At 60.0% G+C, this 55930-nt stretch carries 54 protein-coding genes and 1 tRNA gene (2 of these 55 running past the window's edge); 25 read left to right on the top strand and 30 right to left on the bottom strand.

The window, feature by feature from the left end; all coding sequences use genetic code 11:
• Positions 1-488: the 5' portion of a DUF4245 domain-containing protein gene (locus ACUY3D_RS00810; protein WP_070562565.1), read on the bottom strand. 103 nt of this gene lie to the left of the window's left edge; the window shows 488 of its 591 coding nt (coding positions 1-488); the start codon lies at positions 486-488; the stop codon falls past the left edge of the window.
• Between the two features lie 201 nt (positions 489-689).
• Between ACUY3D_RS00810 and glpX the strand changes: the two genes are divergently transcribed.
• From glpX to ACUY3D_RS00790, 4 genes are all read left to right on the top strand, one after another.
• Positions 690-1709 carry a class II fructose-bisphosphatase gene (glpX, locus tag ACUY3D_RS00805; RefSeq protein ID WP_070523973.1) on the top strand — a complete coding sequence of 340 codons (1020 nt, stop codon included), beginning with the start codon at positions 690-692 and terminating at the stop codon, positions 1707-1709.
• A gap of 98 nt (positions 1710-1807) precedes the next feature.
• Entirely contained in the window at positions 1808-3208 is a 1401-nt protein-coding gene (locus tag ACUY3D_RS00800; RefSeq protein WP_070530531.1) for a class II fumarate hydratase, read from the top strand.
• 180 nt (positions 3209-3388) lie between these two features.
• The gene (locus ACUY3D_RS00795; RefSeq protein WP_448240148.1) at positions 3389-4000 is read left to right on the top strand and encodes a TetR/AcrR family transcriptional regulator; all 612 of its coding nucleotides are present in this window, start codon (positions 3389-3391) and stop codon (positions 3998-4000) included.
• Positions 3994-5568, top strand: coding sequence for an MDR family MFS transporter (locus ACUY3D_RS00790; protein ID WP_448240146.1), 1575 nt, complete (start codon positions 3994-3996; stop codon positions 5566-5568). The genes ACUY3D_RS00795 and ACUY3D_RS00790 overlap by 7 nt, the downstream gene beginning before the upstream one ends.
• Before the next feature lie 150 nt (positions 5569-5718).
• Here the strand turns inward: ACUY3D_RS00790 and ACUY3D_RS00785 are convergent, their stop codons facing one another.
• The 5 genes from ACUY3D_RS00785 to ACUY3D_RS00765 form a co-directional block, all read right to left on the bottom strand.
• Positions 5719-6855 (bottom strand): hypothetical protein, encoded by a 1137-nt coding sequence (locus ACUY3D_RS00785; RefSeq protein WP_070686001.1) that lies wholly within the window; start codon positions 6853-6855, stop codon positions 5719-5721.
• An 82-nt stretch (positions 6856-6937) separates the two neighbouring features.
• Entirely contained in the window at positions 6938-7513 is a 576-nt protein-coding gene (locus ACUY3D_RS00780; protein WP_070523963.1) for a GNAT family N-acetyltransferase, read from the bottom strand.
• Between the two features lie 71 nt (positions 7514-7584).
• Complete coding sequence (phoH2, locus tag ACUY3D_RS00775; protein ID WP_448240145.1) at positions 7585-8943, bottom strand: RNA 5'-3' helicase PhoH2; 1359 nt, start codon at positions 8941-8943, stop codon at positions 7585-7587.
• A 370-nt stretch (positions 8944-9313) separates the two neighbouring features.
• Complete coding sequence (locus tag ACUY3D_RS00770; RefSeq protein ID WP_070686000.1) at positions 9314-9976, bottom strand: LGFP repeat-containing protein; 663 nt, start codon at positions 9974-9976, stop codon at positions 9314-9316.
• Positions 9977-10103: 127 nt separating this feature from the next.
• A complete protein-coding gene (locus ACUY3D_RS00765) occupies positions 10104-10805 on the bottom strand; it encodes a LysR family transcriptional regulator substrate-binding protein (protein ID WP_070523957.1) in 702 nt (233 codons plus the stop codon).
• Positions 10806-10903: 98 nt separating this feature from the next.
• Between ACUY3D_RS00765 and ACUY3D_RS00760 the strand changes: the two genes are divergently transcribed.
• On the top strand, positions 10904-11224 hold the full coding sequence (locus ACUY3D_RS00760; protein WP_083299207.1) for a DUF5997 family protein: 321 nt from the start codon (positions 10904-10906) through the stop codon (positions 11222-11224).
• Here ACUY3D_RS00760 and glyA read toward each other — a convergent pair.
• A complete protein-coding gene (gene glyA / locus ACUY3D_RS00755; RefSeq protein WP_070523952.1) occupies positions 11221-12522 on the bottom strand; it encodes a serine hydroxymethyltransferase in 1302 nt (433 codons plus the stop codon). The genes ACUY3D_RS00760 and glyA overlap by 4 nt on opposite strands.
• A gap of 195 nt (positions 12523-12717) precedes the next feature.
• On the opposite strand from glyA, the gene coaA reads away from it, so the two are divergent.
• Positions 12718-13644, top strand: coding sequence for a type I pantothenate kinase (coaA, locus tag ACUY3D_RS00750; protein ID WP_070523949.1), 927 nt, complete (start codon positions 12718-12720; stop codon positions 13642-13644).
• Positions 13645-13658: 14 nt separating this feature from the next.
• Here the strand turns inward: coaA and ACUY3D_RS00745 are convergent, their stop codons facing one another.
• From ACUY3D_RS00745 to mca, 3 genes are read right to left on the bottom strand one after another with little or no spacing between them, the layout of a single operon-like run.
• Positions 13659-14429, bottom strand: a complete 771-nt coding sequence (locus ACUY3D_RS00745) for an isoprenyl transferase (protein WP_144014534.1) — start codon at positions 14427-14429, stop codon at positions 13659-13661.
• Positions 14430-14449: 20 nt separating this feature from the next.
• Positions 14450-14743, bottom strand: coding sequence for a hypothetical protein (locus tag ACUY3D_RS00740; protein WP_070523946.1), 294 nt, complete (start codon positions 14741-14743; stop codon positions 14450-14452).
• Between the two features lie 3 nt (positions 14744-14746).
• Positions 14747-15637, bottom strand: coding sequence for a mycothiol conjugate amidase Mca (gene mca / locus ACUY3D_RS00735; protein ID WP_269948492.1), 891 nt, complete (start codon positions 15635-15637; stop codon positions 14747-14749).
• 117 nt (positions 15638-15754) lie between these two features.
• Between mca and ACUY3D_RS00730 the strand changes: the two genes are divergently transcribed.
• The 3 genes from ACUY3D_RS00730 (at position 15755) to ACUY3D_RS00720 (ending at position 17194) form a co-directional block, all read left to right on the top strand.
• Positions 15755-16246, top strand: coding sequence for a DUF4307 domain-containing protein (locus ACUY3D_RS00730; protein WP_269948491.1), 492 nt, complete (start codon positions 15755-15757; stop codon positions 16244-16246).
• 117 nt (positions 16247-16363) lie between these two features.
• Positions 16364-16885 (top strand): transcription elongation factor GreA, encoded by a 522-nt coding sequence (gene greA / locus ACUY3D_RS00725; protein ID WP_010187368.1) that lies wholly within the window; start codon positions 16364-16366, stop codon positions 16883-16885.
• A gap of 48 nt (positions 16886-16933) precedes the next feature.
• On the top strand, positions 16934-17194 hold the full coding sequence (locus ACUY3D_RS00720; RefSeq protein ID WP_070523942.1) for a hypothetical protein: 261 nt from the start codon (positions 16934-16936) through the stop codon (positions 17192-17194).
• 80 nt (positions 17195-17274) lie between these two features.
• Here the strand turns inward: ACUY3D_RS00720 and ACUY3D_RS00715 are convergent, their stop codons facing one another.
• The 9 genes from ACUY3D_RS00715 to ACUY3D_RS00675 all read right to left on the bottom strand — a co-directional run bounded on the left by ACUY3D_RS00715 (position 17275) and on the right by ACUY3D_RS00675 (position 26374).
• Positions 17275-18780: a hypothetical protein gene (locus ACUY3D_RS00715; protein ID WP_070524015.1), complete on the bottom strand. Its 1506-nt coding sequence runs from the start codon at positions 18778-18780 to the stop codon at positions 17275-17277.
• A gap of 343 nt (positions 18781-19123) precedes the next feature.
• Complete coding sequence (locus ACUY3D_RS00710) at positions 19124-19795, bottom strand: hypothetical protein (RefSeq protein ID WP_269948490.1); 672 nt, start codon at positions 19793-19795, stop codon at positions 19124-19126.
• Positions 19796-20645: 850 nt separating this feature from the next.
• Positions 20646-21449: a Bax inhibitor-1/YccA family protein gene (locus ACUY3D_RS00705; RefSeq protein ID WP_070686428.1), complete on the bottom strand. Its 804-nt coding sequence runs from the start codon at positions 21447-21449 to the stop codon at positions 20646-20648.
• A gap of 259 nt (positions 21450-21708) precedes the next feature.
• A tRNA-Leu gene (locus ACUY3D_RS00700) sits at positions 21709-21785 on the bottom strand.
• 87 nt (positions 21786-21872) lie between these two features.
• Positions 21873-22826 (bottom strand): Ppx/GppA phosphatase family protein, encoded by a 954-nt coding sequence (locus ACUY3D_RS00695; protein ID WP_070562543.1) that lies wholly within the window; start codon positions 22824-22826, stop codon positions 21873-21875.
• 16 nt (positions 22827-22842) lie between these two features.
• Positions 22843-23391: a DUF501 domain-containing protein gene (locus ACUY3D_RS00690; protein WP_070623740.1), complete on the bottom strand. Its 549-nt coding sequence runs from the start codon at positions 23389-23391 to the stop codon at positions 22843-22845.
• 34 nt (positions 23392-23425) lie between these two features.
• A complete protein-coding gene (locus tag ACUY3D_RS00685; RefSeq protein WP_269948489.1) occupies positions 23426-23929 on the bottom strand; it encodes a septum formation initiator family protein in 504 nt (167 codons plus the stop codon).
• 232 nt (positions 23930-24161) lie between these two features.
• Complete coding sequence (gene eno / locus ACUY3D_RS00680) at positions 24162-25439, bottom strand: phosphopyruvate hydratase (RefSeq protein WP_143335642.1); 1278 nt, start codon at positions 25437-25439, stop codon at positions 24162-24164.
• Positions 25440-25582: 143 nt separating this feature from the next.
• On the bottom strand, positions 25583-26374 hold the full coding sequence (locus ACUY3D_RS00675; protein WP_070520897.1) for a lysozyme family protein: 792 nt from the start codon (positions 26372-26374) through the stop codon (positions 25583-25585).
• 239 nt (positions 26375-26613) lie between these two features.
• Here ACUY3D_RS00675 and ACUY3D_RS00670 point away from each other — a divergent pair, with 239 nt between their 5' ends.
• Positions 26614-27036, top strand: coding sequence for a hypothetical protein (locus tag ACUY3D_RS00670; protein WP_070520896.1), 423 nt, complete (start codon positions 26614-26616; stop codon positions 27034-27036).
• Here the strand turns inward: ACUY3D_RS00670 and ACUY3D_RS00665 are convergent.
• Entirely contained in the window at positions 27033-27647 is a 615-nt protein-coding gene (locus ACUY3D_RS00665) for a MazG nucleotide pyrophosphohydrolase domain-containing protein (protein WP_070530561.1), read from the bottom strand. The genes ACUY3D_RS00670 and ACUY3D_RS00665 overlap by 4 nt on opposite strands.
• Before the next feature lie 81 nt (positions 27648-27728).
• Here ACUY3D_RS00665 and ACUY3D_RS00660 point away from each other — a divergent pair, with 81 nt between their 5' ends.
• Entirely contained in the window at positions 27729-29216 is a 1488-nt protein-coding gene (locus tag ACUY3D_RS00660; RefSeq protein WP_193629077.1) for an amino acid permease, read from the top strand.
• On the opposite strand, the gene ACUY3D_RS00655 is transcribed toward ACUY3D_RS00660, so the two are convergent.
• From ACUY3D_RS00655 to ACUY3D_RS00640, 4 genes are all read right to left on the bottom strand, one after another.
• Positions 29213-29692 (bottom strand): hypothetical protein, encoded by a 480-nt coding sequence (locus tag ACUY3D_RS00655; protein WP_269948488.1) that lies wholly within the window; start codon positions 29690-29692, stop codon positions 29213-29215. The two genes, ACUY3D_RS00660 and ACUY3D_RS00655, sit on opposite strands and share 4 nt — an antisense overlap.
• Complete coding sequence (gene mfd, locus ACUY3D_RS00650) at positions 29692-33330, bottom strand: transcription-repair coupling factor (protein WP_448240203.1); 3639 nt, start codon at positions 33328-33330, stop codon at positions 29692-29694. The genes ACUY3D_RS00655 and mfd overlap by 1 nt, the downstream gene beginning before the upstream one ends.
• A 12-nt stretch (positions 33331-33342) precedes the next feature.
• On the bottom strand, positions 33343-33951 hold the full coding sequence (locus ACUY3D_RS00645) for a TetR/AcrR family transcriptional regulator (RefSeq protein WP_070520882.1): 609 nt from the start codon (positions 33949-33951) through the stop codon (positions 33343-33345).
• Between the two features lie 248 nt (positions 33952-34199).
• A complete protein-coding gene (locus ACUY3D_RS00640) occupies positions 34200-34940 on the bottom strand; it encodes a trimeric intracellular cation channel family protein (RefSeq protein ID WP_269948524.1) in 741 nt (246 codons plus the stop codon).
• 906 nt (positions 34941-35846) lie between these two features.
• Between ACUY3D_RS00640 and ACUY3D_RS00635 the strand changes: the two genes are divergently transcribed.
• Positions 35847-36047 carry a hypothetical protein gene (locus ACUY3D_RS00635; protein ID WP_269948487.1) on the top strand — a complete coding sequence of 67 codons (201 nt, stop codon included), beginning with the start codon at positions 35847-35849 and terminating at the stop codon, positions 36045-36047.
• 74 nt (positions 36048-36121) lie between these two features.
• Here the strand turns inward: ACUY3D_RS00635 and ACUY3D_RS00630 are convergent, their stop codons facing one another.
• Positions 36122-37756, bottom strand: coding sequence for a multicopper oxidase family protein (locus ACUY3D_RS00630; protein ID WP_448240144.1), 1635 nt, complete (start codon positions 37754-37756; stop codon positions 36122-36124).
• Between the two features lie 70 nt (positions 37757-37826).
• On the opposite strand from ACUY3D_RS00630, the gene ACUY3D_RS00625 reads away from it, so the two are divergent.
• The 8 genes from ACUY3D_RS00625 to ppk2 all read left to right on the top strand — a co-directional run bounded on the left by ACUY3D_RS00625 (position 37827) and on the right by ppk2 (position 45536).
• The gene (locus tag ACUY3D_RS00625; protein WP_448240143.1) at positions 37827-39068 is read left to right on the top strand and encodes an MFS transporter; all 1242 of its coding nucleotides are present in this window, start codon (positions 37827-37829) and stop codon (positions 39066-39068) included.
• Between the two features lie 67 nt (positions 39069-39135).
• On the top strand, positions 39136-40587 hold the full coding sequence (gene glmU / locus ACUY3D_RS00620; RefSeq protein ID WP_070563486.1) for a bifunctional UDP-N-acetylglucosamine diphosphorylase/glucosamine-1-phosphate N-acetyltransferase GlmU: 1452 nt from the start codon (positions 39136-39138) through the stop codon (positions 40585-40587).
• A 36-nt stretch (positions 40588-40623) separates the two neighbouring features.
• On the top strand, positions 40624-41598 hold the full coding sequence (locus ACUY3D_RS00615) for a ribose-phosphate diphosphokinase (RefSeq protein WP_448240142.1): 975 nt from the start codon (positions 40624-40626) through the stop codon (positions 41596-41598).
• Positions 41599-41808: 210 nt separating this feature from the next.
• On the top strand, positions 41809-42465 hold the full coding sequence (locus tag ACUY3D_RS00610) for a 50S ribosomal protein L25/general stress protein Ctc (protein ID WP_308607776.1): 657 nt from the start codon (positions 41809-41811) through the stop codon (positions 42463-42465).
• A 97-nt stretch (positions 42466-42562) separates the two neighbouring features.
• Positions 42563-43111: an aminoacyl-tRNA hydrolase gene (pth, locus tag ACUY3D_RS00605; protein WP_448240141.1), complete on the top strand. Its 549-nt coding sequence runs from the start codon at positions 42563-42565 to the stop codon at positions 43109-43111.
• Positions 43112-43116: 5 nt separating this feature from the next.
• On the top strand, positions 43117-43995 hold the full coding sequence (locus ACUY3D_RS00600) for a fumarylacetoacetate hydrolase family protein (protein WP_448240140.1): 879 nt from the start codon (positions 43117-43119) through the stop codon (positions 43993-43995).
• A gap of 95 nt (positions 43996-44090) precedes the next feature.
• On the top strand, positions 44091-44555 hold the full coding sequence (locus tag ACUY3D_RS00595; protein ID WP_232748433.1) for a PepSY domain-containing protein: 465 nt from the start codon (positions 44091-44093) through the stop codon (positions 44553-44555).
• 75 nt (positions 44556-44630) lie between these two features.
• A complete protein-coding gene (ppk2, locus tag ACUY3D_RS00590; protein WP_070818134.1) occupies positions 44631-45536 on the top strand; it encodes a polyphosphate kinase 2 in 906 nt (301 codons plus the stop codon).
• 234 nt (positions 45537-45770) lie between these two features.
• On the opposite strand, the gene ACUY3D_RS00585 is transcribed toward ppk2, so the two are convergent.
• Together ACUY3D_RS00585 and ACUY3D_RS00580 are read right to left on the bottom strand one after the other, a co-directional pair.
• Entirely contained in the window at positions 45771-47225 is a 1455-nt protein-coding gene (locus ACUY3D_RS00585) for a glyceraldehyde-3-phosphate dehydrogenase (RefSeq protein ID WP_448240139.1), read from the bottom strand.
• Positions 47226-47289: 64 nt separating this feature from the next.
• Positions 47290-48273 carry a nitronate monooxygenase gene (locus ACUY3D_RS00580; RefSeq protein WP_448240138.1) on the bottom strand — a complete coding sequence of 328 codons (984 nt, stop codon included), beginning with the start codon at positions 48271-48273 and terminating at the stop codon, positions 47290-47292.
• A 39-nt stretch (positions 48274-48312) separates the two neighbouring features.
• Here ACUY3D_RS00580 and pth (ACUY3D_RS00575) point away from each other — a divergent pair, with 39 nt between their 5' ends.
• The 4 genes from pth (ACUY3D_RS00575) to ACUY3D_RS00560 all read left to right on the top strand — a co-directional run bounded on the left by pth (ACUY3D_RS00575) (position 48313) and on the right by ACUY3D_RS00560 (position 52647).
• Positions 48313-48993: an aminoacyl-tRNA hydrolase gene (gene pth / locus ACUY3D_RS00575; RefSeq protein WP_448240136.1), complete on the top strand. Its 681-nt coding sequence runs from the start codon at positions 48313-48315 to the stop codon at positions 48991-48993.
• 42 nt (positions 48994-49035) lie between these two features.
• Positions 49036-49893, top strand: coding sequence for an SDR family NAD(P)-dependent oxidoreductase (locus ACUY3D_RS00570; RefSeq protein ID WP_070563471.1), 858 nt, complete (start codon positions 49036-49038; stop codon positions 49891-49893).
• Positions 49894-49917: 24 nt separating this feature from the next.
• Entirely contained in the window at positions 49918-51561 is a 1644-nt protein-coding gene (locus ACUY3D_RS00565; RefSeq protein WP_448240134.1) for a peptide chain release factor 3, read from the top strand.
• 75 nt (positions 51562-51636) lie between these two features.
• A complete protein-coding gene (locus tag ACUY3D_RS00560) occupies positions 51637-52647 on the top strand; it encodes a CaiB/BaiF CoA transferase family protein (protein ID WP_144676558.1) in 1011 nt (336 codons plus the stop codon).
• On the opposite strand, the gene ACUY3D_RS00555 is transcribed toward ACUY3D_RS00560, so the two are convergent.
• Positions 52644-54143, bottom strand: a complete 1500-nt coding sequence (locus ACUY3D_RS00555; RefSeq protein WP_070529239.1) for a GntP family permease — start codon at positions 54141-54143, stop codon at positions 52644-52646. The genes ACUY3D_RS00560 and ACUY3D_RS00555 overlap by 4 nt on opposite strands.
• 75 nt (positions 54144-54218) lie before the next feature.
• On the opposite strand from ACUY3D_RS00555, the gene ACUY3D_RS00550 reads away from it, so the two are divergent.
• Positions 54219-54800, top strand: a complete 582-nt coding sequence (locus tag ACUY3D_RS00550; protein WP_239248528.1) for a TetR/AcrR family transcriptional regulator — start codon at positions 54219-54221, stop codon at positions 54798-54800.
• Between the two features lie 19 nt (positions 54801-54819).
• Here ACUY3D_RS00550 and mmsB read toward each other — a convergent pair whose 3' ends face one another.
• Positions 54820-55707: a 3-hydroxyisobutyrate dehydrogenase gene (gene mmsB, locus ACUY3D_RS00545; protein WP_250223696.1), complete on the bottom strand. Its 888-nt coding sequence runs from the start codon at positions 55705-55707 to the stop codon at positions 54820-54822.
• Positions 55708-55719: 12 nt separating this feature from the next.
• Positions 55720-55930, bottom strand: the 3' end of a protein-coding gene (locus ACUY3D_RS00540; RefSeq protein WP_250223695.1) for a CoA-acylating methylmalonate-semialdehyde dehydrogenase. It continues 1304 nt past the right edge of the window; 211 of the gene's 1515 nt are visible here — the last part of the coding sequence; its start codon lies off the right edge, out of view; it ends in the stop codon at positions 55720-55722.

The raw sequence follows: 55930 nt of genomic DNA, 5'->3' as shown, positions 1-55930 counted from the left end.
AGAACGAGGCGGGCATCGCCCAAGTCAGTAATCCACAGTGGACGCACATCTTTGTCGTCACTGCTCAGGATTTCCACGTCGTGGCCCGCCACCTCACGCCGCTCGGAGTTGCCACGATAGTTGGAGTCGTAGGCCGAGGGGACATCGCCAAGCGCCAACTGCGTCTGCGCCGATTCCACGTAGCCTTCCTCGGCGGTAAGCCAGCTCACCACGGCACCGGATTCGCCGCCCATCTCCTTACGCCGTGCGGCCGTAGGCTGCCAGCCCTCCGGCATGACGGGCTCCCTGATGACGGCCCCGGTGCCGCGCGCCTCCATTTCCAGAAACGTAGCGGCATCCACGTTCTGCACGGGCCCCGGCTTTTCCGGGTTGATCGAGCACAGTCCCGTTGCTCCAACCGCCAGGAACATCATGATGAGGATGACGCCCACCGTCAGGGTGATATCACGCGCGTCCTCAAAAATCTTAGGTTTATCTTCAGATGCCACCCGCCCAGTATGTCACGCCGCCTCCCGCGCTCGCGACAGCGACCTCCCACCTGCCCTTTTGGTGGCCAACTTGACTGAGACCCTCTTCTGGGGGAGGCATTCGGGCTTGGATACGAGGGAAAAGTGGAAGAATGGAATATGTATTCCGGGTTGTCCCCCACCCCGGGCCGAGCCACCTGAAAAGAAAGGGACTAATCACACATGTCTGATAACACGTCTTATATCCCCGATCGCAACCTAGCCATGGAGCTGGTGCGTGTCACTGAGGCAGCAGCACTCGCCTCGGGTCGCTGGGTTGGCCGTGGACAGAAGAATGAAGGTGACGGCGCCGCGGTGGATGCTATGCGCAAGCTCATCAACTCCGTAGAGATGAACGGCATCGTCGTCATCGGTGAGGGCGAAAAGGATGAAGCCCCCATGCTGTTCAACGGAGAAAAAGTCGGCACCGGCCAGGGTGCAGAGATGGACATCGCCGTCGACCCGGTTGACGGCACCCGTCTTATGGCAGAAGGCCGCCCGAACGCTATTTCCGTCATCGCTGCTGCTGAGCGCGGCACCATGTATGACCCATCCGCAGTGTTCTATATGAAGAAGATTGCTGTCGGCCCAGAGGCTGTTGGCTCAATCGATCTCAATGAGTCCGTGGAGTGGAACATCAAATCCGTGGCCAAGGCCAAGGGCATCAAGCCAGCTGACCTGACCGTCGTCGTACTCGACCGCCCGCGCCACGATGACCTTATCCGCCAGATCCGTGAGGCAGGCGCCAAGGTTCGCCTCATCATGGATGGTGACGTCGCCGGCGCCATCGCCACCTGCCAGGACACCAACTCCATCGATATGATGATGGGTATCGGTGGCACCCCAGAGGGCATCATCACCGCATGTGCCATGAAGTGTATGGGTGGTGAAATCCAAGGCAAGCTGTGGCCTAAAGATGAAGCAGAGGCAGAGAAGGCACGCAAGGCCGGACACGACCTTGATCGCGTCCTCACCACCAACGATCTGGTCTCTTCTGAAAACTGCTACTTCGCCGCAACCGGCGTTACCAATGGCGACATGCTCCGCGGCGTGTCCTACCGCCCCAACGGCGCCACGACCCGTTCTCTGGTCATGCGCTCCAAGTCCGGCACGATCCGCTACGTCGATTCCATCCATAAGCTGGCTAAGCTGCAGGAATACTCCGTGGTGGACTACACCAACCCCCACGATAAGGAAAGCTAATCCACTTTCCTGCGAAGAGTGCTACGGTGGCCATCAATGCCGTGCCACGGCACACATAAAGAACTCTACAATTCTCATCTCACAGAAAAGGTGACTTCATGACTGAATACCGCATCGAACACGACACTATGGGCGAAGTCAAGGTTCCGGTCGACGCCCTGTGGCGTGCCCAAACCCAGCGCGCTGTGGAAAACTTCCCCATTTCTGGCCGTGGCCTTGAAGCTGCCCAGATCCGCGCACTCGGTCTTCTCAAGGCCGCCTGCGCTCAGGTGAATAAGGATTCCGGCAAGCTGGATGCGGAGAAGGCCGACGCTATCATTGCGGCAGCCACCGAGATTGCAGAAGGCAAGCACAACGATGCCTTCCCGATCGATGTCTTCCAGACCGGCTCCGGTACCTCTTCCAACATGAACACGAACGAGGTCATCGCTTCCATCGCCCACAACAATGGCGTGGAGATTCACCCGAATGACCACGTGAACATGGGCCAGTCCTCCAACGACACCTTCCCCACCGCAACCCACGTTGCGGCGACCGAGGCTGCCGTCAACGACCTCATCCCGGGCCTCAAGGTCCTCCACGAATCCCTCGTGGCTAAGGCCAAGGAATTCGCCGACATGGTCAAGTCCGGACGCACCCACCTGATGGACGCCACCCCAATCACCCTGGGCCAGGAGTTTGGCGGCTACGCTCGCCAGATCGAGCTCGGCATTGAGCGCATTGAGGCAACCCTGCCGCGCTTGGGTGAGCTGGCCATCGGCGGCACCGCAACCGGTACCGGCCTGAACACTTCCGCTGACTTCGGCGGCAAGGTTACCGAGGAGCTCAAGAAGCTCACCGGCGTCAAGGAGCTGTCTGAGGCTAAGAACCACTTTGAGGCCCAGGCCGCTCGCGACGCCTTGGTGGAGTTCTCCGGCGCTATGCGCACCGTGGCTGTCTCCCTCAACAAGATTGCCAACGACATCCGTCTCATGGGCTCCGGCCCGTTGACCGGTTTGTCCGAGATCCACTTGAAGGACCTGCAACCGGGCTCCTCCATCATGCCGGGCAAGGTCAACCCGGTTCTGTGTGAGGCCGCCACCATGGTCGCTGGCCAGGTTATCGGTAACGACGCAGCCGTTGCCTTCGGCGGCTCCAACGGCCACTTCGAGCTCAATGTCTACATCCCGATGATGGCTCGCAACGTTCTCGAGTCGGCCCGCCTGCTGGCCAACGTCTCCCGCGTTTTCGCTGAGAAGTGCGTTGACGGCATCGAGGCCAACGAGGAGCGCATGAAGAAGTTTGCGGAGTCCTCCACCTCCATCGTGACCCCGCTGAACTCCAAGATTGGCTACGAGAACGCAGCCAAGGCAGCTAAGCACGCACTGCACGAGAAGATCACTGTCCGCGAGGCAGTCATCGACTTGGGCTTCGTCGACGGAGAGAACCTCACTGAGGAGGAGCTCGATGAGCGCCTCAACGTTCTCACCATGACCAACCGCGACCGCGACAACTTCTAAGCTCGCTTTCGCGAACGCCGCCGCTCTCCTTCGGGAGGGCGGCCTTCGTCGTTTTCAACGCCCACGCTCAGCGTCATAGTAACCACCGTCATATTTTTAGATCTCCCTTTCAAAAATCACTCGAATTGCACTTGGTGCAAATTTGCACTGAGTGTACTGTTGCACTCTGTGCAAGAAGAAATGTCATTACGCGAGCAGAAGCGCCTCAAGACGCGCCTGCGAATCGAAGACGCCGCCACCCGTCTCGTGGATGAGCGTGGATTCGCCGACGTTACCGTCGAGGAAATCTGCGACGCAGCGGGGATTTCTCGGCGCACCTTTTTTAATTATTTTGATTCCAAAGACACTGCTGTGCTCGGTGCGCCGAGTCACGACTTCACAGAGGAACAGAAGAAGGCTTTCCTTAGCGCCCCTACGGATAGCGTTTTCAGGCTGGCGGTCGACCTAGTTAAAGGACACCTCGTTGGCCAGCATGTCAACGAGGTCATCGCTGAACGTCGCCGTCGGATCTCTGGGGACAGCGATGCCGCGGCGGCGGCACTCAGCCGTAAGCGGGCCAAGTCGAACGAGATCCTGGGGCTCATCACCGAGCGCCTTGACCAGGATCCCTCCTTGCGGCAGATGCCCGAGGTCACGGCTGAGACTGAGGCGATACTCATTGCCTTTGCTATCAGGGAAGCATTCTGGATAGCCACTGCGTCGCCAGATTTCAGCTGCGACATCCCCTTTGAGGAACGCTTCGAATCTGCGCTCACACTCATTAATAAATTTTCGGAAGGACTGACATGGTAGATACCGCGGCTAAGCCGGCCTCTCAGGCCAGCAGCGGCAAGCCGGATAACAACCTTGCCCTCGTATTCTCCGCCCTCGTGCTCACCATGCTGATGAGCTCTTTGGGCCAGATGATTTTTGCCACCGCTCTACCCACCATCGTCGGCGAGCTCGGCGGCGTGGACCACATGAGCTGGGTCATCTCCGCCTTCTTGGTCATGATGACAATCGCCATGCCTATCTCCGGCAAGCTCGGTGACATGATGGGCCGCAAGTGGCTCTACATTGGCGGCATCGGCGTCTTCGTCATCGGTTCCACGCTCGGCGGCTTCGCCGACTCGATGAACCTGCTCATCATTGGCCGCGCCGTGCAGGGTTTCGGCGCTGGTTTCATGATGATTTCCTCCCAATCCATCATCGCGGAGGTCACCACCTCCCGTGAGCGCGGCAAGTTCATGGGCATCATGGGCGGCGTCTTTGGACTCTCCTCCGTCCTCGGCCCAGTCCTCGGTGGCTGGTTCACTGACGGCCCGGGCTGGCGCTGGGGCATGTGGATGAACATCCCGCTGGGTCTGCTCGCTATCATCGTATGCACCCTGGTCCTCCACCTACGCGTCGGCGATACCGACCTGCGCAAGTTTGACCTCCTCGGCGCCATCTTCATTTCCATCACCACCGCCTCCCTGATCCTTATGACGACCTGGGGCGGAACCCAATACGAGTGGTCCGACCCGATCATCCTCGGCCTGGGCATCACCGTGGTCATCGGTGCCATCATCACCGTCTTCGTCGAATCCAAGGCCAAGGAGCCGCTCATCCCGGTGCAGCTGTTCAAGAACCGCAACATGGTTCTCACCACCGCAGCCGGCATGGTGCTGGGCCTGGCGATGTTCGGCGTGCTGGGCTACATGCCAACCTACCTGCAGATGGTTCACACTCTGACCCCGACCAAGGCAGGTCTCATGATGATCCCGATGATGGTCGGCATGATCGGAACCTCCACAGCCGTCGGTTTCATCATCGCCCGCACCGGTCACTACAAGCGCTACCCCATCATCGGCCTAGCAATCACTGCTGGTGCGCTGTTCTGGATGTCCAAGCTGACTGCAGACACCTCTCTGACCCAGCTCGGTGCAGAGTTCCTCGTCTTCGGCATCGGCCTTGGCTTCGTCATGCAGGTTCTGGTCCTCATTGTCCAGAACTCCTTCCCCATCGCCCTCGTCGGAACCGCGACTGCCGCAAATAACTTCTTCCGTCAGATCGGTTCCGCCATCGGTGCGTCCCTCGTCGGCTCCCTCTTCATCCACAACATGAAGGATGAAATGGCCGCCAACATGCCCGCTGCCATCAAGTCTATGGGTGAGGCAGGCAAGCCCTTCGCGGAGAAGTTTGCCAGCGCTAATGGTGGTTCCTCCAGCCTCACCCCGGCTCTGGTTGCTCAGCTGCCGGACCCCATCAAGGACGTTATCCTCAACGCTTACAACGACGGCCTAACCCCCGTCATCCTGCTGATGGTTCCTATGGCCATCATCGCGCTCCTCCTCATCCTCCCCGTCCGCGAGGAGCACCTCAAGGAGACGATTGATTAGAAGCCACTGCTTCGAGACAAGCTGGCGCTTGACGACGAGCAACGGTGGTCTGGGAGCTGGGATGTCCCCTCGGCGTAGAAACCGGGTGAAGTAAGAACGAATCCTCGCTACGAGCATTCACGTAGCGAGGATTTCTTATTGTCACGATGCTTAGCGCAAGATTCCCAACTGGCGTGCTACCTGGGCAGCCACGCCGATGAGCGCGAGCACGCCGGCGAGGATGCCCACGATGGCACCAATGTTCGTGCCGCCGGAGCTCAAGTCCCCGCCGAGGGACTTCTTGGTCACCTTCACGGTCTTGGTGATCTGGTTATCCGAGACCTTTGCCTGGCCATTGCGCAGAACATAGGTGTTAAAGGTGACGGTCGCGGTGCCCTCAGACTTTGCTGTGTAGGTTCCGTCCTCGTTGACTTCAAGGACCTCTGGGTCGTTACTGCTGGGCGCCGCCACCGGAACCCCCAGCTTCGCTCCCCAGAATCCATCGATGCGCAAACCCAGGCTTCCTTGGCTTCCGACCGAGGTGCCTCCCGTGGTCATCAGTTCAGCACGGTTTATAGCGCTTTCCGGCACGGCGATGGGGAATGCGTGGCGACCGGCCGTCAACCGCGCCGGTTCGGACGGCTTATCATCGGCCGAATAGAGACCAGCTGTCACTTCTCCGATTTGAGCCTGCGCAAACTTCACGTATTCAGGATTAAGAATCGTGTACAGGTGGCCATTATTTGTTGACCATTGGCCGTTCTCTCGGACAAGGTAGTCCCACTCGCTGGGACCGCTGCTTCTGCTTGTAGACCACGATTCAACGGCATGTTCCATGTCCGTCGTGGTCAGGTTGTCCAAGGTATTGTAGTTGTCCAAGATTTCAGGAGTACGTGTGCCAACTGCGCGGCGATGATCAAACAAGAAGTTTCCCTCAGCAGCACGCTGCAAAACCGCGTGCTCGAGACCGCGGTCCCAGGAGATTGAATTCACATATGCCTCGCGGGTGCGGTAGCCAGCGGCACTAGCGGCCTGTCGCAGGGTTCCGCCGTTGAAGGGCAGGTTGGTGTCCCAGGCTTTGCCGCGCAACTCGCGAACTTGGCGGGTAACCAAGTCGATGTCGGACTGCATCACTGGCTCGGCAAAGACATAGGCCAGAGCGCCGTTAGGCTGATTAACGTCGAGCTCGGCCACAGGAACGGAACCAGCCGACGGATAGGTTGCTGCCGTGGCAACAGGTGCGGAGAAAGCACCGGTTGCCACGGCTGCGGCTGTAGTAAGGGCAAGGACAGAAGTGCGCAAGGACATGCTTCACCTTCTAAGCGAGAGGGAATAAGAACAGCTTTAATTCTATCCCCACTCATGCCCTTCCATTAGAAAAGCAGGATAATTACTTTCTCTTCTGGTTGGCTGCTGCCTTCTTCTCCTCGGGCTTCGGCAGAAGAAGCTCATACACGTCCGTATCGCGCCACTGGCCGGCGAGCTCACCGTAGGTCATCTTTGCCATGTGGGAGTACGTGCCCACCTTGACGAAGCCACGGGACTTATGGAGGCCGGCGGAACCTTCGTTCTCCGGGAAGATCCACGAGTGGATAGCCCACTTATGCAGGTCGCGGCAGACCTCGATGAGCTGATCCAGCAAGGCGCCACCGATGCCCCTTCCCTGGGCTTCCTTGCTCAGGTAGATGGAATCCTCGACGACGCCGTGGAACACGGTGCGGGTAGACGCCTGTGCGGCGCACACCCAGCCGAGAACCTTTGAATCATCCTCCGCCTCAACAGCGACGAAAACTGACGCCATGATTTTGACGTTTTTGAACTCTTCAAAGGTCAACGAGCGGGTCTCGTAGGTAGCGTGGCCAGTGTTGAGGCCCTGCTCATAGATTTCTCGCATCTGCGGATAGTCCGCCGCATTGAAGGGACGGATGCGGAAATCCTTCTTCTTGTCTTTCGCGTTGTCGCTCATGGAACAATTATTACTGAGCACACGGCGTCAATGCCAAGCTGAGGGCAGAGAGATCGCCGCGCGCGAACGCGTTAGCTTTCGCCTTCCAGCAGATCGGTGACCAGCTCTGCAATGGCAGAGCGCTCAGAGCGTTGCAGCGTGATGTGTGCAAAGAGCTCACGCCCTTTAAGTTTTTCAATGACTGCCTGCACGCCGTCGTGGCGGCCAACGCGCAGGTTATCGCGCTGAGCAACATCATGCGTCAGTACAACTCGGGAGCCACGCCCCAAGCGCGACAAAACAGTCAACAGCACATTGCGCTCAAGCGATTGGGCCTCATCAACGATGACGAAAGAATCATGCAGGCTGCGGCCGCGAATATGGGTCAACGGGAGAACCTCCAGCAATCCGCGGTCCTGGACTTCGTCCATGACGTTTTCGGATACCAGACCTTCCAGAGTGTCATAGACGGCCTGCGCCCATGGATTCATCTTCTCGCTTTCAGAGCCCGGCAGATATCCCAGGGACTGCCCGCCCACCGCATACATGGGGCGAAACACCACGATACGACGGTGTTCGCCGCGCTCCAGCACTGCCTCCAAGCCAGCACACAACGCCAGCGCGGACTTACCAGTGCCCGCCCTGCCTCCGATGGACATGATTCCAACGGAGGGATCCAAGAGAAGGTCCAGGGCAACGCGCTGCTCAGCAGAGCGGCCTTGCAGACCAAAGACATTCGCATCGCCGCGCACCAAGCGAACGGTGCCCTCAGCCGTCATCCGGCCCAGAGCGGACTGCCCGCCCGCCTGCAGCGTAATGCCACAGTGCACCGGCAGGTCCTCGACGCGGGTGCCGGCGGTGGTCACGGATCCGTCGATAAGCACCTCGCCCTCCCCGTAGAGCTCATCGATGACCTCAGCGCTGGTGGGCACCGTAGCCATGCCGGTGTAACCGGTGAGCACGACGTCCTGCGCATGGTATTCATCCGCCTGCAGGCCCACAGCACCAGCCTTGACACGCAATGGGACGTCCTTAGTCACCAGGACGGTGTCCTTGCCCTCATGCTGGAGATTCAGCGCGCAGGCCAGAATCCGGTGATCTCCCTCCGGCCCGCGAAAGGCCGCTGGCAACAAGGATTGATCCTGGTGGTTGAGTTCCACGCGCAAAGTCCCGCCCGCTGCATTTACGGGCAGGGGCTGGTCCAACGCCTCATAGGTAGCGCGAAGGTCCTCCAAAAAGCGAAGAGCTTGGCGGGCGAACCAGCCAAGCTCCGGGTGATGACGTTTTCCTTCCAACTCAGAAATAACGACGATGGGCAGTACCACATCGTGTTCAGCGAACTTACGCAACGCCCAGGGATCTGAGAGAAGGACGGACGTATCGATGACATAGGTCTTGGTCAAAACAGAGGCCTCATGCGGCTGCTCGGTGAGGACGGAAGGATTGGTCATAGCGGCAGGGTTCTCCCTTGTTATGCCCGCCCCAACTCATCGACCTGGGACGGCATGGTGAAGCTGGTGGTTTTCGAACTATCCGGAGACTGTTCTTAGCTTCCGGACACCGTCCACGCTAGAGAGCAAAGGTTGAAATTACATGGGTGCAAGATGAACAGTATTAAAACGACAATCACCAGCGTCACACCATTCCCATCAGGCTCTACGAGCCTGTCGTCTCTCCCCCACTCCCCCAACACTGCAGCTACATTCTTCGGCCCTGCACTTTCACGCGTTGACCGTGAAAAACGAAGAAGCTCCGCACCGTGTTATCAGTGCGGAGCTTTGTCGCTTTAGCTCACAAGGCAGCGAGCCGTTTTATGAGCGCTTAGTTGATGGTGGCCTCGTACTCACCGGACTCACCCTGCATCCAGGAGATGGTGCCATTGGTGAACTCCTGTACCCAGCCGTTGCCCTCGGCCTGCTCCGGGCCAGTCGGCAGGCCAACCTTGCTCTCCAGGCCGCCTTCCTCGGTCCAGGTCTCTGCGATCTTGCCGATGATCGGCTGGGTGCCGTCACCCTCACCGAATGCCAGCAGCTTGTCCTTGGCAAAGGTAGCAACGCTTCCCTTGTCGGTGTTTTCAATGGATTCCGGATCGCCCCACTCAGCAGCCTTCTCCTTGATGGCCTGAGCGAAATCAGAAGGAACCTCTACGTCACCATTGGCGGTGGACACGCTCTCCTTGTCGCCCTCAGCGCCAGCGCCATCCTTCGACTCGGCAGAGTCCGACTCAGAAGAATCGGCACCTTCGCTGCCCTCGGCCCCCTCAGAGCCCTCGGCCTCGGAAGAATCGGCGGACTCGGAGTCCTTCATGGAATCCTTTGCGTCCTTAGCGGCAGAACCGGCAGCATCGGTAGCGTCGGACGCAGCGGACTGAGCAGCGTCGCCAGCATCCTTAGCGGCATCCTCAGCATCGGAACAAGCAACGACCCCCAAGGACAGGGTGGCGGCGGCGATACCTGCGGCGAAACGACGAGTCATCTTCTTCATATTCTTAAGCCTTTCTGTCTAGTTGAGCACTGTTCTAAGTACTTTTGTTGAGAACGATGCCCACCGTAGGCATGGCCAGCACTTCCTGCCACCACAGAACCTATGATTTGACAACAAAGACGTTGCTTTATCTCCGTTTCCGCTGTTGAGAACCCCTATATCTTTTTGATAACGGTTTGGAAGCCGAGCCTCTTTGAGGCTTTTCTTGGGACCTTCTGCGCGCTTGCTTAGCTTTTGCTTTGTCGCGTGCGCTGCGTTTCGGAGCGGCATTGCGGGATGAATTCCGCGTCCTTCCCTTTGCGACCCCGACGAAGTCTTGGATCTCATCGCCGTCATCAGCCCGGCGCCACACCAGTGCAATCACTGTGCGAGCCACAGTGGGGTCCTCCAAGCCCAGTGCCACGACCTGCTTCTTGCTCAGCACCTTCAACAAAGGCCGCGGCGCGATGGCTACGCCCACGTTGGCTGCCACGACCTGCAAAGCGGTGCGCAGCGCCGGAACATCGACGCTGCCGTCCTGCGCAATCCGGTAATTCACTATTTCTTCGGCAACATCCTCCTGCGTGACGTCCTCCCCAACCTCCGCGTAGACAGAATCTTTCGGAACGGCGATGCCGGGTGCTTCCTCGTAGAGCTGGACGACGTGGAAGCTGTCATCAACCCGCGAATCCGGCAAGCGGGTCAGCGCTAGATCTGCCTCATGAGTAAGAAGAACGTCCATCGCGTCATCGGCGTCGACGGTTACCAGGGACTCTGGAGAGTGATAATCACGGTAGCGACGAAACCATTTGCCGGGTTCTGTGCCAGTGGAAAAGACGAGGCGGAGCATGCACCTCATACTACGGTGCTGCTAGCGTTGTGAGCGTGACTGATACCCCGAATAGTGAAACCCCAGCCAACGAAACCCAGCAGCCTTCCGGCACCGCCATGCGTGCGCAAACCGCAGCGAAGAAGTTGGGCATCTACCTGCCGGCCGCCCCGGAGGAGTTTCAAGCCAACGCGGTAACCCATGCGCAGCTGCGCGACTTACAGGAGAACCCACCGGAGTGGCTCGCTACCCTACGCCGCGAGGGTCCGCACCCGCGCCCGGTCGTGGCACAAAAACTGGGAATCTCCGTGACCGCGCTGAAGAAGAACGAGATGGACCGCCCTCTCACCACCGCGGAAATTAAAGAGCTCCTCAGCGCAATGCCCGAATGGCTCGAAGCCGCCCGGAAAGCCCACGCTGAGGAGCGCAAGGAAGCTTAGACCAGCTTCCAGTCCTCAAGGCCGTCGTAGAGCGGGAAGTCCGCGGCGACCTTCTCAACGCGGGCGCGCAGCTTGGCGACGTCCGCGTTCTTACCGTTTGCCAGTGCAGTACCGATAACGTCGGCAACCTCGGTGAAGGCCGCCGTGTCGAGGCCGCGGGTAGCCAGGGCCGGGGTACCAATGCGCAGGCCGGAGGTGACCATCGGCGGGCGCGGATCGTTCGGCACCGCATTGCGGTTCACGGTGATGCCGACCTCGTGGAGGAGGTCCTCCGCCTGCTGGCCATCGAGCTCGGAGTTGCGCAGGTCCGCTAGGACAAGATGCACGTCGGTGCCGCCAGTGAGGACGTCGACGCCCGCCTTGGTGCAATCCTCGGCAGTCAGGCGCTCAGCCAGAATGCGAGCACCTTCCAGGGTTCGCTCCTGGCGCTCCTTGAATTCCTCGGTGGCCGCGATCTTCAGCGCGATAGCCTTCGCCGCGATGACGTGCATGAGCGGCCCGCCCTGCTGCCCCGGGAAGACGTTGGAGTTGATCTTCTTGGCAAAATCCTGCTTGGCCAGGATGAGACCGGAACGAGGGCCGCCCAGCGTCTTGTGCACGGTGGAAGACACGACATCGGAGTGCGGCACCGGGGAGGGGTGCAGCCCAGCTGCCACGAGGCCCGCGAAGTGCGCCATATCCGTCCACAGGTACGCACCGACCTCATCCGCGATGGAGCGGAAAGCCTCGAAATCAATGGTGCGCGGGTAAGCGGACCAACCAGCGATGATCACCTGGGGCTTTTCTGCCAGCGCCTGCTCGCGCACCTTATCCATGTCAAGGCGCATGGTCTCCGGGTCAACCTCGTACGCGGCAACGTCGTAAAGCTTGCCGGAGAAGTTGAGCTTCATGCCGTGGGTCAGGTGCCCACCATGAGCCAAGGACAGGCCCATGATCTTGTCACCCGGCTGGATCAGCGACGCCAGCACGGCGGCATTGGCCTGGGCGCCGGAGTGGGGCTGGACGTTGGCAAAATCAGCGCCGAAAAGCGCCTTGGCACGATCACGAGCCAGATCTTCTACGATGTCAACGTGCTCGCAGCCGCCGTAATAGCGGCGCCCCGGGTAGCCCTCGGCATACTTGTTGGTCAGAACAGAGCCCTGCGCCTGCAGAACCGCGCGGGGGACGAAGTTTTCCGACGCGATCATCTCGAGGGTATCGCGCTGACGAGCAATCTCACCGTTAATAGCAGCAAAGACCTCGGGGTCGAGATCGCGCATCTCCTGGTAGCGCACGTCTGAATTGTTCGTAGTGGTCATGAAAGCGTGATGTCCCTTCGTAGAGGTGGTCAATGAAGCCCGCGGCGCCCGCCCGCGGCACGACACCACCGGCTCTGCAATCGCCGAAGCTAGTTCTACATCCTAACGCCCGCATCCCCCGCGTGGGGGCCTCCTCGAATCTTTTCATTCGGGGCGATTGCCACAGGCGCTCTGCTGAGTGGAACAATAGTAGGCATGGCGCGAATGACCGATGCGAGCCCGTACCTCGATTTTGACCGCGATACGTGGCGTGCCCTGCGTAAATCCATGCCACAGGTGCTAACGGCGACCGAGGTGGAAAAACTTCGTGGCATCGGTGACCGCATCGACCTCACTGAGGTGGCTGAGGTCTATCTGCCGTTATCCCGTCTTATTCACATGCAGGTTGAGGCCCGCCAAAAACTCACCACCGCTACCGAGGCATTCTTAGGAAACCCACCCACGCACGTTCCTTTCGTCATCGGCGTTGCCGGCTCCGTCGCGGTGGGCAAGTCAACGACCGCGCGCTTGCTCCAAGTTCTTCTACAGCGCTGGGACTCCCACCCGAAGGTTGATCTGGTCACCACCGACGGGTTCCTCTACCCCACCGCGTATCTTAAAGAGCACGGGCTTATGCAGCGCAAGGGCTACCCGGAGTCTTATGACCGTCGCGCGCTCATGCGTTTTGTTACCGACGTTAAGTCCGGCAAGCCGCTGGTAACCGCACCGTTGTACTCGCATGTGTCTTATGACATTGTTCCTGGTGAGTTTCAGGAGGTTCGCCAGCCGGACATCCTCATTTTGGAAGGCCTCAACGTCTTACAAACCGGGCCGACCCTCATGGTTTCGGACCTGTTCGACTTCTCTGTTTACGTGGACGCCCGAGTCGACGACATCGAAAAGTGGTACATTGATCGCTTCCTCAAGCTCCGCCACACTGCCTTCCGCGAACCAGGGGCGCACTTCGCGTCCTTCGCGGACATGACGGACGAGGAGGCCTACGTGCAGGCCCGTGAAATCTGGCAGTCCATCAACCTGCCCAACCTCATCGAGAACATTTTGCCCACCCGGGTACGCGCCTCCCTGGTTCTGTGCAAGGGCTCGCACCACCTGGTTGACCGGGTGAGGATGCGTAAGCTCTAGCCCGATCGCCAGGGCTAGCGGCCGAAGCGGCGCGAGCGCTGCGAATAGTCACGCAAGGCGCGCAGGAAATCCACCCGGCGGAATGCGGGCCAATAGGTGTCCGTGAACCAGATCTCCGAGTAAGCGGCCTGCCACAGCAGAAAGCCGGACAGCCTCTGCTCGCCGGAGGTACGAATGACGAGATCGGGGTCAGGCAAACCCTTGGTATAAAGGTTGCCCGTAATGGCCTCCGCCGTCACGTTGTCCGCAATTTCCTCAGCGCTCAACCCCTTGCGGGCTTCGCCGCGAATGAAACTCTGCACGGCGTCCACAATTTCCTGGCGCCCACCATAACCAACCGCGATGTTGACGATGACTCCCTGGTGCTCCTCCGTGGCCTCAGCCGCGCTTTGCATCTTGGCCGTGACCTGTTCAGGGAGCAGATCTAGGTGCCCAACGAGCCGGATCTGGCAATCCAAGTCCCCTTGGGAGAGGTGCGTAACGACATCCGAGATGATGTCGAAGAGCAGCTGCACCTCCTGCTCGCTGCGCTTCAGGTTCTCCGTCGAGAGCAGGTAGATAGTGACAACCTCGATGTCGGTGCCTTGGCACCAAGAGATCATCTCGCTGATCTTCCGCGCGCCCTGCCGATGGCCGTGGCTGATATCCGTAAATCCAGCCTCGCGCGCCCAGCGGCGGTTGCCATCAGCCATGATTGCCACGTGGCGTGGTTGCGGCTTGTTCTTGATTTCACGTGTCAGACGCGCTTCGTACAGGGGGTACAGGAGCTGGCTTAGGAACTTCACGGTGGGAATCGTCCTCTACCTTAAAAGATGGACTTCTTGCTGTTATCGAGGATGCCGGCTTCCTTCATTGCCGAATCGATCGCCTCATCATTGAACGGATCGATGCCGTGATCCTGCGCAAACATGGTTCGACGACGGAAGCGCGAATAGCGGCGGTGAAAATTCCAGCCTGCAAAAAGGACAGCAACACCCATCAGGGCGAGGATGAGCAGACCAATAGGCGAAGCCTTACCAAACTCCGGTCCAACCGGCCCGCTTTGGCTTCCTTGGGCGAGCAGGGCGACGTCGTGCGCTGCGAGGTAGAAAGCGTTCATGCTTTAAGACTCCCCTACTTCTGGAATTCCCGCAAATAAATCATCTTCCGGCAGTGCAGTAGAAACGCGAGTTTTGGCCAACTCGAATTCCTCCGTGGGCCAGTGCTCCTGCTGTACGGACACGGGCGTGGCTAGGAAGGCACCGGCTGGATCAATTTGGGTTGCGTGCGCACGGAGCGCATCCTCACGATTCTGGAAGTAATCCGCGCATTCGACCTGTGTGGTTACCCGCGCCATGATGTCTCCGAACGTCGTATCCCAGCGAGCCAGCATCGGCTCATATGGGCTGATCTTGCCTTCCTCCAGAAGAAGATCATGGAAGACCTTCATCCTTTGGTATACGAAGCCATGCGTGTAGTACAGCTTCTGCGGCTCCCACGGCTTACCCAATTCTGGGTGGTATGCCGCGTCACCTGCGTTTTCCCACGCCAGCATGGACGCGCGGTACACCATGAGGTGATCCGGGTGTGGATAGCCGCCGTTCTCGTCGTAGGTAATAATGACGTGGGGCCGGAACTCACGGATGATTTCAACTAGCTCTTGGGCTACGTCATCATCTTCCTTAAGCGCAAAGCAGCCCTCAGGTAGTAATTCCTTGATATTGGGCGCGAGCGGGTTACCAGGAAGGCCCGAATCAATGTGCCCAAGCCAGCGGTGTTGCACGCCCAAGGCGGCGGCTGCTTTCGCCATTTCCTCACGGCGAATGCTGCCCATATTCTCAAGGACACCGGGGCGATCCATGGCCGGGTTGATAATATCTCCCCTCTCGCCACCGGTGCAGGTCACGACGAGGACTTCCGCCCCCTCCGCGGCATATTTTGCGGTCGTCGCAGCACCCTTCGAGGACTCATCGTCAGGGTGCGCGTGGATAGCCAAAAGGCGCTTCGTGCTCACTGGGTGATACATCTCCCTACATCGTCCCTACATCGCCTCATTAATACAGAGGCATTAAACAGAGGCCTAGTCTAGTGGATAGTTTCTTCGCGGCGACTGTTGGATAGAATCAGACTCATGTCTGACGCCCAACCTGCTTCTCAACCCGCACGCTCGCAATCCCGCTACGGTTCTTCCTCTCAGTCCATTCGCGCAAAAGGCTCATGGACCAACCGGGCGCTGGTGCTGGTATTCCTGGCTATGCTGATTGCGGCCATTGTCTACGGCGTTCAGTATTTCCGCAGCCAGCAAAAGGTCAACGCAGATATCTCCTACGTCACCCACGAGATCCTGTCTGATGACACAGCGCGCGTGTGGGTAGACATCACCCGCAACCGCGTGGAAGAACCCGCATACTGCATTGTCCAGGCCTTCGACTACTCCAAGGCTGAGGTGGGGCGCCGCGAGGTCGCCGTGCCTGCTGGCGGTGACTCCGCTCAACGCATCGCAGTGGATATCCCCACCAACCACAGAGCCGTCGCCGGTGGCGCCTACGGTTGCTCCGGAAGCATCCCGTCCTATTTGGACACCAGCACGATGGATACAGCGGGTGAGGCTACCGGCGAGTAAAAGCCCAGCTGTGCTAGTATGTTGAGCGTTCTGAATGGGCCGCGCCACCTGCGCTTTCTGGCCCATCCAATGAGAAATAGACCCGTTCATTAGGAACCGTAAACGGAAGGTTGCACTATGGCTGAGCAGCAGAAGCAGTACATTACCCCGGAAACCAAGGCCAAGCTCGAGGCCGAGCTGCAGGCCCTCATCGACCACCGCCCGGTCGTCGCCGCGGAGATTAATGAGCGCCGTGAGGAAGGTGACCTCAAGGAGAACGCGGGTTACGACGCAGCCCGTGAGATGCAGGACCAGGAAGAGGCCCGCATCAAGCAGATCTCCGAGGTTCTGGCGAACTCCACCACCGAGCGCACCGCCGTCCAGGAGGGTGTTGCCCACATCGGTTCCGTTGTGCACGTGTACTACAACGGCGACGAGGAGGACCGCGAGACCTTCCTCATCGGTACCCGCGCCGCTGCTTCCGATAACAAGGACTTGGAGACCTACTCCGAGCAGTCCCCGCTGGGCGCTGCACTCCTGGGTGCTGCTGAGGGCGAGACCCGCGAGTACACGGCGCCGAATGGCAAGACCTTGTCGGTCACCGTGGTCTCTGCGGCGCCTTATGATTCCGCAAAGGCCGCAACTCCGCGCAAGTCCTAATTTATACTGCTCTTAGGTCATCGTTTTTCCGAGAAAGAGTTTTAACCCATGAAGAAGTTCACTCGTTTCGCTGCCGCTGGTTTGGTTTTCTCCGCTGGCCTCACCCTCGCTGCCTGCCACCCTCCGAACCAACAGGATTCCTCTGAGAAGGTTGACACCGGCGCTTCCTTTGCCGGTGAGGCTCCCGGCGCAGGTGCAGCCGCCCCCTCCGAGGCTGCGGCTGAGTCCGAAGCAGCCACTGAGTCCGAAGCCGTTGCTGCAACCGAGGTTGCTCCGGCTGAATACACCACTGCTCCGGTTCAGCAGTAGGTTCAACGGCAACTGACAATGAAGCGGCGTCCCGATAGTTGGGGCGCCGCTTTTAGCTTTCTGGGGTCCACCGTCTTTTTCTACTTTGCCTCCCGGACCCAATCCCCGATAACCCCTGGCAGTACTGCGGGTGCTTCGCCGAGTAGATCACGGCGGTTGGGGTCGCGTTCTACTTGAGTCGTGACGGACTTGACCCGCCTTTCGCCTTCGCCGCCGCGTGCCATGCCACCCATCATGGGCATCATGCGCATCCCCGCACCGCGGGCACTGCCGACGCCCTGCCTCGCACTACCCGCTCCGCCCGGGGCTCCCAGGACACCACCAGCGCCACCAGCGTTGCCGACGCCCCCGGAACCTCCCGTACTGATGGCACCACCTCCGACGAGGCCGCCTCCGCTTAGCGACGTCCGCCCTTCCCTCTGTTGTCCAGTTCCCGTTACGGCCCCAGGAAGGCCTCCTAATACCGGATGCGTTCCGGTCTGCGGCCCACCGAATGAAGCGCCCGCGCCTCCGAACCCCGCTGCGTTTGTCGTTGGATTCGCCGACATTTCCGGCAAGCGACCGCTGTGGCCTGCCACGCCTCCGGGAAGCTTGTTCCCACGGCCATCAGCAAGACCGATGGCTCCCAATCCCTGGCCTACAGCGCCGCTGCCTAGACCTCCGAGCCCGTTTACACCAGCTGGCATGTTTGCCGCTCCGCTGGTAGCTGCCAACGATCCTGGCGCTCCTCCCCGAACGGGATCAAGGGCGCTCAAGCCTGCGTTGGCAGCCGAGGTATTCACCTCGCCTGCATTGATCGGCGCTAATGCGTCTCCGAAACCAAGCTCGCTGAGGATGCTGCGCCCACGATTGTGTAGCTCATTGTGAAAGCGCGCGATATCGTCAGCCCCCATCCCCACGCTTTCCAGACCTTGGATGTGGCCGTCCGCAACGCCAAAGGAGCCTGGGCCCATGGTGCCGTTTTCTATCGCTTCGGCTATTGGCTTCGGCCATGTGACTCCATCGGTGTTGTAGCGATTTCCGTCGCCCATGACTGCCCCAAAGTGGGTACTGGTGTCTCCGCCGCCGCTGGGCGGCGCTGCGTCCATAAGCGCATGCTGATACGGCATAGCGGAAATCACTTGCTGCTGAAGGACGCCCTGCATATAGACCAAGGCTGCTTGTTCAGCGGCTTGACGCGTAGCAGGCTCTGGGATTGCCGCCACCTCAAAGGCCAAGGCAATGGCTTCCGGCTGAACATTCATCAGCTGCGCTTGGAAGCCGAACAGCTTCTGTTGCATGACGCTCGCATTGGCAATGAAGTGTGTACCCGCCTGCGCAACTTCACGAATCTTCTGCGCTGCGCGTGTGGTGGCTTCACTGTCGTTCTCGGCTTCCAAAGACGCGGCCGAGTTTTCAAGACCCGCAACGATTTCTGCGACTTCCCCACTCAAAGCGCCCCACCGCGCATTCGCTTCCGACACATCCCAGAAGCGCGTGCTAAACAGATTCGATGCTAAGCCCATGATGGAAGCACCGGTGTCCACGATCGGGATGGTAAACCCAAACGGGCTGTATCCCGGGTCTGGTTGCGACACGATCGGCATCGATACCGCCCCGCCTCCCCCACCAGCGTCAGCGACATCCAACCCCCGACTCGTAAGCTCATCCTGTGATTCGAAGCTTGCCAGCTCAGTTTTTAGTGTGTCTGCCAACCAGGAAAGCTGCCTATTAAAGCCTTCGAGTGAATGCTGCGCAGAGCCAGGATCATGTGTAAGTACTCTCTCGTGGATACCCCCGACATCCTTTATCCCCAATACCGGAGAGAATCCGCTGTTAAGCGGAGAATGGGCTCCATCCGCAACACCTCTAAGCCGCTCAGATAGTCCCCTGATTTCAGACAATTGATTGAAAAGATTTGACAAGTTTATTTGCATTTGTGCCCCCTATTTAAGTAGCAAACGTATAAAGAATTCTTTCCCCGATCACGCAGCGCTCGTCCTTCTGAGTGCTACCAAAACCAGAAGATTCAACTATCAGCGTTCCCTTGGTGGTCTCTAGATATAAAGTGCAAAACAGTCGACCAAAATCAGGGTCATCTAGGGCAACTACCGGAAGTTGCTCACCTTCATAAACCCTTTGCCCCCCGTATTGCGTTTCCAGTTCCTGAAGTGCCATATCCGTCACGCCGAGACCAATGAATCCAGTTTCCCCCACAGCATTTTCAATCTCAAACCCACAGTGGGAAAAACCTGATTCGCGAACACTTGACTCCAAACGCGTAGAAAGGCCTGCTTCCCTTAGCTTTCTTTCCGGAATCCCTACACACGGATCAAACACCTGAAATCCAGGCACTGTCCGGTCAAACTCCCCTAGCGGTGGAAGTACCCCACCGCCTGCACGAGACTGCTCACTTTGAGCTTGAGACTCTCGCCCCGTCGTGGCGGTGGCATCAGCGACCCCCGAGTCCACTGAGCCACCGCCGGCTTTCATGTCAGGAGAATTGCGAAAGTCCCCCGCGTTACTACCATTGCCACGAACACTGAGGCCGAGCGGTGACGCGCAGTTTGACAGCACCCCGATACAAACCGCCATCATCACAAGGCCCCCGATTCGCTTCATGGTGTCCCTTCAACTAACTTTCCTGACCGTTAGAAGCCCCTCCCTTGAGCTTTAAACTCCGAGCGACTTCTGCGACCAGAATGCACGAGAAAGAACAAGAAGTCGCGCCGGTGCCAAATTAGTCATTTTCTATATGCAAATTTATTGTAACTATTCGATCGCACTAATAGAACTATCCGTTAATAATAGCTGGTCGTAGCCTGCATGGAGCTTGGGTACCCGCCGTGAACTACATGTGTCTTGCCTGCCGATTATAACCAATTGGGGGTACCCGAATTACAACACTGTCAATTTTTGGGGTGTCGTTTTTCCTCAATTAAGAAGCAATCTTGCCCGCTTTGCCGCACGCCGCTTAGAGCATCGCATCCTTGGGAAACATGAGAAACCCAATTCTGTCGGCATGGTCGCGTAAAGCTCAGGGCTAGGCACGGAAACAGGTGCTTGCCGATGCAGTTGCCTTCATTTCCAGCGGACGGCTCACGGAGCCTGTTAACAGCAAGACAAAGACTCCCCCACCCAAGAAATCGAACATTTCGCCCACAAGAACCGAACAGGACCTCAGATTTGCAACCATAACTACCCCCGCAGTCATCCACGTCACCCGCCTTGAGGTACTCGCCACCTATACCGCAATTGGTACGCAAATAGATATTTGCGAAGGGAAATCCTGTTCTAACTGTTGCAATCTGTATTAGCTCGCGCCAGTCAATGCCAAGATCCCGCCCGCACCTAACGGGCGCTATACCCCTGCTCCAAAAGAGATGCGCCACGCACACAAAGAAACCGGCGGCCAGCAACCACAAAGCTTGTGGTGCCAGCCGCCGGTTTCGCAGAAGCGGTATGAGACTAATTAGTCCCTGAAGTAGCTCAGCAGACGAAGAATCTCCGTGTACAGCCAGACCAAGGTCACGGCCAAACCAAGAGCGATACCCCAGGCATATTGCGCCGGGGCACCCTGGCGAATCAGGCGGTCTGCCTGGTCGAAGTCTGTCATAAAGGACAAGGACGCCAGAACAATGCAGACGAGGGAGAAGATGATGGAAAGCATGCCACCATCACGTAGCGGATTAAAGCCGAAGAAAATAGCGCCCAGCATGTTACCCAGAGCCAACACGGCCACGCCGGCGATGAGGCCGAACATGATCTTGTTGAACTTCGGGGTGACCTTTACCGCACCGGTCTTGTAGACCATCAGCATGCCGATAAAGACACCTACGGTACCCATGATTGCTTGGCCAATAAGTGCCATGCCATCGGAATTGCCGAAGGATACGCCGGCAAACATGAGGGAGAATCCGCCCACAAAGAGGCCTTCAAACACGGCATAGATCAACGTGACGGCTGCAGAACCAAACTTCTTGCCAAACGTTGAGACAAGAACAGTAATGAAACCGCCGAGCGCACCAACCAGAGTAAGAATCATCGCGATGCCTGGGTTAATCAACTCACCAACAGCAAAGTTGAGCACGGCCATGACAATGATGACGCCAAGAGTAATGCCAGTCTTGGTCACGACATCATCAACAGTCAGCGGCCGATCGGCGCTGCGATTCTCCTGAACAAATGGATTATCGCTCTGACCGTAGGGATTTCCACCCTGGGTCTGACTTTGGCTGGACGAGAGGGAACTCATGACGGGGTTGCTAGAACGCACGCGAATCCCGATTCCTTTCACAGTCTTTCTCTAAAAAGCGGCCCCTAGGGCCGCCTTATTTGTCGTTTCATCAAGATCAACGCTCCCCACTGCTAGGAAGTTCCCAAAAATCTCAAAATTCGCAAAATTGTCCACGCCTAACAGGAATGCGTCGACAAGCACTGCGCTTGCCGGCGCCCCTGTTGCCGCAAACTATGAAGAGGAGCGCTGGGAAGCGTTCCCTACCTTCACCCGTTAAATTCAGCGTTTCCGCTGGTCATGGTGCCCCCACTGGGACTCGAACCCAGACTGAATCGATTTTAAGTCGACTGCCTCTGCCGATTGGGCTATGGGGGCCAAACCGTGCCCACTCATCTTAGGGCACGGGTAGGCATGGACTGAAAATAGGGTCGGCTTCTGCGCAACTCTTTTGGTTTGAGTTCGCTAACTGGCAGCGAGGCCGCTGATAATACCGTCGAGGATGTCCTTCTCACTGATGAAGAAGGAACGGGCTTCACTGTTGCGCTCAATCATCGTCATGATGCCCTCGATGGCCACGCATCCACCACCGATGACATCTGCGCGCCCGGGGTGGATGACGGGGTTGAGAGCGCGCACATCCGAAGGCAATCCAATCATCTGTCGGGTGAGCACCCGCAGCGCATCGAAGCGAAGCTCGGAACCGTGGATGGAGTCGGCATCGTAACGCTCCATCCCCTGGGCAAGCGCCGAAAGAGTCGTAAACGTACCGGCACAGCCAACGAAGGTGAGGGCTTTGTCGATAGGAACGATCTTCTCCACTTCGGCCATGCGCTCAGCAACATAATCGCTAGCAATCTCAATCTCGGCCTCCGTGGGAGGATCGGTGCGCATGATGCGCTCGGTAAGCCGCACGCACCCCATCTGAGCAGAGTGCGAGCCGAGGATCTCGCCGTCGATTGTCCCCACGACGAACTCTGTCGAACCACCGCCCAAATCGATGACGCAATACGGACCCTCCTCAGAGTGCAGGTCCCCCACCGCACCGGTAAAGGACAGCAGTGCCTCTTCCTCACCGGAAATTACCTCCGCGCGAGCCCCCGGCTGGATTTCACCGAGAAGCTCTTCGGTCATGTTGAAAAACTCGCGGTGGTTCTTTGCATCACGAGTGGCCGAGGTGGCGACCATGCGCACGCGCTCGACCTTTTCAAACTTCATTTGTTTGACGTAGCCTTCGAGCGCTACGCGAGTCCGCGCAAGAGCTTCAGGATCAAACTCACCGGTAGCATCGACGCCCTGGCCAAGGCGAACGATCTCCATCGTGCGGGTGATATCCCGGATCTTGCCATCCTCCTGAACCTCGCTGATGAGCAGGCGAATGGAGTTGGTTCCGCAGTCGACAGCAGCGACGCGAGTCATAGGGCTAGCCTTTCTTTTAACCGGCGTTAGAAAAATCGAACTGGGTCATGTCGATGCCCAGGTCCCCCACGGTGGGCCAATCCTCAGGGATGGCGCTTCCCCGGAGTTTACCGTGCTCCGCAGCCATCGCGACGGCCTCGGTGCCAAAGCGCACACGGCCCGGTCCCTCAGCTAAGGCATAAGCGATGAGAACGTGGAGGCACTTCACGCGCTCTGGCATGCCGCCACCTGAAAACTCAGTGCCCAGGTCTTCCATGGCGTTACGGGTTTCCAGGTAATGTTCGTGCGCCGCCTGGTAATCCTGCTGCAGGTCCTCTTCTTGGGCGAGGCGCTGCTCCATCCACTTCATGACATGGGCAACCTCAAGGCGCGATGCTTCGGCAGTCAGGCGCGGGTCGGTGAGGTAGTAAAGGGTGGGAAACGGGGTGCCGTCGGGAAGCTTGGGTGCGGTTTTAATCACCGCTGGGGCTCCGTCCGGGGTGCGGTAAGCAATGTCCACGACGCCGCGCGGGGTGCGGCCCAACTGTTCGCGGACGACTTCAAGGTCAGCATCGGTCACGGTCATAGGAACCATTGTGACATGGAGATATGGATGAGTCCTATTCAGCAGGTGTTTCCGGTAGGTTTTCCGCATCTTCCGATACTGAATCCCACAGCACCGTGTACCACTCGCGGTCGTCGGCATCCTCACGACGCTCTGAGGTCACCGTGTCACCAGAGTCCATGCGCGGATCCATGATGCGAAAGGCCATCTCACCTTCATCCATGACACCGAAGCGGCGGCGCGCCTCCTCCTTGACGTATTCCTCGGATCGGTACTTGTCAATCTCCGTGAGGAGGTCATCCTTCTGTGCTTGCTTGGCGACGATTGAGCTTTCCAGCCGCGCAATCTCCGATTGGCCGTGGTAGTAGTTTCGCAGCGGAACGGCAATGGATAGCAGTACCACGAGAACAACAGCGATAATCACACCGATCCCGAGGATGTCTAGCCCCTTGGCCTGCACCGGTGCTTTCTTCCGTTTAGCTCGCTGCTCATCGCGGGCACGCGTGCGAACCGGAACGGTGTTCCGGCGTTTCGTGCGGGGAGAAGTAGTGCATGCCATCGGAAAGCCATTGTATCCCGGACCGGCCCAGGTGCTGTGCGGCGCGCGACGTGTCCCAGAAATAACATGCGCCTCAGAAGTTTTGGGCTGGGCCTGTTCGGGGCCGGACAACAGGAAAGGTGCCACGATCAAAACGACTAAAAGGTGCCACAGTTACTGTGGCACCTTATTCTTTCACCAGTAGTTCAGCGAGTGGTCTGTGCAGACCACTGCTAGAAACCGGAGTTGAGTCCTAGCCCTGGAAGCGCGGGAATGCGGAGCGGCCGGCGTAAACTGCGGCGTCACCCAGTTCCTGCTCAATGCGCAGCAGCTGGTTGTACTTGGCAACGCGCTCAGAACGGGCCGGAGCACCGGTCTTGATCTGGCCGCAGTTCAGAGCAACGGCGAGATCAGCAATGGTGGTGTCCTCGGTCTCACCGGAGCGGTGGGACATCATGGTGCGGTAGCCATTGCGGTGAGCCAGCTCAACGGCGTCGAAGGTCTCGGTCAGGGTACCGATCTGGTTAACCTTCACCAGCAGAGCGTTGGCGGCCTTCTTCTCAATGCCCTCCTTCAGGCGAGCCGGGTTGGTGACGAAGAAGTCATCGCCGACAATCTGCACCTTGTCACCGATAGCTGCGGTGAGCTTGGTGTAGCCCTCCCAGTCATCTTCCTGCAGCGGGTCCTCGATGGACACGATCGGGTAGTTGGCGATGAGGTCCTCGTAGACCTTGGCCATCTCCTCAGCGGTGTGCTCGCCGCCCTCGAAGTGGTACTTGCCGTCCTTGAAGAACTCGGAAGATGCAACGTCGAGAGCCAGGGCGACATCCTTGCCCGGCTTAAAGCCGGCCTTCTCGATGGCCTCAACGATGAGGTCCAGAGCTGCCTTGGTGGACTCAGCCTCCGGAGCGAATCCGCCCTCGTCACCCAGGCCGGTGGACAGGCCCTTGGACTTAATAACGGCCTTCAGTGCGTGGTAGACCTGTGCGCCCATGCGCAGGGCCTCGCTGAAGGACTCGGCACCGATCGGGGCGATCATGAACTCCTGAACGTCAACGCCGGAGTCAGCGTGGGCACCACCGTTGACGATGTTCATCATCGGAACGGGCAGGACATGAGCGTTCGGGCCGCCAATGTAGCGGTAGAGCGGAAGGCCAGCAGACTCGGCAGCGGCCTTGGCGGCTGCGATGGACACGCCCAGGATGGCGTTGGCGCCGAGGCGGGACTTGTTATCCGTGCCGTCCAGCTTGATCAGGGCCTGGTCGATGAGACGCTGGTCATCGGCCTCGAAGCCGGCAAGTTCATCAGCGATCTCTTCGTTGACGTTCTCAACAGCCTTCAGAACGCCCTTGCCCAAGTAGCGGTCACCACCGTCACGCAACTCGTGAGCCTCGTGAACACCGGTGGAAGCGCCAGACGGAACGCCGGCGACACCGCGTGCACCATCGTCGAGGAATACTTCAGCCTCAACGGTGGGGTTGCCGCGGGAATCAAGAATTTCGCGTGCCATTACGTGGATGATGTCAGCCATGCTGCTTTCACTCCTATAGAGCCAAATTGATCTTGGGTTCGTGTTCTGGGAGGGGCTCCCAAACCACCTGGGGACAATTGTTCCAGAAAACTTCGGAACGTGTCGGGCGGAAACGGACAACGTGACATAGATCTAGAAAGAGGCTAGGACACGGCAGGCTGTTCAATGGCGTAGGAATTTGCGGCTGCTGCGACTTTGCCCAGGTAGTCCTCAGATTGGTTGTAGTTGAGGACGGCCGAACGCCATCCCTCTGGCGTGGAAAGATCCCTATCTCCGTGACACAGCAGTGCGGCAGCACCCAACGCGGCATCGTCGATTTGATTGGGATCAGCAACGCCATCGCCGTTGGCATCTCGGCCTAGATGCTCCCACGAAGAAGCGATGAATTGCATGGGGCCAACCGCCCGATCAAACTCGACATCGCCGTCAATGGCGCCGCCATCGCTATCAGGAACCAAAGTGGTGTTGTTAGTTCCGTCGAGAGGAATGCCCACAATGGGCGGGTCGGGATAACCATTCTCATCAAGGGAGGAACGGTCGAAGAGGCTTCCATTATAGGTCCCGTGACGAGTTTCTACCCAGCCGATACCGGCGAGGGTATTCCAGCGCAGATTACAGTTCGGCCAGGATTGCCGCGCGATCAGCTCGGCGTTGCCGTAGGCCCGCAATGCCTGGGCGGGGATACTGGTGGCGTCGGCAAGCTGGTCGGACCACCACGTCAGCTTGTCCGCCGTGCGCCCCGGCCCGTCGACATCAATAGCGGGCACCTCTGCCCCGCCCACGGGTGGAAGTTCCTCTGGGACGGGGGAAAGCTGCCGGAACGGGGATGGTTTATCCAGGAAGGAAAGACTCCAGGCCACCAAGGAAATGATCAGAATGATGGCCAAGACAATGCCGAGGCCACAGCCCCCGATCCTCCTAAGCCCCTGCGTCATAAAGGTGAATACTACAGCCCGTTGCAGGAAGGGGGTCGAGCGACACAGAGGGCGCCACGAGGCGACCGTATAGGCAAGACCTACGACAATCGCGGAACAAAAGTTATGTCCAAATGTTCCCATGCGTAACATTCTGCGCTACACTGCAGCGTTGAACAGAGAGCCGAGGCCCTGCTGGTGCTCCACGTTCTATCACTGTCCGTTCTAGAAACGTGCCTTTCTCTTAGCCAAGGAGTTCCATGTCCATCCGTCGTATCCTCGCTACTGCTTCCGCCGTTGTCGCCCTCGGCGCAATCACCCCCGCCACCGCTTCTGCCGCTTCCCTGACTGAGCTGGGCGGCTTCCTCTCCCAGGGCATCCAGTCCGCTGATTGCAACACCCTGCGTAGCACCCTGACGCTGATTGATCAGAGCACCGAGGGTGAGTTGCTTACTCCGAACACCACCCGCAACCAGCTGTCCAAGAACCTCACCGCACTGGGCAACTCTGAGGAACTCGGCCCGCTGGCCTTGGCCGCCGTGAAGTACTCCGGCCAGACCGCCGACCGCGCCCTCGAGTGCAAGATCGTCAAGGAAGACACTCTCGCAACCGGCGGTACCGGCCTATCCTCCACGATCGCTGACTACGCTCCCCTGCTGTCCTCGATGATTCAGAAGGGCTAGTTCTTTTCTCGGGCCTTACCCTCGGCCCACAGGCGCTCCTGCTCCTCTACCCCCACGACGTCCTCCGTGCCGTCGAAAAGGTAGGGCGCGCGGGAGCGCATTTTGTTGACGAAGGACATCGCAACATCGTCGAGAGTAAAAGCCCCACGGCGTGCCGCGATCTCGGCGTGAAAGAGGACCTGTAAGAAGACATCGCCCAATTCCTTAAGCAACTCGGAATCAGTGGCACGCTCCCGCACCGCCTGGGCGAATTCCGCCGACTCTTCTTCTAGATACGGCAGCAAAGTTTCGTGGGTTTGATCGCGCTCCCACTCCCCGATGCGCCGCGCACGCGACATCACCTCACGTGCCTTCCACATCGGTTCCTCAAGGGAGGGGGCGAGGATGAGGTCCGCATCAGCGTCGATAAGCGCGCGCACCTGCGGGTGTGATGGATCTGTGCTCACCACAACACCATGGCCTTCCGGATCCTCACCGCACAACAGTGAATCAAAGTCCCAGCGCACCTTCACCGGAACTTCATCAGTGAAAACAACAGGGCCCTGCAGTTTCCCAACGGCCTCCATAGGGATTAACGTGGGCCAGCGCGGATCTAACAACAGGACAGTCATAAGCAACGAGTATAGGTCCCCAGTTCTTTGAACTTTCGCTGCAGTTGCACAAACGCCCGCCTGAAGGGGTATTTTTAACCAATGACCACTTCCAATCTCACCGAATCGCCGCGCACGCACTCTGTGACGTTGTGGACGCTCATCGCGCTCATCATCGGTTCCACGGTGGGCGCCGGAATCTTCTCTCTTCCGCAGAACATCGCCTCCGTGGCCGGCCCTGGCGCCATGCTCATCGGCTGGCTCATCGCCGGCGTGGGCATGCTCTCTGTCGCCTTCGTTTTTCAAATTCTCGCGCACCGCAAGCCGCACCTCGACTCCGGTGTGTACTCCTACGTCCGCGCCGGCTTAGGTGACTTTATTGGCTTTACGTCCGGCTGGGGCTACTGGCTAGGATCTGTGATGGCGCAGGTAGGCTACGCCACCCTGTTCTTCAACACCATTGGCCACTACGTGCCTTTCTTTGACGCCGACCACCGCTGGGTCTCCGCCATCGCCGTATCGGTGTTGTCCTGGGGAATCTTTGCTGTGCTGGCGCGCGGAATTAAGCAGGCGGCGATCATGAACATGGTGACGTCCATCGCCAAGATCGTCCCCATCCTCGCCTTCATCGTCATCCTCGCTTTCGTAGGCTTTAGCTGGGACAAATTCACTCTTGACTTCTGGGGCGAGGCCTCCGATAAGTCCCTCTTCGAGCAGATTCAGGGCATCATGCTCTTTACCGTGTGGGTCTTCATCGGCGTGGAGGGCGCATCCGTGTACTCCAAGCAGGCGCGCACGCGTGCCGACGTCGGCCGCGCTACCGTCATCGGCTTCATCAGCGTTCTGGCGTTGCTGGTATCCGTGTCCACGCTGAGCTTCGGCGTGCTTACCCAGGAAGAGCTCGCAGCGCTGCCGGATAACTCGATGGCGTCCGTGCTCACCGCGGCCGTAGGCGAATGGGGCGGCGCTCTCATTTCCCTCGGCCTGTGCCTCTCCGTGCTCGGCGCCTACGTGTCCTGGCAGATGCTGTGCGCGGAACCGATTGTCATGATGGCTGTCGATGGTCTTCTCCCCCGCAAGATCGGCACCGTGAACATCGCCGGTGCGCCGTGGGTAGCGCAGCTGATTTCTACGCTGACGATTCAGCTCTTCGTTATCGTCTTCTTCCTCAACGAAACTTCTTATAACGCCATGGTGCAGCTGGCCACCATCATGTACCTGCTGCCCTACATCTTCTCTTCCCTTTACCTGGTCCTCTTGGCCGTGCGCGGCAAGGGGCTGACTCACCCACATGCAGGGGTGCGCTTCGATATTTCAGGTCCGGAGGTGAGCCGCCGAGAGAATCGCCGCCACCTCTGCATCGGCCTCGTCGCCTTCATCTATTCCCTGTGGCTCATCTATGCCGCCGACCCGGTTTATGTTCTTCTCGGCGCGCTAGCCGTGGTCCCCAGCATGATTCCTTATGTGGCCACCCGCCTGTACAAGAAAGAGCGCGTGTTCAACACCTTCGAATGGTTCGTGGTAGCGCTGGTAGTTATCGGCGCGGTTGCCGCGGTGTGGGGCTTGAGCACGGGCCGCTTGGCGCTCTAGAAAACCTCGGGCGCCGTGCGGCGCGATAGCACCGCATAGGCGATGCAGCTTGCTATCCACAACACGTGGCCGATAGCGCTGACGATGAGGAAGAGGCCACCAGTCATAGAGGCCGCTTCCTCGTTGCCAAACCACCACGTCGGAACGGTGGCTGGTCCGACGTCCCCAAAATCCGGCAGGTTGGCGTTTCCCACGATAAAGCCGATGAACACTAAGGCCAGCGACACCCACGCCCACGCCAGCTTGCTCGTGTAATCACCGCGGATGAACAGCGGGAGTAAACCAAGCAGCACCCAGATGCCAACCAGGATTACCCCGAACATCATCAACATGAAGGTGAGCCAACCGCCGTTCTCACCGCTGAACTTGATCACCAGTGAGACGGGGATGCTGAGCAGCGAGGCAGCCATCCACACCGCCACTAAAACGATTCTGGGATTGGACCGAGAAATTCCGGCGGCGGTGCTGGCGTCCATTATTTTTCTCCTACACTAATGACATTCTTCTTAGTCTTAGCACCGCTGACGTCGACGCGCTCAAGTTCGAACATCGAGGCCAAGAAGTCCGCCATCCACTGCAAGAGTTCGATGTCCCGCAATTTCGGGTCGGTGACATTGCGGCCTGCCTTGGGGAAGTTGAGCTGGATGGCCTTGGCAGCTGCACGGTAGTTGGAGCCCGGGAAGAGGCGCTTGAGGCGTACCTGCTTGGAATCCGCCAGCTCCACCGGATGGACCTTGATGCGCGTGCCTTGCACCGTAATATCGCTGACCCCGGCCCGGCGGGCCTGGTGGCGCAGACGAGCCACGGCGAGCAGGCGCTCGACCGGCTCCGGAATGGGCCCGTAGCGGTCCTGCATCTCCTCCACCACATGAGCCAGGTCCGCGTTGTCCTTGGAGGCCGCCAGCTTGCGGTAGACCTCCAAGCGCAAGCGCTCGGAGTTGATATAGGACTCCGGAATATGGGCATCCACCGGCAGGTCGATGCGGATTTCCTTCGGGCCCTCGTCCGTGACCACGGGGGTCTCACCGCGGGCGAGAGCCTTGAAGGTCTCCACTGCCTCACCGACAAGGCGCACATAGAGGTCAAAGCCCACACCGGCGATGTGGCCGGATTGCTCTGCGCCCAGCACGTTTCCGGCACCGCGCATCTCAAGGTCCTTCATGGCCACGGCCATACCGGCGCCCAGATCGTTGTTTTGGGCGATGGTGGCCAGGCGGTCATAGGAAGTTTCCGTCAGCGTGGCGCCCTTCGGGTACAGGAAGTAGGCATAGCCGCGCTCGCGGGAGCGGCCCACGCGCCCGCGCAGCTGGTGCAGCTGGGACAGGCCCATGTGGTGCGCGTTCTCCACGATGAGGGTATTCGCATTAGCAATATCCAGGCCGGTTTCCACGATCGTGGTACACACCAGGACGTCGAATTCGCGGTCCCAGAAACCTTGGACGGTGCGCTCAAGGACGTCCTCGTTCATCTGGCCGTGTGCCACGACGATACGCGCTTCTGGCACCAGGTCCCGCAGCTCGCGGGCCTTCTTTTCGATATCCGCAACCTTGTTGTGGATGAAGAAGACTTGACCGTCGCGCAGCAGCTCACGGCGGATGGCCGCGGCCACCTGCTTATCCTCATACGCGCCCACATAGGTCAGGACCGGGTGGCGGTCCTCCGGCGGAGTCAGGATGGTGGACATCTCGCGGATGCCCGCCATGGACATCTCCAAGGTGCGTGGAATCGGCGTCGCGGACATGGTGAGCACGTCCACGCTGGCTTTGAGCGCCTTGATGTGCTCCTTGTGCTCGACACCAAAACGTTGCTCCTCATCCACCACGATGAGGCCCAAGTTCTTCCACTGCACACCTGTCTGCAGCAGGCGGTGGGTACCGATTACGATGTCCACGGAACCATCCGCCAAACCAGCCAGAATCTCCTTGGATTCCTTGGCCGAGGTAAAGCGCGAAAGCACCTCGATATCCACCGGGAAGCCCTGCATGCGCTCGCGGAAAGTATCGGTGTGCTGCTGGGCCAGCAAAGTGGTGGGCACGAGGACCGCGACCTGCTTGCCGTCTTGCACGGCCTTGAAGGCTGCGCGCACCGCCACCTCGGTCTTGCCATAACCCACATCGCCGACGACCACGCGGTCCATCGGCACCGTGGATTCCATATCCTGCTTGACGGCATCGATGGCCAGCATTTGGTCCTCGGTCTCGACGAAGGGGAAATTATCCTCCATCTCCGCCTGCCACGGGGTATCGGGACCAAATTGGTGACCGGGCGCGGCCTGGCGCTTGGCATAAAGCTCCACCAGCTCACCGGCGATCTCGCGCACCGCGGCACGCGCCTTCTTCTTGGTGTTTTTCCAGTCCGAGCCGCCCATCTTGGACAACGTCGGCGTCTCACCGCCGGTGTATTTGCTCAGCAAATCCAGCGAATCCATGGGGACCCACAGCTGGTCAGCCGGCTGGCCGCGCTTGGAGGCGGCATACTCCAACACAATGTATTCGCGGCGCGAAGTCTCGTCACCGGATTGAACGGTGCGCTCGGCCATCTTGAGGAACTTGCCGATGCCATGGGTCTCATGCACCACGTAGTCCCCCTGCTTGAGTGCGAGGGGATCCACGCGGTTACGGCGCTTTGCTGGGCGACGCTTCGCCCCCGCAATATCGCCCACACGGTTACCCGTCAGGTCAGTTTCCGTGATGACGACCAGCGGCAGTGCCTCAGCGTCCTTGAGCTTGCGCACCTTCGGGAACACCAGACCAGCATGGGACAAGGCCTGGTAGAGCGTGACCTCGCCGGGACTCGGCTCCCAGCCAGGTGTGGCCACCTTCGTGGGGATACCCTTCTCCGCAAAGCGCTCCACCATGCGCTTGATAGCGCCTTGCGCAGGGGCAATGAAGGCGGCACGCCCGCCGGCTGTCGTGTGCGCCAGAAGCTGCGCCATCATGGCATCAATCTCTGGGATATCACCGCGCGGAGTTGGTCCGGGCTCAAAGTCCAGCGGCAAGGTCTCTGATTCAGCCGCCGCAAACATCCCCGGTGGGGCGAAAGTCCACAACGGGGCCTCGATATTCCGGCACGTCGCCTCCAAGGACTCATAGGAGCGGTAACTCGACGCCGAGGTATCCAAGCCCTCAGCAGCCAACGGACCATCCGCACCCATTGCGGCGGCCTCCCAGCCAGCAGCCAAGAACTCCGCATCGGTGGATTCCAGATCCGCAATTCGCGTGCGGATCTTTTCCGGCGCCACGAGCAGCACGTGTGTGCCCGGGGCAAGCAGTTCGGGGAGGGTGACGAAGGGGGCGTCGGCAAGCACGGCCAGCACGGCTTCCATACCTTCAGCCGGGATGTGCTCCCCCACCTTGGTCAGAAGCTCCGCCAGCGCTGCGTTGCCCCCAAACTTCTGCGCCAGCTCGCGGGCCCGCGCGGCGACCTCATTGGTGATCGGCAGCTCGCGGGCGGGATAGATAGCGACCTCTCCCACCTCGATCTCGGGGATGGCACGCTGGTCAGCCACGGAGAACTGACGGATATCCGTAATCTCATCGCCCCAGAACTCCACGCGCACCGGGTAATCCGAGGTTGTCGGGAAGACATCAAGAATGCCGCCGCGCGTGGCGTACTCACCGCGCTTGGCCACCATGTCCACGTGCTTGTAAGCACGAAACTCCAGCTCCGACAGGATATGCGCGAGCTCGTGCTCGTCCTCTTCCTTCAGGAAAATGGGTGCGCGGCCCTCCACCTTGCTCAGGATGGGCTGGCAGTACCCTCGGGCGGAGGTCACCACGACCTGGGCTTTGCCCGCCCCCACGAGGTCAAGCACACGCGCGCGCTTGCCGACGATATCCGGGGCCGGCGACAGCCTCTCATGCGGAAGCGTCTCCCAGGCCGGGAAGTAGGCGACCTTATCCCCCAGCATGGCCGTCAGCTCCGCGGTGAGGTCCTCTGCCTCGCGCCCGGAGGCAGTCACCACCAGCACCGGTGCGTGGTGCGCCAAGGTACCGATAGCCCAGGGGCGGGCCTGGTCGATGCCAGTAATGTGCAATGAGGCTTCTCCCACTTGGGAGGCGAGGCCCTTAAATTTCGGATCTGAGGCGGCTACCTTTAAAAGCCCACCCAGCATCGGCGTTGCCACCTACTTAGCTCCCTTCAACTTCGGTGCTGCTTCCATGCCGGAAAGACCATTCCAGCACAGATTAACGATGTGCGCGGCAACTGTTTCACGCGAAGGCTCACGCTCATCCAGCCACCACTGGGCCGTGGTGGCCACCATGCCGACGAGCGCCTGGCCGTAGAGCACCGCCAGCTCTGGGTCGAGCCCGCGGTGTTCAAAGGCCTCACCGAGGATGTGCGCGATCTGATTAACTGCTGCATTCAACAACGTGGAGAAACTACGCTCATCCCCTGGCTTGGAATCGCGCACGAGGATCAAGAAACCATCGGTTTCCTCCTCCACGTAGGTCAGCAGGGCGACGACCCCCTGCTCAATGCGCTCGCGCCAAGAACCCGTCTGTAGCGATTCCGTCACGACCTTTTCCAAAGCCACGAGCTCGCGGTCAATGACGACGGCATAGAGGCCTTCCTTGCCGCCGAAGTGCTCGTAGACCACCGGTTTGGACACTCCGGCGCGTGCCGCGATGTCCTCCACGCTGGCGCCATCGAAACCGCGCTCTGCGAAGGCCGCACGGCCAATGGAGATCAACTGCTCACGGCGCTCACGCCCGGTCATCCTTTGTCGAACCATGCCTACTACTGTATCTCCCCCACTGGGCATGGCCCGCACCAGCTAAAAGTAGCCCACTAGCACGGCGATAAAGAAGGTTGGCCACCTGTTTAGGTCTGATACACACCCGTCAGGTAACATGTCCCCCAGCGCTCATAATATGAGCGCGTTTCCCCATGGTGTAATCGGCAACACTACGGTTTTTGGTACCGTCATTCTAGGTTCGAGTCCTGGTGGGGAAGCAAGATAAAACACCGCCTGGCCTGCATTTATTCAGCGTTAGGCGGTGTTTGTTTTCTTTTCCTACGCCCTCGCCTAAAGCCTCTAATTTCAGCTTTCCTCGCAATCGATGCCACCTGCGCCGCGGTGTAGTTCAAGGGCGCAATGCCGGCTCGCGGAAGCACCCATCCGCGCCAATACGCCATAACTGCTAGGCCAAAGCCCACGAAGGGAGAGATGACCATGCCGAGGGCAAACTGGTCGAAATACGCAAAGGACGCCATCACGATTCCTGTAAGCACCGCCGGCACAGCATAGAGCGGGCTGCCGCCAAAGACCGAGGGAATCTGGCCGGAAGCAACATCGCGCACCATTCCGCCGCCCACTGCGGTCAAGACGCCCAAGAATACGCAGGCAATAAACGGCATTCCATAAGTCAGCGCCTTCACGCAGCCAGTCGTGCACCAAACGCCTAAAATGACAGCATCCGCGTGCTCGAGGAAGATCTCCCAGGCCTTGCCCTTCAGGTCCGTCAAGAAAGCAATGAGCGCGCCCACACACGCCAGCGTGAGATACAGCGGATCAGAGATAGCCGCTGCCGGGCCGCTGGCGATCAGCATGTCACGGATCATGCCGCCAGCCAGCGCCGAAAAGAGCGCCAGAAAGACGAAGCCAATAATGTCGAATTCCCTACGGCGTGCAATCGTGCCGCCAATGATGCCGTTGAGCACCACGCCAATGAGGTCAAAGACCTGGTACAGAGAATGGATGAGTGGGTCGACGTCCTGAATCACAAATACTGACCATAGCGTACTGCTCACATATTGATGGCGGGCTTGCTGCAGTTCACATCATCGCTAACTTCGTGTCTCCCAGAGTGTCTTAGCCAAGCGCCCTCGACGGCCGCCGTTTCCATAAGTGCAGACCTCGAAGTGCAGACACGCAGGTGGGCGTCGTGAAGCGCAACGCCCTGCTTGTCGACGACCCAGCAAGTCTGCACTTCCAGGTCTGCACTCTTGTGGAAACCGGCCCCTCCTTTTTCTGTAATGCTCACTGCTGCTCTGATAGTGGAAACGCGGTGCCGTGGGTTTACACTGTTACGAATTCATTCACTCTCTTCTCTCGAGGTAAATCATGTCTCCTAACGATGCACAGCAACAACCGCAACAGGCACCAGGCCGGAATCCTTTTTCCACCACACCACAGCCAGTTGATTCCGACACGGCAGCCCAGCCGAAGAGTCCCAAGCCTGCATGGTGGATGGTTCCCGCCGCTGCCCTAGTCGGCGTAGCACTTGGTGCGGGCGCCACCTACGCATTCACCGGAACTAAAGAGGAACAGGTTTCCGCAGCCTCTGCTGAGCCAGCCTCTGCACAATCCGGAGAAGCGAACAATGCCGACACCTCAAATCCCCAGGAAGACAGCACCACCGGAGGCACCCTCGACGAACTCCCCAAGCTCGGCGAACCAGCCATGAGCGGAAACGAAAAAGTCATCATTGACTCCGTCGAGTTCGCTCCCACGGTGGAACTAAGGAACCAAGATTTCTCCTCTGGGGCGTCTGAAACTGTCATGGAAAGCCCTAAAAATGAAGGCACACAATTTGTCATCGTTTCTGGAACTGTCTTCAATGAGGGAAAACCCCACTCATCGCCGACTTCAACAAGTTCGCCTGGATCGCTGACCAGGAAAGCCGCATGTACGACCCCATCAACGACCACTGGCGGGTCCAAGCCAATTGGGATACCCTCAGCGACTCCATTGGCCCCGGATTTTCCACACCATATACCTGGGTATTCGAGGTTCCCGAGGACTTCAAACCCGTAGCTTTTGCCTACGACGACACGGGAGACAACGTGATTGGAAACAGGCTTGCCTCCATCGACGTACGCAGCTAGTGCGCAAGCATACGAAACCGAGCCGCAGAAAATAGCCAGATTCTCAATCCATTGAAACCTGGCTTGGTTCTTGGTTAGCCCTGCGCCTCCGGCGTCGCATAGGGGCTGCGCGAGGAATCCACCACCTGGCCGGCGTGCGCGGAGTGGGCGGTGGCGGTTTGCTCGAAGACTAAGGCGGCGGGTTTAACGCGCACGTCGGGCTTTTCGCCTTTATTGACCATGACGTACTGCCCCATCATTCCTTCATCCTCATGCAGCAACATGTGGCAGTGGTACATGTACGGGATGGTCTTGTCCGGGAAGTGTCCGAACTCCACCAGCAGGCGCGCGGTTGCCTTCGGCGGAAGATTCACAATGTCCTTCCACCCGGAGTTGAACACATTCATCTTCTCATCGCCGTCCCAGTCCAGAACCTTGAAGCGGGCGTTGTGGATGTGGAAGTTGTGCGGCCAATCAGAGTTCTCATTGGTCACGGTCCAGATCTCCGGGGCGTCGTGATCAATGACCGTATCCACCCGCGCCATGTCCATCTGCTCGCCGTTGATCATGAAGGTGTTGAGCACGAACTCGCGCTCTTCAAGGCCCTCCGTGGACGGGGTCTTCGCCGCGGCTGGGTCCAGCGTTTCCGGCAGAGCCGGTGGCTCCGGTGCGGACTCTTCCGGCCCGGAAATGGTGAGAATGTCAAAGGAATCCTGAAAGCCGAAGTCAGCCGCATCCTTGTCTTTGGGCACCCCAAAGTTATCCTTACGCGGCACCGAGCGCAGCTGTACTTCCTCGCCGGGCTCCAAGTCCACGATAATTTCGGCGCGCTCGCCCGGGCCGAAGAGGAGGGAGTCGACTTCCACGGGGGCGTCGAGAAGCCCAGTGTCCGTGGCGATGACATGGAAGGGGCCATTGCTCAGCTCCAGTGTGTAGAAGCGCATGGAGGCACCGTTGAGCAGGCGCAGGCGGACCCGGCGCGTGGTGGCGTCAAAGCGCGCGTTGGTAATGCCGTTGACCACTGGCGTGGTACCCAGAAGACCCAGGGTGTTATCGCTTTTCTCATCGATCTGTCCGTCCTCGGAGAACTTCGCATCCATGATGACCACCGGGATATCATCCACGCCGTAGTCCTGGGGCAGATCAAGATCTGAGGCCACGTCGTCATCAATCAGGAACATCCCCGCCAGCCCGCGGTAGGCATGCGTGGCCGTGGCCATGTGCGGGTGCGGGTGGTACCACAGCGTGGCGGCCGGCTGGATGATCTCCCATTCGGGCTTCCAGGTCTTGCCCACCTCAATCGGCGAGTGCGGGCCGCCATCCGAGTAGGCAGGCAACTTCATGCCGTGCCAGTGCACGGTGGTCATCTCAATGAGGTTGTTCGTAATTTCCGCGCGGACCTTCTCCCCGCGCCGAGCGCGCAAGGTGGGCCCTAAGAAGGGACCGTTGAAACCCCACGTCCGCGTGCGCTCGTTGCCAGGGAGGACCTCCGAGTAACCGTCCTGCGCGGTCAGCTTGAAAACTCGCGTTCCGTCAATAACTTCGCCCTCTTCCACCGGCGGGATGGGCAGGGTGCGCGGCTCACCGTCATAGCCCAGTGGCTCCGGCTGATTCTTCGACCCCGAGGTGGAGCAGGCGCTCAACCCCATCACGGAGGCACCGGCGATGGTGAGCACGGAGCCTTGGACGAAGACACGGCGGGACACTGTGGGACGAGCGGAGATAGACATGTTTTCCAGGATAGAGATCAGGCAAACCTTAGGGCCCGGATAAGGTCGAGTCGGGCTTAAAATCACAGTCATGACTCAGAGCTCGTCACCCTCCCAGGAATCCGCCAACGCCCGCCGCTTCGTGTGGTCGAATGGCCTGCAGGGCGTGGGCGATCAATTGCTCTCCGGCAAGACCGTCCTCCCCTGGCTGTTCAGTGCGGCCGGGGTGCCGGGCTTCTTCACGGGCCTACTGGTCCCCTTGCGCGAGTCCGGCTCCATGCTCCCGCAGGCGGCCCTGACCCCGTGGGTGGTGTCCCATCCCGCCCGCAAGCGCCTGTGGGTGCTGGGCTCGGTGGGCCAGGGTGTGTGCGCGGCGATTATCGCGGCGGCTGCTGTGCTTGTTCGCGGCCCCCTCCTCGGCCTCATTGTCTGCCTCGCGCTTGCTGTTCTCGCCGTGCTCCGCGCGCTGTGTTCGCTGACCGGCAAGGACGTCCAGGGCCGCACCATCTCCAAGGGGCGCCGCGGCGTGGTGACCGGACGGGCCACGCAGCTCGGCGGGGCGGTCACCCTGATTACCGGTGGCGTCCTCGCCGTACTAGGTGAGCTCCCGCGCTGGGGTCTGGCACTATTGTTAGCCATCGGCGCGGCCACGTGGTTCCTAGCGGCGGCGGTCTTTCGCAACATCGAGGAGCCTGTGCCGGAGAGCTCCGGCCAGAAGGGCATAAACCGCAGCTGGTGGAAGGACACGTGGCAGCTATACACCCAGGATGCCCGCTTCCGTGGCTTCGTTAACGTCCGCGCCCTGCTGCTGGTCTCCGCCTTGTCCACATCCTTCATCGTGGTGCTTTCGCAGAACATCGGCTCGCAGGCGCTCAGTGGGCTCGGCGGCTTTGTCCTAGCTTCAGGCTTAGCCAGTCTCGTCGGCGGCCGGGTTTCCGGTGTGTTGTCCGATAAGTCCTCCCGCTTAGTTATGTCCTGGGCTGCGGGTGCCGCGGCGATCATCTTGCTGGCCATCGTGGCCTGTGCCGCGTGGGCGCCGACAGCAGTGAGCATGTGGGCGCTTCCCCTCGGCTTCTTCCTGGTCAACCTGGCGCACGCCGCCATCCGCGTGGCTCGCAAGACTTATGTGGTGGACATGGCTGGTGAGGATAAGCGCACCCGCTACGTCGGGGCCGCAAACACCATGATGGGCGTCATCCTCCTCGTCGTCGGCGGTATCTCCGCCGTCATTGCACTCGCGGGCCCCTCGGCGGCCATCCTGTTCTTAGCGTGCATCGGACTGATTGGCGCATGGCGTGCCCGAGCGCTCCCGGAGGTGTCACACGGGAAGTAGGCAGCACGCGTTATGATGAAACACAGTAAGTCCTGACCCCCCCCAATCACAGGAGAAGCACACACTCGTGGCTGAAGTAACTGACTGCGCCGCCATTGTCCTGGCAGCAGGCGCAGGTACCCGCATGAAATCCTCAACCCAAAAGACGTTGCATGAGATTGGCGGGAGGTCACTTCTCGGCCACGCCCTCCACGCAGCCGCCGGCCTGAACCCGGAGCACCTCGTGGTCGTCGTGGGCCACCAGCGTGATCAGGTTTCCCCTGCTGTCGATGCCATCGCCGAGGAACTGGATTGTGCAGTATCCCAGGCCGTTCAGGAGGAGCAGAACGGTACCGGCCACGCCGTGCAGTGCGGCTTGAGCGCTCTACCGGACTTTAACGGAACCGTCATCGTGACTAACGGTGACGTTCCACTTCTGCGCCCGGAGACTTTGCGCCAGCTGCAGGAGGCTCACACCGGCGAGGGCAATGCCGTAACAGTTTTGTCCATGACGCTGGAGGATCCCACCGGTTACGGCCGCGTGCTGCGCGCCGAGGATGGATCCGTCACCGCCATCGTGGAACAGAAGGACGCCTCTGAGGAACAGCGAAAGGTGCGCGAGGTCAACTCCGGTGTCTTCGCGTTCGACGGTGCCGTGCTTCGTGACGCTTTGACGAAGCTCAACTCCGATAACGCCCAGGGCGAGCTCTACATCACCGATGTTTTGGAGATTGCCCGCGAAGACGGCCACCGCGTTGGTGCGCACGTCGCCGCCGATCCAGAGGAGCTCTCCGGCGTCAACGACCGCGTGCAGTTAGCTCAAGCCGGCCGCCTGCTCAACCGCCGCGTGGTTGAGGAAGCCATGCGCGGCGGCGCCACCATCGTTGACCCCGACACCACCTGGATCGGCGTCAACGTGACCATTGGCCAAGACGTCACCATTCACCCCAACACCCAGCTGTGGGGTGCCACGACCATCGCCGATGGCGCCGAAATCGGCCCCGACACCACGCTGACCAACATGCAGGTTGGTGAAGGCGCACATGTGGTGCGCACGCACGGCTTCGACTCCGTCATTGGCGGCAACGCGCAGATTGGCCCGTTTACCTACATCCGCCCCGGCGTCATCGTGGGTGAAGAGGGCAAGCTGGGCGGCTTCGTCGAGGCAAAGAAGGCACAGATCGGCCGCGGCACCAAGGTGCCTCACCTGACGTATATCGGTGACGCCACCGTGGGTGATTACTCCAACATTGGTGCTTCCTCCGTCTTCGTCAACTACGACGGCGTCAACAAGCACCACACCACCATCGGTAGCCACGTGCGCACCGGCTCGGACACAATGTTCATCGCACCCGTCACCGTCGGTGATGGCGCTTACTCCGGTGCGGGTACAGTGATTAAGGACGACGTTCCTGCGGGAGCGCTCGCGGTCTCCGGCGGCAAGCAGCGCAACATCGAAGGTTGGGTGCAAAAGAAGCGTCCGGGCACGCCGGCAGCAGAAGCCGCCGGCAAGGCACAGGACGCCGAGGCTGACGAATAGACCACTAACTAACGACAAGTAAAGGGATATCTACCTATGACTGGCAAGGTTACCGGCAGCAGCAAGAACATGATGCTCTTCACTGGGCGCGCTCACCCAGCGTTGGCTGAGGCTGTGGCCAAGGAGCTCAAGACCGATCTGGTTCCAACCACCGCGCGCGATTTCGCCAACGGTGAGATCTTCATTCGCTTCGAGGAGTCCGTCCGTGGTGCCGACTGCTTCGTGATGCAGTCCCACACCCAGCCGCTCAACAAGTGGTTGGTGGAGCAGCTCATCATGATCGACGCGCTCAAGCGCGGCTCCGCTAAGCGCATCACCGCCATCCTGCCCTTCTACCCATACGCACGCCAGGACAAGAAGCACCTGGGACGCGAGCCCATTTCCGCCCGCCTGGTTGCAGACTTGCTGGCTGCTGCTGGTGCCGACCGCATCGTGTCCGTAGACCTGCACACCGACCAGATTCAGGGATTCTTCGATGGCCCAGTCGACCACATGCACGCCATGCCGATCCTGACCGACTACATCAAGTCCAAGTACCCGCTGGACAACCTGGCTGTAGTCTCCCCCGATGCCGGCCGCGTGAAGGTCGCGGAGAAGTGGGCACACGAGTTGGGCGATGCCCCACTGTCCTTCGTCCACAAGACCCGCTCTAACACCGAGGCCAACAAGACGGTGTCCAACCGCGTCGTCGGTGACGTCGAGGGCAAGGACTGCATCCTGCTCGATGACATGATTGATACCGGCGGCACCATCGCGGGCGCTGTCCGCGTACTCAAGGAAGCCGGCGCCAAGTCCGTGGTTATTGCGTGTACCCACGGTGTCTTCTCCGACCCGGCCCGCGAGCGCCTGTCCGAGTGCGGTGCTGTCGAGGTCATCACCACCGATACCCTGCCGCAGTCCACCGAGGGCTGGGACAACCTCACGGTCCTGTCCATCGCCCCGCTGCTGGCTCGCACCATCCACGAGATCTTCGAGAACGGTTCCGTGACCACTCTGTTTGAGACTCACTAGATTTTGTTCAGCGACAGCGCTGCTGCTAAAATCTTGTGCGTCTCGGCGAGGGAGAAATCCGTTATCGACGCGATAGCACAAGTTAAGCAGTGAATCTTGTATTTTAGCCTGCGATGACTCGTCCAAGACGTCCATCGGCAGGCTTTTGTCGTATCTACACGGTCCTTCATGAGCCCTTGCCGCACAACGATACTTTAAGGAGATTTACTTATGGCTTCTGAGCGCCCCGTATTGAAGGCTGAAGTCCGTTCCGAGTTCGGCAAGGGCTTTGCTCGCCGTCTGCGCGCCGCAGGCAAGATCCCGGGCGTTGTCTACGGCCACGCCGTCGACGTTCTGCACTTCGCCGTTGACCGCCTGGAAATGACCGCACTGGTCCGTAACCACGGCGTCAACGCCGTGTTCGAGCTGGAGCTCGAGGGCGAGCAGCACCTGGTCATGGTCAAGCACATTGACCAGAACGTCCTGACCTTCAACATCGATCACATCGACCTGCTCTCCATTAAGCGTGGCGAGAAGGTCGAGGTCGAGGTTCCGGTTGTCCTCGAGGGCGAGCCGGCTCCGGGCCTCATGTTCATCCAGGATGCCGACGTCCTCCTCGTCGAGGCAGACGTGCTCAACATTCCGGAAGAGATCGTCGTGTCCATCGAGGGTCTCGAGGACGGCACCGTGGTCACCGCTGGCGAGGTTTCCCTGCCGGAGGGCACCACCCTTGCTGCCGAGGAAGACACCGTCATCGTCTCCATCTCCGAGCCGGAGGTTGATGAGGACGTCGAGGCTGCCGCTGAGGCTGCCGAGGAAGGCGGCGCTGAGGCTGGCGCCGAGTCCGCCGATGAGGGAGCTTCCGAGGAGAAGAAGGACGAGGAGTAAATCCTCCACCCCTCACTTATTTAGTGCACCGCGCCTGGTCCCCTGCTTTGCTGGGGGGCGGGCGCGGTTCGCCGTTTTCACCTACACGCTGTTTAGAATGGGCGGCGTGACTTCTTCTCCCTTTCTCATCGTTGGTCTAGGAAACCCCGGCCCGAAGTACACCGGTACCCGCCACAACATCGGCTTCGACGTGGCTGATGAACTAGCCCCCGAGTTGCTGACTTCCTTTTCCGTTCATAAGAAGACAAACACGGATGTCGCCGAAGCACGGCGTGGGGACACCAAGGTGATCGTCGCCAAGCCGCGCAGCTTTATGAACCTGTCCGGCGGACCCATCAAGGCCCTCGCCCAATACTTCAACGTTCCTCATGAGCACATCATCGTTGTCCACGATGAGCTGGAGCTCGACTTCGCCACCATCAAACGACGCCTCGGCGGCGGGGACCACGGCCACAATGGCCTGCGCTCCACCACGAAATCTCTGGGGACCAAAGACTATCAGCGCCTTTCGGTAGGCATCGGCCGCCCGCCCGGGCGCATGGACCCAGCTGCGTTTGTTCTCAAGCCATGGAACAAGCGGGAAGCCCAGGAGATTCCCATCATCTGTGCTGATGCGGTGGATGAGATTCTTCGCGCGTTAGACTAGCCGACATGAAGCTCGCTACTCTCCGCACCAGTTTTGGCACCTGCGCTATCCGTATTGACGGCCCCAACGTGGGCACCGAGCTGGATTATGAGGATGTCGGCGAATTGCTGGCCAGTCCAGACTGGCGTAAAGCCGCGCAGCTCTCCGGCGAGCCGGTGGTCTTTGACAACGCCGACTTGGCTCCCGTCCTCCCGAACCCGGGCAAAATCATCTGCGTCGGTGTGAACTACGCCAAGCATGCCCGTGAGATGGGCCGCGAGCTGCCTACACAACCCACGCTTTTCATCAAGTTTCCAGAGGCTCTGACCGGCCCTTTCGATGACGTCTACGTCCCGGACTATGCCACGAAGAAGCTGGACTATGAAGGAGAGCTCGCCGTGGTCATTGGGCGCCGTGCGCACCGCGTTCCGGTAGCGGAGGCACTCGGGCATGTGGCGGGCTATGCCATCATGAATGACTACACTTTGCGCGATTATCAGCGCGCTACCACGCAGTTCCACGCCGGTAAATCCTTCTACCGCACCGCCGGCTTCGGACCGTGGTTGACCACGACTGATGAATGGGCCCCGGGCAAGGCCGCGCGGCTAGTCACGACCGTCGATGGTGAAGTCCGCCAGGACGATAACACCGATGACCTCATCTTCTCCGTGGCCGAGCTCATCGCCTTCTGTTCCTCCCTCTACCCTCTGAATCCGGGCGATGTTATTGCCACCGGAACCCCGGAAGGCGTGGGCTTCGCGCGCGGCGAGGAAGCACTGCTTGGCGACGGCTCCCGCACCCGCATCAGTATCGAAGGGCTCGGCGCGATTGAGAACACCACGCGCTTCGGCGAACCTCCCGCTGCCGGGGGCTGCGGCGAAGGCTGTACCTGTCACGGTCGTTAACATTCCGCCGTATCCAGGATCTTCAGCGAAAACTGACAGGCTTCGTTAGGGTGGGGCACCACACGTGCCCGACCGACCAAGAAGGATGAGCCTCAATGACTCTTAGCTCCCGCTTCACCGCCGCCGGCCTCGCACTATGCGCCAGCACCGCGCTGGTTGCGTGCTCTTCAGATAAAGAGGCCGATCCCGCCCCGACGCCGACTCCCGCGACTGTGGAAACCGTGACGGAAACAGCCGTTGCGACTGGCGCGGACCAGGGCGATGTTGATGACGACGATGACCGCGATGACGACGCGCAGCAGCCTGCAGACACGGCTGCTGCCGCGGACGCCGGAAATGCAGAGAATTCCGGGAAGCTCACCGGCGATGACGCATTCGAGAAAGCTTTAGCCCATGCCGGCGTTGATGCCCAGGCCGTCACGGAGAAGGAAGTCGACTACGACGATGGTGATGACGGCAAGGGCCCGCACTGGGAGATTGAATTCAAGGCGAATGGCCAGGAACATGAACTCGACGTCGACGCCGCCAGCGGCGCGGTTACGGAACACGAGGTTGACTAAACACCTGCCAATTCGCCCTACTTCCCTAGCCCCCGCGGTTAGGTATTCTCCCAGCTAAGCGGTAAATTTAGAGGTATGAGTTCACAGTCTAAGAAGTCTGCCACCAAGCCGCCGAAGCTAGACAAGCAAGCCTATGAGGACGAGCTCAAGCGCCTCCAAGCAGAGCTCGTCGAGATGCAGCAGTGGGTCGTTGAGACCGGCGCCCGCGTGGTCATCATCATGGAAGGCCGCGACGCCGCCGGCAAGGGTTCCGCCATCAAGCGCATTACGCAATACCTGAACCCGCGTACCTGCCGCATCGAGGCGCTGCCGAAGCCCACCGACCGTGAGGCGGGCCAGTGGTATTTCCAGCGCTACATTGAGAAGCTGCCCACCGCCGGCGAGATCGTCATCTTCGACCGTTCCTGGTACAACCGCGCCGGCGTGGAGCGTGTCATGGGCTTCTGTTCCCAGCAAGAATACGTGCGCTTCCTTCACCAGGCTCCGCTGCTGGAGCACATGCTCATCGAGGATGGTGTCATCCTTCTTAAGTACTGGTTCTCCGTTTCTGATGAGGAGCAGCTCGCACGCTTTAAGTCCCGCCGCAACGATCCGCTGCGCCGCTGGAAGCTCTCCCCCATGGACTTGCAGTCCATTACCCGTTGGGAAGACTACTCGCGTGCCAAGGATGAAATGTTCGTCCACACCGATACCCCGTCCTCCCCGTGGTACACCGTGGAATCCGAGGACAAGAAGCGCTCGCGCATCAACGTGATCAACCACATCCTCAAGATGGTTCCGTACCAGCACGTAGAGCAGGATGTTCCTGAGATCCCGGATCGCCCCGAGCTCGAGGCCGAATACGTACGCCCGCCGCGCAATGAATTTGCCTACGTCCCGGATGTCGCCGCCGAGTTGGAGCGTGAGAAGGTCAACGGCTCCGGCTCCGGCAAGAAGCAAGGAAAGAAAAAGAAGGGCAAGAAGGACAAAAAGAAGAAGTAGTTCTTCCGCAGTCTTCTCCTAAATTTTCGGCAGGCATAACCGCCCCACTCGTTGTATACTGCCCTATCTGACGAAAGTTGCCCGGATTTTTCAATCCCAGCCCCTACTTTTGGCAGATCGGGCAGTTGTGCGTGTGAAGCATCCTGGCAAGCTTAGGGATGAATCGATAACGACCCCAAAACAACGAAACACCGCCCGCGCCATGTGGCGAGAGCGGTGTTCGTGTTCTAGCGTTTAGAGCTCAGAGACATCAACGCGCTTCGGGTAGACCACCGGGCGAGCGCCGGCGATTTCCTCGACGATGCGGATGACCTGGTTGGAGTAACCGAACTCGTTGTCGTACCACACGTAGAGCACGAGGTGCTTGCCGGAGGAGATGGTGGCGAGGCCATCGACCACACCAGCGTGGGTGGAGCCCACGAAGTCGGAGGACACAACCTCCGGGGAGGCGATGTAAGAGATCTGCTGGCGCAGGTCGGAGTGCAGGGAGACGTTGCGCAGGAAGTCGTTGACCTCGTCGCGGTCAGCTTCCTTCTCCAGCTCGAGGTTGAGCACAGCCATGGACACGTCCGGGGTGGGAACGCGGATGGCGTTGCCGGTGAGCTTGCCCTCAAACTCCGGCAGAGCCTTGGACACGGCCTTGGCTGCACCGGTTTCCGTGAGCACCATGTTCAGGCCGGCTGCGCGGCCGCGGCGGTCACCCTTGTGGAAGTTATCGATGAGGTTCTGGTCATTGGTGAAGGAGTGTGCGGTCTCCACGTGGCCGTGAACCACGCCGTAGCGGTCGTTGATGACCTTGAGCACCGGGGTGATGCCATTGGTGGTGCAGGATGCTGCGGAGAGGATCTGGTCGGAATCCTCGATATCGCCGTGGTTGATGCCGTAGACGATGTTCTTCAGATCGCCCTTACCCGGTGCGGTCAGCAGCACGCGAGCCACACCCTTGGACTGCAGGTGCTGGGACAGGCCCTCGCGGTCGCGCCAGACACCGGTATTGTCCACGACGATGGCGTTGTCGATGCCGTACTTGGTGTAGTCGATCTCCGCCGGGTTGTTGGCGTAGATCATCTGAATCTTGGTGCCGTTGGCCCAGATGACCTCATTCTCCTCGTCGACGGCGATGGTGCCGTTGAAAGCACCGTGTACGGAGTCACGACGCAGGAGCGAGGCGCGCTTGAAGATGTCAATGTCGCCCTTCTTGCGCACGACGATAGCGCGCAGGCGCACGCCGCCGTAGGCAGCTTCGCGGGCGATGAGGATGCGGGCTAGGAGGCGGCCGATGCGACCAAAGCCGTAGAGGACAACGTCGGTGGATTCCTTATCCACAGCAGCGCCGACGAGATCCACGAGGGTCTCCTCGAGGTAGTTGCGCAGGTTGTCGGAGCCGGATTCCTCGAAGCCAGTGGCCAGGCGGCCCAGGTCAATGGAGGCGGTGCCCAGGTTCATCGAGCACAGTTCCTTGAGAATAGGCAGGGTCTCTGCGGTGGAAAGCTCGCGCTCAGCGATGCGGCGGGCGTAGCGGTGCGCCTTGATGATGTCGATATCGGTCACACCGATGAGCAGGCGGCCGTAGATAGAGGTGACAACGTTGTTATTGCGGTGCAGCTGGTGGATGAGCGGGATCATCTCTTGGGCCAGCTCCAGGCGCTCGTTCCAATCCTCGTGCCCAATGTGCGCGTTCGAAGTCACGTACTTTGTATCCTTTACTCGTCAAAAAGGGTGTAAAACTATGTCCATCCGTAAATCTTAACCCCTATTCATGCCCGTTTGGGTGTAGTTGCGCGAGGATCTCCGCCACACTACCCCCGCCGATTTTCTCCACGTCGACGCCCACGAGGCAATAGTCCACGTCGGCGTCGAGCTGCGCACGACGCGGTTTCAGCAACGCGTTGAGATAGGGGTAGACCAAAGGCAGGTCCGGGTGTGCCCGTGTGTAGGCGGTCTCCAGCCCACGGGCGTAGCGCCCGGAGAATGCGCGGGTCGACACCGTCCGGCCGCCGCGGCGCAGAAGGCCACGGTTGTGCTCACTCGTTCCGGCTTCATCGGACAGCAAGAAAGCAGAGCCGCAACTGACTGCCTCTACCCCCGGCCACGCCAAGGCCTCGGCGACATCCTCCCTAGTTCGCAGCCCACCCGCGGCAATGAGCGGAATGCCCGTGACTTGATGCACCGCCGCAACAAGTTCTTTGAGCGGGCGCGGATCGGGTTCCGCACTCGGGTCCCATACACCGCGGTGCCCGCCGGCTTCAGGCCCTTGCACACACAACACATCGACGCCTCGCGCGGCCGCAGCCTGCGCCTCCTCAGGGGTGGTGACCGTGGTCCACGCCTCTGCCCCAGCTGCGTGGATCCGCGCTACGTCCGCCTCCTCAAACACCCCGAACATCGACCACAGCACCGCTGCCCCACCATCCAGCGCGGCGTCGAGCTTGTCCTGCCAGCCGAAGTTTAGGGGGACGTCGCCAAGCACGGCGTTCTCTTCGGCGGCAAGCGACCGTGCAGTTGCGAGCTCCGATTCTGTCAGCTCCCTCTGCGGATAAAAGAGGTTGACGCCGAAGCGCGTGCCAGCGCACGCAGCGATGGCCTCCCGCGCGGCGTCTACTGAAGAGCTCCCCAGGCCCAGAGCCCCAAAGGAACCGGCGGCCTCAGCGGCGGCAACCAGTTCAGGCGTGGTGGGCCCACCGGCCATCGGGGCAGGTAGGACGGGACAGGTGATAGCCTCTAGAAGTTGACTCATGGTCCCCCAGCCTAAAGAAAATCCATCAAGGGAGTTGTTGTGTCCGCCATCCGTGACTTTTTCACCCGCCTCTTTAGCCGCGCCGATGAAGCGCCGAATAAGAAGGCAAAGAAGGCCGCCGCCCCCAGACTAAACCCAGCGGATCTTAGCGCCGAGTGGCTCATCGTCGGCTTAGGCAATCCCGGCGCGAAATACGCCGCGACCCGTCACAACGTGGGGTACATGGCGGTGGATGATCTCCTCGCCGAATCTGGCGACATGCTTGAACCCGTCACCGGGCACCAGCTCAGCGCCGCACAGCTCGAGCTCGGGGGCACGAAGGTCGTGGCGCTGCGCTCACACACGTACATGAATCTCTCCGGTGATCCCATCGCACCCTTGGCCGCGCAGCTGGGGGTTGCGGCAGAGAACATCATCGTCATCCACGACGAGCTCGACCTACCCGCCGGCAAGGTGCGCATTAAGAAGGGCGGCAACGAGAATGGCCATAACGGCTTGAAGTCGCTGAGCGAGCGCCTGGGCACGCGCGATTATCTGCGCGTGCGTGTGGGCATCGGGCGCCCGTCCAAGGGTGGTTCCATTCCGGACTGGGTGCTCGCGCCTGTCGACGCCAGCGCTGCCCTCGATTCCACCATCGCCACCGCTGCTGAGGCCGCCCGCCTCATCGTGACAGAGGGGCTCAGTAAGGCCCAACAGGAAATCCATTCCCGGGCTAAATAAACCCCCGGCGCGACCACGCTCAACGTCCTACACTGTCCAAGTATGAGCCGCGCGAGCAAGAACCTGCCTTCTAATCATGACCCTCGAACAATTGTCATTACCGGTGCTTCGAGCGGGGTGGGCGCGGCCGCTGCCCGCATTCTTCACCAGCGCCGCCCGCAGGATTCGCTCGTGCTCGTGGGCCGGAATCCGGAAAAGACGCAGGCCGTAGCCGAAGAAATTGGTGCGGCCTTTCACGTGGCCAACTACGAGTCTTTGGGCCAGGTTCGCCGCCTCGCGGAAGAGCTGAGCCAGTACCCGCAGATCGATGCCTTGGGCAATAACGCCGGCGGCATGTTCGACGGCCCCTTCGCCACCGCCGATGGCTTCGAGCGCACGTGGCAGATCAACGTTGTGGCGCCTTTTCTTCTGACCTCTTTATTGCGCGATACCCTGCGGGCCAGCGATGCCACCGTGGTGCAGACCGCCTCGTTGGCCAACGTCCTGTATTCCGCTTTCGACCCCGGTGACCCAAATACCTTTGAAAAATTCACCGCGGAGCGCGCTTACGGCAACGCCAAGTTGGGCGATATTCTTCTGACCCGCTACCTCGACTCACATGGTCTGACCTCCGTGGCCTTCCACCCGGGCGTGTTGAATACTGGCTTCGGGCAGAACTCAACGAGTAGGACTAGCAAGCTGTATTCGACCACTGCAGCCAAGCATTTCTTGGGCAAGGCGGACAAGGGCGGCGAGAACCTTGCTTATTTCCTCAGCGGCACTCCGGGCATCCATTTCAATTCCGGCGAGTACTACAACAACAAGCGCAAGCCAGGCCTGCAGAGGCCGATTGCGAAGAAGCTCTCGGTGGCGCGGCGCGTCTTCGATGATCTGGGCCGCCAGCTCAATGTGGAGTGGTAACAGCCAGCGGCTAAACTAGCCCGCATGAGTATTGCCTCCGAAGCTTCCCGCCGCCGCACATTCGCCGTCATCGCCCACCCGGATGCTGGTAAGTCCACGCTGACGGAGGCGCTGGCGCTGCACGCGCACGTCATCAACGAGGCCGGCGCGGTGCACGGCAAGGGCAACCGCAAGTCCACGGTCTCTGACTGGATGGAGATGGAGAAGGAGCGCGGTATTTCCGTGGCCTCCTCCGCGCTGCAGTTCGAATACGCCCCAGAGGGCCACGAGGGTGAGCCCTACATGATCAATCTGGTGGATACCCCGGGCCACGCGGACTTCTCGGAGGATACCTACCGCGTGCTCACGGCGGTGGATGCTGCCGTCATGCTTATCGACGCCGCCAAGGGCCTCGAGCCGCAGACCCTCAAGCTCTTCCGCGTGTGTAAGGCCCGCGGCCTGCCGATCATTACGGTGATCAACAAGTGGGACCGCGTGGGACGGGAACCGCTGGAGCTTGTCGATGAAATCGTGAACGAAATCCAGCTACAGCCCACCCCGCTGTACTGGCCGGTGGGTATCGCCGGTGACTTCCGCGGCTTGGCCCACATCAACGATGACGGCGAGGCCGACGAGTACGTGCACTTCCTGCGCACCGCAGGTGGTTCCACTATCGCCCCTGAGGAGCACTACGCACCTGAGGATGCAGCCGCGAAGGAAGAGGATGCCTGGGAGACGGCCGTGGAGGAAGCAGAGCTGCTGGCCGCCGACGGCGCTCTGCACGACCAAGAGCTCTTTGAACAATGCGTGACGTCCCCGCTTATCTTCGCGTCCGCGATGCTGAACTTCGGCGTGCACCAGATTCTGGATACCCTATGCGCCATCGCCCCGGCTCCGCGTTCGCGTGAGTCGGATCCTCAGGCCATTGAAGCTGCTGGCTCCGGCGGAGCTGCTGCCATCGACGAGGTACGTGAGGTCACTGATGACTTTGCGGGCGTCATCTTCAAGGTGCAGGCGGGCATGGACCGCAAGCACCGCGATAACTTGGCCTTCATGCGCGTGGTCTCCGGTGAGTTTGAGCGCGGCATGCAGGTCAACCATGCGCAGTCCGGCCGCAGCTTCTCCACCAAGTATGCGCTGACCGTCTTTGGCCGCACACGTGACACCGTGGATTCGGCCTACCCGGGTGATATCGTCGGCTTGGTCAACGCCGGTTCCTTGGCACCGGGTGACACGATTTACACCGGCAAGAAGGTGCAGTTCAAGCCCATGCCGCAGTTCGCTCCGGAGTCCTTCCGCATCCTGCGCGCGAAGTCTTTGGGCGATTACAAGGCCTTCCGCAAGGGCCTGGACCAGCTGGCCGCAGAAGGTGTGGTGCAGATTCTGCGCAACGATACGCGTGGCGATGCCGCCCCGGTCATGGCCGCGGTGGGTCCCATGCAGTTCGAGGTTATGCAGGCTCGCATGGAGGTCGAATACAACGTGGAGACCATCACCGAGCCCATCCCCTACTCGGTAGCCCGCCGTACCGACGCCGAATCCGCGCCCGAACTGGGCCGCCAGCGCGGCGTAGAGATCTTTACCCGCACCGACGGCGAGCTCATCGCGCTCTTTGGTGATAAGTGGAAGCTGGCCTTCATTGAGAAGGAGCACCCGGAGCTGACCATCGAAACACTTGTGGCGGATTAGTTTTCACGCCCTTGTCGGGTGACCCACCTCACGGTACGATTGGCCAGAAATCCGTACACCTTTAGGTAGGTCACCATGAGCTCTCCCCTCACCGGCATTTCAGTCCTTTTCCTCGGCGGCATCGGCCCCGGCCCCTTCGCTGCGATGATGCTTGCGGACATGGGTGCACAGGTCACCCGCGTGGTCCGCCCAGGTAATCCTCCCGCCGCGGTCCCGCACAGCATCCTCTACCGCGGGCAAGAGGTTCTAGAGGCGGACCTTAAGGACCCGGTGGACGTCGACAAGCTGCGCGAAACTTTGACCACAACGGACATCCTCATCGAAGGCTTCCGCCCCGGCGTGGCTGAGCGCTTAGGCCTAGGCCCTAAGGAGGCGCAGGCGATAAACCCGGCGCTGGTCTACGGACGCATCACCGGTTGGGGCCAATCCGGCCCGCTGGCCCACACCGCCGGTCACGACATCAACTACATCGCGGTCTCCGGTGCGCTGCATCCCATCGCTGGCAGCGACGGCACTCCCGTTCCACCGGTTAACTTTCTCGGGGACTTTGGCGGCGGCTCGATGTACCTGGTGACAGGCCTTCTCGCGGGCGTCCTGCAGGCGAAGAACACCGGCCGTGGTTGCGTGGTGGATGCCGCTATTGTCGACGGCGCGGCCAACCTCACCGCCATGCTGCATGCCTTCCGTGCCGAAGGCCAATGGCAGGAACGCGGGACAAACCTTCTAGACGGAGGTGCACCGTTTTATAGCGTCTACCGCACAGCTGATGAAAAGTGGATGGCCGCCGGCGCCATCGAACCGCAGTTTTATGCGCTCATGGTGAAAGGCCTGGGGCTTGAACAGGAACTAAGCGGCTACGAACAAGATGACCGCGATGCCTGGCCGGCCATGAAGGAGATCATCGCGCAGCGCTTCGCGGAAAAGACACAAGCGGAATGGATCGATATCTTCCGCGGCAGCGACGCCTGCGTCACGGAGGTCGTCTCCCCCGAGGACGTTCTGGCGCACCCGCACCTTGCCGCGCGAGAAACCTATGTGGAAAGCGCGGGCCACACGGAGCCTAGCGCGGCCCCGCGCTTTCTCTAGCTCAGGCCGGGGATGAGCGCGTTGACGCCGAGCATCAACGCCAGCGTTGCCAGCGGAATGATGATGGTCACCACGGCAACATCCTTATAGGACAGTCGGTGCGTCATGCCGCAGACAATCAGCATGGTAAGCACCGCGCCGTTGTGCGGCATGGAGTCGAAAGATACCGAGGCCATCGCGGTCACGCGGTGCATCAACTCAAGACTGATGCCCTGTTCCGTCGCTAGCTGGGCGAGCTGGTCTCCCAAGGTCTGCATCGTGATGGATAGACCACCTGAGGAGGAACCTGTGATGCCGGAGATGACGGCGGTGGACACTGTGGAAACCACCAAGGCGTTATCGGAGATTCCCATCATGTTGCTTTTGACCACGCTAAAGACAGCCAGTGCGGCAATCACCGCGCCATAGCCAACCTCCGAGGCGGTGGTGAGGCACGGAAGGATTGCGTTCTTGGCGCCATCGGAGAATTCCTTAATGGACTCGGCGGCGCGCTTGGGGAACATCGCCACGATGACGAACACCGCGCAGGCCAAAGCGACCGTCGGTGACCAGATGCCCAACAGCGCATCAAGGTTGGTCTCGCCGTATTTCTCTTCGGCTAAGTAGGAGGTGTCCAGCACTTTCGACACCCCGTAGACCATGGCGAAGTTGACCGCGATGACAACGGCGATGGGCACCAGACCCAGCAAACCCTGCACCTGGACAGAAGGCTCGGTTTCAGCCCTGGCGTGGGTGGCTACCCGGCCACCGGAGTTGGTGTCGAAGGATTCACCACCGATTTCTACACTTGCTTCTTCCCCGCTGTCGCCGATTCCCTCGGGTGTTTCGATGACCTTCCCGTCGGCATCGAGCGGCTCAAACGTCTCACCTTTCGCGCGGAGGGTTCGCACGCGGTATTCGAGCCACGCGGTTCCCGCCGCCAGCATGAGGGCGGAAGAAATGAGGCCGAAGAGCGGCGCCGCGTAGACGTTGGTGCCGAAATAACTAGTAGGGATGGCGTTATGGATCTGCGGCGAACCGGGAAGTCCGGCCAGCGCGAAGGTGATGGTTCCCAAGGCAATCGCTCCGGGCATGAGCCGTTTGGGGATCCCGGATTCCTTAAACAGTGCCGTTGCGATGGGCACGATGGTGAAAGCCACAACCCACGCGGACACACCGCCGTAGGTAAGCAATGCGGTGGCGACGACCGTCGAGAACATCGCTCGCTTAGGCCCAAACAACGCGGTAATCCCGCGCGCTAGGTAGCGGGCCAGCCCTGTGGATGTCATTAGGTACCCAAAAATTGCCCCGAAGAGGAAGAGCGGGAAATACTTGGTCACGAAGTTTCCGGCTGCCGGCATAAAGATCTGGGTATAGGTGGCCAGGATAGGCTCGCCGGAAAAGAGCACCGCGATCAGCGCCGCGAAGGGAGCGACGACCACCACGGAGTGCCCGCGATAGGCCATCACGACGAGGAAAATCAGGGAGAGAATCACCCCGATGAATGAGATAACCATTGTTTCTACCTCACAGTCTTGGTCATCTGAGGCAAGAGGACGAATCGCCCTTCCTGCGCATGCGGCGCCGGTACCATGTCCCCTATGGAAGAGAAAGCAGCCTCGACGCGGGAGAGGATTCTCGAGTGCTCACGCGAGCTTTTCAGTGAGCGGTCCTTCTCCCAGGTGTCGATGAAGGACATCGCCGAAAAAGCGGAAGTGTCCGTCGCGCTGATCGTGAAGCACTTCCACAACAAGGAAGGGCTTTTTGAGGCCACGGTGGATTTCACCGCTTCCTCGGCGGCGCTCTTTGCCGGCCCTTTCAGCGAGCTAGGCCGCACCGCGGTGGTGGAGACCCTCACCGCGCCGCATAACGCCCCATACTCCATGGCCCGTACGATTTCGGTCGCGAGCGGGGACTATCAGACGCTCGGAGCTATTGGTAAGAGAATTAAATCCGACTTGCTGGAGGTCTTGGCCTCCCGGATTCGTGAGGAATCCGGACGCCGAACACCTTCGCCAGAGCTGCGAGCCCAATCCGCGCTGGCCCTGCTCATGGGCTTGTCCTTCATGCGGCGCTTCGGTGATACCGAGTTCGCAGCCTTCTCAACCGAGGAACTCATCGAGTACTATGCCCCGCTGCTGCAGGGCATCCTCGACGGGGACCAAACACCCTAGTTTTCAGGCGTTTCCAATCTTAGGATTCGCCCTTGGAACGGACCTCGGAGATGATGGCGGAGAAATCAAGTCCGCCATGGCCTTCATCCACGAAGGAGGCGTACTGCTCCTCCGCAATCCGGCCCAGGACGGTGTCGGTCTTGGTGTCTTCCGCCGCGGCCATGGCCAGCTTGAGATCCTTAAGCATGAGGGCAGAGGCGAAGCCGGGTTTAAAGTCATTGTTGGCCGGCGAGCTCGGCACGATATCCGGGACGGGGGCGTTGACGGACAGCGACCACGAGTTTCCGGTGGCGTTGGAAACGACGTCGTAGAAGGCTTGGTGATCGAGCCCCAAGCGCTCGCCAAGGACGAGGGCTTCAGCCAACACAATTTGCTGGACCGCAAGGATCATGTTGTTACACGCCTTGACGGCCTGGCCGTTGCCGATGTCACCGCAGTGGGTCACGGACTTGCCCATGATATCGAGCAGCGGCTTGACCTTCCCAAAGTCTTCGGCTGTGCCGCCGACCATGAAGGCAAGCGTTCCCGCGGCGGCACCGGCGATGCCACCGGAGACCGGTGCATCAAGGAAGGCGGAGCCTGCCTTGCTCACGGTGTCCGCGAGCTCGCGAGCTTCCGCGACCGCGATGGTGGAGACATCAACGTAGGTCTTCGCGTCGTCGTTTGCTGCGAGGACCGATTCGAGCACCTGCTTGACCAGCCCACCGTTAGGCAAGCTGGTAAACACTACCTCGGCGCCCTGCGCGGCTTCTTCCGCGGTTTCGATGATGGTGATCCCCTGCTCGGCGGCACGGTCCCGGGCTTCTTCCACGACATCGAAGCCACGAACCTCGTGCCCGGCTTTTGCCAGGTTGGCGGCCATCGGACCGCCCATATTGCCTAATCCAATAAAAGCGATAGTCGTCATTGCGTTCTCTCCTTACATGACCGGCATGGTGAACTGGGGACCTGCGGAGTCATCACTAGGCCAGCGCGAGGTGACGGTCTTAGTCTTGGTGTAGAAGCGGAAGGAATCCGGACCGTGCTGGTTGAGGTCGCCGAAACCAGAGGCCTTCCAGCCACCAAAGGTGTGGTAGGCAATCGGCACCGGAATCGGGACGTTGACGCCCACCATGCCAACCTGAACGTTC

The organism is Corynebacterium guaraldiae (genome assembly GCF_053480195.1).
The sequence above is the reverse complement of the archived record's forward strand: the minus strand, read 5'-3'. Positions and strand labels throughout refer to the sequence as shown.

Coding starts and splice junctions, on each gene's coding strand:
- ACUY3D_RS00785 (WP_070686001.1), bottom strand. CDS start 6,855: ATGTCCTTGCGCACTTCTGTCCTTGCCCTTACTACAGCCGCAGCCGTG.
- ppk2 (WP_070818134.1), top strand. CDS start 44,631: ATGAGTTCACAGTCTAAGAAGTCTGCCACCAAGCCGCCGAAGCTAGAC.
- ACUY3D_RS00795 (WP_448240148.1), top strand. CDS start 3,389: ATGTCATTACGCGAGCAGAAGCGCCTCAAGACGCGCCTGCGAATCGAA.
- ACUY3D_RS00655 (WP_269948488.1), bottom strand. CDS start 29,692: ATGGACGCCAGCACCGCCGCCGGAATTTCTCGGTCCAATCCCAGAATC.
- phoH2 (WP_448240145.1), bottom strand. CDS start 8,943: ATGACCAATCCTTCCGTCCTCACCGAGCAGCCGCATGAGGCCTCTGTT.
- ACUY3D_RS00765 (WP_070523957.1), bottom strand. CDS start 10,805: ATGCTCCGCCTCGTCTTTTCCACTGGCACAGAACCCGGCAAATGGTTT.
- ACUY3D_RS00630 (WP_448240144.1), bottom strand. CDS start 37,756: ATGTCTATCTCCGCTCGTCCCACAGTGTCCCGCCGTGTCTTCGTCCAA.
- glpX (WP_070523973.1), top strand. CDS start 690: ATGTCTGATAACACGTCTTATATCCCCGATCGCAACCTAGCCATGGAG.
- pth (WP_448240141.1), top strand. CDS start 42,563: ATGGGCGGCGTGACTTCTTCTCCCTTTCTCATCGTTGGTCTAGGAAAC.
- greA (WP_010187368.1), top strand. CDS start 16,364: ATGGCTGAGCAGCAGAAGCAGTACATTACCCCGGAAACCAAGGCCAAG.
- ACUY3D_RS00730 (WP_269948491.1), top strand. CDS start 15,755: ATGTCTGACGCCCAACCTGCTTCTCAACCCGCACGCTCGCAATCCCGC.
- ACUY3D_RS00690 (WP_070623740.1), bottom strand. CDS start 23,391: ATGACCGTGACCGATGCTGACCTTGAAGTCGTCCGCGAACAGTTGGGC.
- ACUY3D_RS00580 (WP_448240138.1), bottom strand. CDS start 48,273: ATGAGTCAACTTCTAGAGGCTATCACCTGTCCCGTCCTACCTGCCCCG.
- ACUY3D_RS00720 (WP_070523942.1), top strand. CDS start 16,934: ATGAAGAAGTTCACTCGTTTCGCTGCCGCTGGTTTGGTTTTCTCCGCT.
- ACUY3D_RS00675 (WP_070520897.1), bottom strand. CDS start 26,374: ATGACGCAGGGGCTTAGGAGGATCGGGGGCTGTGGCCTCGGCATTGTC.
- ACUY3D_RS00800 (WP_070530531.1), top strand. CDS start 1,808: ATGACTGAATACCGCATCGAACACGACACTATGGGCGAAGTCAAGGTT.
- ACUY3D_RS00780 (WP_070523963.1), bottom strand. CDS start 7,513: ATGAGCGACAACGCGAAAGACAAGAAGAAGGATTTCCGCATCCGTCCC.
- ACUY3D_RS00560 (WP_144676558.1), top strand. CDS start 51,637: ATGAGCTCTCCCCTCACCGGCATTTCAGTCCTTTTCCTCGGCGGCATC.
- ACUY3D_RS00760 (WP_083299207.1), top strand. CDS start 10,904: ATGCGTGCGCAAACCGCAGCGAAGAAGTTGGGCATCTACCTGCCGGCC.
- ACUY3D_RS00740 (WP_070523946.1), bottom strand. CDS start 14,743: ATGAACGCTTTCTACCTCGCAGCGCACGACGTCGCCCTGCTCGCCCAA.
- eno (WP_143335642.1), bottom strand. CDS start 25,439: ATGGCTGACATCATCCACGTAATGGCACGCGAAATTCTTGATTCCCGC.
- ACUY3D_RS00615 (WP_448240142.1), top strand. CDS start 40,624: ATGACTGGCAAGGTTACCGGCAGCAGCAAGAACATGATGCTCTTCACT.
- ACUY3D_RS00790 (WP_448240146.1), top strand. CDS start 3,994: ATGGTAGATACCGCGGCTAAGCCGGCCTCTCAGGCCAGCAGCGGCAAG.
- mmsB (WP_250223696.1), bottom strand. CDS start 55,707: ATGACGACTATCGCTTTTATTGGATTAGGCAATATGGGCGGTCCGATG.
- ACUY3D_RS00665 (WP_070530561.1), bottom strand. CDS start 27,647: ATGACTGTCCTGTTGTTAGATCCGCGCTGGCCCACGTTAATCCCTATG.
- ACUY3D_RS00660 (WP_193629077.1), top strand. CDS start 27,729: ATGACCACTTCCAATCTCACCGAATCGCCGCGCACGCACTCTGTGACG.
- ACUY3D_RS00595 (WP_232748433.1), top strand. CDS start 44,091: ATGACTCTTAGCTCCCGCTTCACCGCCGCCGGCCTCGCACTATGCGCC.
- ACUY3D_RS00645 (WP_070520882.1), bottom strand. CDS start 33,951: ATGGTTCGACAAAGGATGACCGGGCGTGAGCGCCGTGAGCAGTTGATC.
- ACUY3D_RS00625 (WP_448240143.1), top strand. CDS start 37,827: ATGACTCAGAGCTCGTCACCCTCCCAGGAATCCGCCAACGCCCGCCGC.
- coaA (WP_070523949.1), top strand. CDS start 12,718: ATGGCGCGAATGACCGATGCGAGCCCGTACCTCGATTTTGACCGCGAT.
- ACUY3D_RS00600 (WP_448240140.1), top strand. CDS start 43,117: ATGAAGCTCGCTACTCTCCGCACCAGTTTTGGCACCTGCGCTATCCGT.
- ACUY3D_RS00555 (WP_070529239.1), bottom strand. CDS start 54,143: ATGGTTATCTCATTCATCGGGGTGATTCTCTCCCTGATTTTCCTCGTC.
- ACUY3D_RS00550 (WP_239248528.1), top strand. CDS start 54,219: ATGTCCCCTATGGAAGAGAAAGCAGCCTCGACGCGGGAGAGGATTCTC.
- ACUY3D_RS00710 (WP_269948490.1), bottom strand. CDS start 19,795: ATGAAGCGAATCGGGGGCCTTGTGATGATGGCGGTTTGTATCGGGGTG.
- ACUY3D_RS00670 (WP_070520896.1), top strand. CDS start 26,614: ATGTCCATCCGTCGTATCCTCGCTACTGCTTCCGCCGTTGTCGCCCTC.
- ACUY3D_RS00565 (WP_448240134.1), top strand. CDS start 49,918: ATGAGTATTGCCTCCGAAGCTTCCCGCCGCCGCACATTCGCCGTCATC.
- ACUY3D_RS00770 (WP_070686000.1), bottom strand. CDS start 9,976: ATGAAGAAGATGACTCGTCGTTTCGCCGCAGGTATCGCCGCCGCCACC.
- ACUY3D_RS00695 (WP_070562543.1), bottom strand. CDS start 22,826: ATGACTCGCGTCGCTGCTGTCGACTGCGGAACCAACTCCATTCGCCTG.
- ACUY3D_RS00570 (WP_070563471.1), top strand. CDS start 49,036: ATGAGCCGCGCGAGCAAGAACCTGCCTTCTAATCATGACCCTCGAACA.
- glyA (WP_070523952.1), bottom strand. CDS start 12,522: ATGACCACTACGAACAATTCAGACGTGCGCTACCAGGAGATGCGCGAT.
- ACUY3D_RS00610 (WP_308607776.1), top strand. CDS start 41,809: ATGGCTTCTGAGCGCCCCGTATTGAAGGCTGAAGTCCGTTCCGAGTTC.
- ACUY3D_RS00715 (WP_070524015.1), bottom strand. CDS start 18,780: ATGCCGATCGTGTCGCAACCAGACCCGGGATACAGCCCGTTTGGGTTT.
- mfd (WP_448240203.1), bottom strand. CDS start 33,330: ATGCTGGGTGGGCTTTTAAAGGTAGCCGCCTCAGATCCGAAATTTAAG.
- ACUY3D_RS00635 (WP_269948487.1), top strand. CDS start 35,847: ATGTACGACCCCATCAACGACCACTGGCGGGTCCAAGCCAATTGGGAT.
- ACUY3D_RS00685 (WP_269948489.1), bottom strand. CDS start 23,929: ATGGCATGCACTACTTCTCCCCGCACGAAACGCCGGAACACCGTTCCG.